Annotated in this window: 49 protein-coding genes and 1 riboswitch; of the genes, 12 read left to right on the top strand and 37 right to left on the bottom strand. The window is 40.5% G+C overall.

Annotated elements, in window-relative coordinates; all coding sequences use genetic code 11:
• Positions 1-241: 241 nt before the first annotated feature.
• From CHI10_RS10190 to ytzI, 3 genes are read left to right on the top strand one after another with little or no spacing between them, the layout of a single operon-like run.
• Positions 242-2,002: a SulP family inorganic anion transporter gene (locus CHI10_RS10190; protein ID WP_095244181.1), complete on the top strand. Its 1,761-nt coding sequence runs from the start codon at positions 242-244 to the stop codon at positions 2,000-2,002.
• A 29-nt stretch (positions 2,003-2,031) separates the two neighbouring features.
• Entirely contained in the window at positions 2,032-2,376 is a 345-nt protein-coding gene (locus CHI10_RS10185) for an ArsR/SmtB family transcription factor (RefSeq protein WP_095244180.1), read from the top strand.
• 40 nt (positions 2,377-2,416) lie between these two features.
• A complete protein-coding gene (ytzI, locus tag CHI10_RS10180) occupies positions 2,417-2,584 on the top strand; it encodes a YtzI protein (RefSeq protein WP_076259822.1) in 168 nt (55 codons plus the stop codon).
• Positions 2,585-2,850: 266 nt separating this feature from the next.
• On the opposite strand, the gene CHI10_RS10175 is transcribed toward ytzI, so the two are convergent.
• Both CHI10_RS10175 and CHI10_RS10170 read right to left on the bottom strand, forming a co-directional pair.
• Entirely contained in the window at positions 2,851-3,270 is a 420-nt protein-coding gene (locus CHI10_RS10175) for a VOC family protein (RefSeq protein ID WP_095244179.1), read from the bottom strand.
• Between the two features lie 111 nt (positions 3,271-3,381).
• Positions 3,382-3,900, bottom strand: coding sequence for a GNAT family N-acetyltransferase (locus CHI10_RS10170; RefSeq protein ID WP_095244178.1), 519 nt, complete (start codon positions 3,898-3,900; stop codon positions 3,382-3,384).
• Positions 3,901-4,452: 552 nt separating this feature from the next.
• On the opposite strand from CHI10_RS10170, the gene CHI10_RS10160 reads away from it, so the two are divergent.
• On the top strand, positions 4,453-4,923 hold the full coding sequence (locus CHI10_RS10160; RefSeq protein ID WP_095244176.1) for a tRNA (cytidine(34)-2'-O)-methyltransferase: 471 nt from the start codon (positions 4,453-4,455) through the stop codon (positions 4,921-4,923).
• 74 nt (positions 4,924-4,997) lie between these two features.
• Here CHI10_RS10160 and CHI10_RS10155 read toward each other — a convergent pair whose 3' ends face one another.
• The 3 genes from CHI10_RS10155 to helD form a co-directional block, all read right to left on the bottom strand.
• Positions 4,998-5,285, bottom strand: a complete 288-nt coding sequence (locus CHI10_RS10155; protein ID WP_095244175.1) for a hypothetical protein — start codon at positions 5,283-5,285, stop codon at positions 4,998-5,000.
• 276 nt (positions 5,286-5,561) lie between these two features.
• On the bottom strand, positions 5,562-7,064 hold the full coding sequence (locus CHI10_RS10150; RefSeq protein ID WP_095244174.1) for a DHA2 family efflux MFS transporter permease subunit: 1,503 nt from the start codon (positions 7,062-7,064) through the stop codon (positions 5,562-5,564).
• 65 nt (positions 7,065-7,129) lie between these two features.
• Entirely contained in the window at positions 7,130-9,466 is a 2,337-nt protein-coding gene (gene helD / locus CHI10_RS10145) for an RNA polymerase recycling motor HelD (RefSeq protein WP_095244173.1), read from the bottom strand.
• A 462-nt stretch (positions 9,467-9,928) separates the two neighbouring features.
• Between helD and mleCBF the strand changes: the two genes are divergently transcribed.
• Positions 9,929-10,768, top strand: coding sequence for a CBF family alpha/beta fold macrolide esterase (mleCBF, locus tag CHI10_RS10140; RefSeq protein WP_095244172.1), 840 nt, complete (start codon positions 9,929-9,931; stop codon positions 10,766-10,768).
• 103 nt (positions 10,769-10,871) lie between these two features.
• Here the strand turns inward: mleCBF and CHI10_RS10135 are convergent, their stop codons facing one another.
• From CHI10_RS10135 to CHI10_RS10110, 6 genes are all read right to left on the bottom strand, one after another.
• Entirely contained in the window at positions 10,872-11,300 is a 429-nt protein-coding gene (locus tag CHI10_RS10135) for an NUDIX hydrolase (protein WP_095244171.1), read from the bottom strand.
• A gap of 57 nt (positions 11,301-11,357) precedes the next feature.
• Positions 11,358-11,756: a VOC family protein gene (locus tag CHI10_RS10130; RefSeq protein WP_095244170.1), complete on the bottom strand. Its 399-nt coding sequence runs from the start codon at positions 11,754-11,756 to the stop codon at positions 11,358-11,360.
• Between the two features lie 144 nt (positions 11,757-11,900).
• Positions 11,901-12,332 (bottom strand): GNAT family N-acetyltransferase, encoded by a 432-nt coding sequence (locus CHI10_RS10125; protein ID WP_179288997.1) that lies wholly within the window; start codon positions 12,330-12,332, stop codon positions 11,901-11,903.
• Between the two features lie 128 nt (positions 12,333-12,460).
• Positions 12,461-13,279, bottom strand: coding sequence for a permease prefix domain 1-containing protein (locus CHI10_RS10120; protein ID WP_095244169.1), 819 nt, complete (start codon positions 13,277-13,279; stop codon positions 12,461-12,463).
• Positions 13,276-13,617, bottom strand: coding sequence for a PadR family transcriptional regulator (locus CHI10_RS10115; RefSeq protein ID WP_095244168.1), 342 nt, complete (start codon positions 13,615-13,617; stop codon positions 13,276-13,278). Before CHI10_RS10115 ends, CHI10_RS10120 begins: the two co-directional genes overlap by 4 nt.
• A gap of 216 nt (positions 13,618-13,833) precedes the next feature.
• On the bottom strand, positions 13,834-14,349 hold the full coding sequence (locus tag CHI10_RS10110) for a DinB family protein (protein ID WP_095244167.1): 516 nt from the start codon (positions 14,347-14,349) through the stop codon (positions 13,834-13,836).
• Between the two features lie 367 nt (positions 14,350-14,716).
• On the opposite strand from CHI10_RS10110, the gene CHI10_RS10105 reads away from it, so the two are divergent.
• Positions 14,717-15,610 carry a GNAT family N-acetyltransferase gene (locus CHI10_RS10105; protein WP_095244166.1) on the top strand — a complete coding sequence of 298 codons (894 nt, stop codon included), beginning with the start codon at positions 14,717-14,719 and terminating at the stop codon, positions 15,608-15,610.
• 226 nt (positions 15,611-15,836) lie between these two features.
• Positions 15,837-16,409: a hypothetical protein gene (locus CHI10_RS10100; RefSeq protein WP_095244165.1), complete on the top strand. Its 573-nt coding sequence runs from the start codon at positions 15,837-15,839 to the stop codon at positions 16,407-16,409.
• A 225-nt stretch (positions 16,410-16,634) separates the two neighbouring features.
• Here the strand turns inward: CHI10_RS10100 and CHI10_RS10095 are convergent, their stop codons facing one another.
• Positions 16,635-17,042, bottom strand: a complete 408-nt coding sequence (locus CHI10_RS10095; protein ID WP_095244164.1) for an NUDIX domain-containing protein — start codon at positions 17,040-17,042, stop codon at positions 16,635-16,637.
• 179 nt (positions 17,043-17,221) lie between these two features.
• Here CHI10_RS10095 and CHI10_RS10090 point away from each other — a divergent pair, with 179 nt between their 5' ends.
• On the top strand, positions 17,222-17,788 hold the full coding sequence (locus CHI10_RS10090) for a YolC/YozM family protein (RefSeq protein WP_095244163.1): 567 nt from the start codon (positions 17,222-17,224) through the stop codon (positions 17,786-17,788).
• Positions 17,789-18,018: 230 nt separating this feature from the next.
• Here the strand turns inward: CHI10_RS10090 and CHI10_RS10085 are convergent, their stop codons facing one another.
• The 10 genes from CHI10_RS10085 to CHI10_RS10035 all read right to left on the bottom strand — a co-directional run bounded on the left by CHI10_RS10085 (position 18,019) and on the right by CHI10_RS10035 (position 27,250).
• Positions 18,019-18,381 (bottom strand): hypothetical protein, encoded by a 363-nt coding sequence (locus tag CHI10_RS10085; protein ID WP_095244162.1) that lies wholly within the window; start codon positions 18,379-18,381, stop codon positions 18,019-18,021.
• 52 nt (positions 18,382-18,433) lie between these two features.
• Entirely contained in the window at positions 18,434-19,483 is a 1,050-nt protein-coding gene (locus CHI10_RS10080) for a flavin-containing monooxygenase (protein WP_095244161.1), read from the bottom strand.
• A gap of 132 nt (positions 19,484-19,615) precedes the next feature.
• The gene (locus CHI10_RS22310; RefSeq protein WP_179288996.1) at positions 19,616-20,143 is read right to left on the bottom strand and encodes a CueP family metal-binding protein; all 528 of its coding nucleotides are present in this window, start codon (positions 20,141-20,143) and stop codon (positions 19,616-19,618) included.
• Positions 20,144-20,276: 133 nt separating this feature from the next.
• Positions 20,277-20,975: an ABC transporter ATP-binding protein gene (locus CHI10_RS10065; RefSeq protein ID WP_095244158.1), complete on the bottom strand. Its 699-nt coding sequence runs from the start codon at positions 20,973-20,975 to the stop codon at positions 20,277-20,279.
• Complete coding sequence (locus CHI10_RS10060; protein WP_095244157.1) at positions 20,972-22,618, bottom strand: ABC transporter permease; 1,647 nt, start codon at positions 22,616-22,618, stop codon at positions 20,972-20,974. The genes CHI10_RS10065 and CHI10_RS10060 overlap by 4 nt, the downstream gene beginning before the upstream one ends.
• Before the next feature lie 2 nt (positions 22,619-22,620).
• Positions 22,621-23,700, bottom strand: coding sequence for a Fe(3+) ABC transporter substrate-binding protein (locus CHI10_RS10055; RefSeq protein ID WP_095244156.1), 1,080 nt, complete (start codon positions 23,698-23,700; stop codon positions 22,621-22,623).
• 348 nt (positions 23,701-24,048) lie between these two features.
• Entirely contained in the window at positions 24,049-25,140 is a 1,092-nt protein-coding gene (locus tag CHI10_RS10050; protein WP_179288995.1) for a YncE family protein, read from the bottom strand.
• A 221-nt stretch (positions 25,141-25,361) separates the two neighbouring features.
• A complete protein-coding gene (locus tag CHI10_RS10045) occupies positions 25,362-26,162 on the bottom strand; it encodes a peptidoglycan-binding protein (protein ID WP_095244155.1) in 801 nt (266 codons plus the stop codon).
• Between the two features lie 338 nt (positions 26,163-26,500).
• Positions 26,501-26,884: a VOC family protein gene (locus CHI10_RS10040; RefSeq protein ID WP_095244184.1), complete on the bottom strand. Its 384-nt coding sequence runs from the start codon at positions 26,882-26,884 to the stop codon at positions 26,501-26,503.
• Positions 26,885-26,971: 87 nt separating this feature from the next.
• Complete coding sequence (locus tag CHI10_RS10035) at positions 26,972-27,250, bottom strand: ArsR/SmtB family transcription factor (protein ID WP_095244183.1); 279 nt, start codon at positions 27,248-27,250, stop codon at positions 26,972-26,974.
• Between the two features lie 176 nt (positions 27,251-27,426).
• On the opposite strand from CHI10_RS10035, the gene CHI10_RS10030 reads away from it, so the two are divergent.
• Positions 27,427-28,431, top strand: a complete 1,005-nt coding sequence (locus CHI10_RS10030; protein ID WP_095244154.1) for a DUF3231 family protein — start codon at positions 27,427-27,429, stop codon at positions 28,429-28,431.
• Between the two features lie 77 nt (positions 28,432-28,508).
• On the opposite strand, the gene CHI10_RS10025 is transcribed toward CHI10_RS10030, so the two are convergent.
• The 3 genes from CHI10_RS10025 to CHI10_RS10015 all read right to left on the bottom strand — a co-directional run bounded on the left by CHI10_RS10025 (position 28,509) and on the right by CHI10_RS10015 (position 30,407).
• Complete coding sequence (locus CHI10_RS10025; protein WP_095244153.1) at positions 28,509-29,387, bottom strand: glycine-rich domain-containing protein; 879 nt, start codon at positions 29,385-29,387, stop codon at positions 28,509-28,511.
• 134 nt (positions 29,388-29,521) lie between these two features.
• Positions 29,522-29,902 carry an FAS1-like dehydratase domain-containing protein gene (locus tag CHI10_RS10020; RefSeq protein WP_095244152.1) on the bottom strand — a complete coding sequence of 127 codons (381 nt, stop codon included), beginning with the start codon at positions 29,900-29,902 and terminating at the stop codon, positions 29,522-29,524.
• A gap of 28 nt (positions 29,903-29,930) precedes the next feature.
• Entirely contained in the window at positions 29,931-30,407 is a 477-nt protein-coding gene (locus CHI10_RS10015) for a GNAT family N-acetyltransferase (protein WP_095244151.1), read from the bottom strand.
• Between the two features lie 185 nt (positions 30,408-30,592).
• Here CHI10_RS10015 and CHI10_RS10010 point away from each other — a divergent pair, with 185 nt between their 5' ends.
• Both CHI10_RS10010 and CHI10_RS10005 read left to right on the top strand, forming a co-directional pair.
• Positions 30,593-31,372: an ABC transporter ATP-binding protein gene (locus CHI10_RS10010; protein WP_095244150.1), complete on the top strand. Its 780-nt coding sequence runs from the start codon at positions 30,593-30,595 to the stop codon at positions 31,370-31,372.
• 2 nt (positions 31,373-31,374) lie between these two features.
• Positions 31,375-33,021, top strand: a complete 1,647-nt coding sequence (locus tag CHI10_RS10005; RefSeq protein WP_095244149.1) for a hypothetical protein — start codon at positions 31,375-31,377, stop codon at positions 33,019-33,021.
• Positions 33,022-33,156: 135 nt separating this feature from the next.
• Here the strand turns inward: CHI10_RS10005 and modB are convergent, their stop codons facing one another.
• The 8 genes from modB to CHI10_RS09965 all read right to left on the bottom strand — a co-directional run bounded on the left by modB (position 33,157) and on the right by CHI10_RS09965 (position 40,667).
• Positions 33,157-33,813 (bottom strand): molybdate ABC transporter permease subunit, encoded by a 657-nt coding sequence (modB, locus tag CHI10_RS10000; RefSeq protein WP_095244148.1) that lies wholly within the window; start codon positions 33,811-33,813, stop codon positions 33,157-33,159.
• Positions 33,814-33,816: 3 nt separating this feature from the next.
• Positions 33,817-34,608: a molybdate ABC transporter substrate-binding protein gene (gene modA, locus CHI10_RS09995; protein ID WP_095244147.1), complete on the bottom strand. Its 792-nt coding sequence runs from the start codon at positions 34,606-34,608 to the stop codon at positions 33,817-33,819.
• A gap of 136 nt (positions 34,609-34,744) precedes the next feature.
• A complete protein-coding gene (locus CHI10_RS09990) occupies positions 34,745-35,560 on the bottom strand; it encodes a cytochrome c oxidase assembly protein (RefSeq protein WP_179288994.1) in 816 nt (271 codons plus the stop codon).
• On the bottom strand, positions 35,547-36,047 hold the full coding sequence (locus CHI10_RS09985) for a DUF2243 domain-containing protein (RefSeq protein WP_095244146.1): 501 nt from the start codon (positions 36,045-36,047) through the stop codon (positions 35,547-35,549). The genes CHI10_RS09990 and CHI10_RS09985 overlap by 14 nt, the downstream gene beginning before the upstream one ends.
• 195 nt (positions 36,048-36,242) lie before the next feature.
• On the bottom strand, positions 36,243-36,809 hold the full coding sequence (locus CHI10_RS09980; protein ID WP_095244145.1) for a DUF4256 domain-containing protein: 567 nt from the start codon (positions 36,807-36,809) through the stop codon (positions 36,243-36,245).
• 396 nt (positions 36,810-37,205) lie between these two features.
• Positions 37,206-38,468 (bottom strand): cation:dicarboxylate symporter family transporter, encoded by a 1,263-nt coding sequence (locus tag CHI10_RS09975; RefSeq protein ID WP_095244144.1) that lies wholly within the window; start codon positions 38,466-38,468, stop codon positions 37,206-37,208.
• 113 nt (positions 38,469-38,581) lie between these two features.
• Positions 38,582-38,732, bottom strand: a riboswitch (cyclic di-AMP (ydaO/yuaA leader).
• A gap of 222 nt (positions 38,733-38,954) precedes the next feature.
• A complete protein-coding gene (locus tag CHI10_RS09970) occupies positions 38,955-39,563 on the bottom strand; it encodes a dienelactone hydrolase family protein (RefSeq protein WP_095244143.1) in 609 nt (202 codons plus the stop codon).
• A gap of 150 nt (positions 39,564-39,713) precedes the next feature.
• Positions 39,714-40,667 carry an NAD(P)H-dependent flavin oxidoreductase gene (locus tag CHI10_RS09965; RefSeq protein ID WP_095244142.1) on the bottom strand — a complete coding sequence of 318 codons (954 nt, stop codon included), beginning with the start codon at positions 40,665-40,667 and terminating at the stop codon, positions 39,714-39,716.
• Positions 40,668-41,016: 349 nt separating this feature from the next.
• Here CHI10_RS09965 and CHI10_RS09960 point away from each other — a divergent pair, with 349 nt between their 5' ends.
• On the top strand, positions 41,017-41,550 hold the full coding sequence (locus CHI10_RS09960; protein WP_095244141.1) for a GNAT family N-acetyltransferase: 534 nt from the start codon (positions 41,017-41,019) through the stop codon (positions 41,548-41,550).
• Between the two features lie 82 nt (positions 41,551-41,632).
• Here CHI10_RS09960 and CHI10_RS09955 read toward each other — a convergent pair whose 3' ends face one another.
• From CHI10_RS09955 to CHI10_RS09940, 4 genes are all read right to left on the bottom strand, one after another.
• Positions 41,633-42,055 carry a VOC family protein gene (locus CHI10_RS09955; RefSeq protein WP_095244140.1) on the bottom strand — a complete coding sequence of 141 codons (423 nt, stop codon included), beginning with the start codon at positions 42,053-42,055 and terminating at the stop codon, positions 41,633-41,635.
• A 56-nt stretch (positions 42,056-42,111) separates the two neighbouring features.
• Positions 42,112-42,750, bottom strand: a complete 639-nt coding sequence (locus tag CHI10_RS09950) for a hypothetical protein (RefSeq protein ID WP_095244139.1) — start codon at positions 42,748-42,750, stop codon at positions 42,112-42,114.
• Positions 42,734-43,288, bottom strand: a complete 555-nt coding sequence (locus CHI10_RS09945) for a sigma-70 family RNA polymerase sigma factor (RefSeq protein WP_095244138.1) — start codon at positions 43,286-43,288, stop codon at positions 42,734-42,736. The genes CHI10_RS09950 and CHI10_RS09945 overlap by 17 nt, the downstream gene beginning before the upstream one ends.
• A gap of 160 nt (positions 43,289-43,448) precedes the next feature.
• Positions 43,449-43,682, bottom strand: coding sequence for a hypothetical protein (locus tag CHI10_RS09940; RefSeq protein WP_095244137.1), 234 nt, complete (start codon positions 43,680-43,682; stop codon positions 43,449-43,451).
• Positions 43,683-43,958 lie beyond the last annotated feature (276 nt).

The following is a 43,958-nucleotide window of genomic DNA, read 5'->3' as shown; positions in this document are numbered from 1 at the left end:
CCTCTGAATCTTGAAGCGGGGGTCTTACTGCCCGTTAGACTGCGATAAAAATCTTTCATTATAGGGTTTCCAACTTTTCCGTTTATATCCAAACAGACACCGTCTCATCTCCCTCCCTGTGATGATGCTTCTTAACCCCCTGAAAATTCCTTTTGACAATTTTAAGTAATCGGAGTAAATTCATATCATAGTATATTCAAATAATCAGATATACAAATTATAAAATTAAGAAGGGTTAGGCATGCAAAACAAATCAATTTTTACTGGAAGATATAGCGGATATTCCTTACAAAGTTTCCAGAAGGATCTTCTGTCGGGTCTTGTGGTTGGCGTAATTGCTATTCCATTAGGTATGGCGTTTGCCATTGCTTCAGGAGTAAAACCTGAATATGGAATTTATACGACAATCATAGCAGGGATTTTGATTTCACTGTTCGGCGGGTCGAAATTTCAGATCGGAGGACCTACTGGTGCATTTATCCCTATCTTGTTTGGGATTGTGATGACATATGGATATGAAAACCTATTAATTGCCGGATTTATAGCAGGGGTTATATTATGTTTTATGGGGATTTTCCGGCTGGGGTCTTTGATTAAATTTATTCCGAGGCCTGTAACGATTGGGTTTACAGCAGGGATCGCTGTCATCATTTTTGCCGGTCAAATTGCCAACTTTTTAGGACTGACAGGTGTTGAGAAGCATGAATCATTTCTTAGAAATATAAATGAAATTATCGTTCACTTTCATACCATTAATGGTTATAGTGTTTTAACAGGCGGGATTTGTTTAGTGACCATCTTACTGACATCTAAATTTTTCTCCAGGATACCCGGATCTCTTGCGGGATTACTGCTTTCTACGCTTGTGGCGATTTTCTTCTATCCAAATCAAGTAGCAACGATTGGATCAACATTCGGGGATATTCCAAGTTCGTTGCCCCATTTTGAGATTCCGGAGATTACGTTTGAAAAAATACAGCTGTTAATCGGACCTGCCTTCATTATTGCTTTACTTGGCGGCATTGAATCATTATTATCTGCAGTAGTGGCCGATGGAATGACAAAAAGTAAGCATAATAGTAATCGAGAACTCATAGGCCAAGGAATTGCGAATGTAATTACTCCATTTTTTGGCGGGATACCGGCTACAGGCGCAATAGCCAGAACAGCCACAAATATTAAAAACGGAGCCATTTCTCCATTTTCCGGAATCATCCATGGAATCGCGGTTTTGCTAATTTTACTGCTCTTTGCCCCTTATGCGTCGACTATCCCTTTAGCAAGTATGGCCCCGATTTTAATGGTCGTTGCTTGGAACATGAGCGAGAAGCAGGAATTTTATCATGTATTAAAAACCAGGACTGGTGATTCACTTGTTTTAGTTGTGACCTTTTTATTAACGGTTTTTGCAAATTTAACGATTGCTGTTGAGGCAGGTCTCATATTAGCTATACTACTATTTACGAAACGTATGAGTGATATGATGGTAACCTCAAAATCACTGCCCAATCATGAAAACAAACATGGAAAAATCCAATCTCACATGGTGACAGATACTCATGACTGTCCTCAAATTAGTATTTATACTGTAGATGGCCCATTATTTTTCGGGGATGCTCAATCGTTCGAACAGTCAGTCATGAATACGTTCAATCATAATACGAGAGTTTTACTATTAAGAATGGGGAAAGTCCCGCTGCTGGATACAACGGGCGAATATTACTTATCCAAAGTTGTAAAGGATTTCTCAAAACACGGGATTATTTTAATATCTGGAATAAAACCTCAGCCAAAACAGGTGCTAAAAAAGACAGGATTATATGAATTTATAGGAAAAGAATATTTCTTTGAACATACTGGTGAGGCGATTAATTTCTCACTTACACACTTAAATAAAGGTAAATGCCTGGGCTGCAAACACTTTGCGTTTAGAGAATGTACAGTCTTTTCTGGTGAAGAAAGTGATAGGCAAGAATTAAGAAAGGCTGCCAGTTCATCTTAAAAAACGATTTGAAAGAGAGGGCCAATAAATTGAACCTTGAAATCCAGCAGTTTAAAGCTGAATTTTTTAAAGCTCTTGCACATCCGTTAAGGATTAGGATATTGGAATTATTAGCGGATGGAGATAAAAATGTTAATGAAATTCAAAGCCTTGTAGGAAGTGAAGGGTCTGCGGTTTCACAGCAATTAACTGTTTTAAGAGCTAAAAACATTGTCACGGGAACGAAAGATGGAAATCGTGTTATCTATTCCTTAAGAGATCCCATGATTGTTGAATTACTTCAAGCAGCACGCCAAATTTTTAATAACCACCTTGTCGATACGATCGAAATGCTAGATAAGTTTAATGATGATGATAATACCGAACAGCCTTAAACGGCGATTATGAAAAAACAGATGAAATCAGGTGACTAAAATGTTAACGGGATTAATAATTGTTGGGGTTTTGATTGTTTTAATTGTGCTATTCTTAAGTGTTATCACAACTTCTAAAGCCTATAACTTTAAGCATACCGTGGACCCCTTAGAAAACAATCCAAATAGAAGCGAAGATCGCCAAGTACAAAATAGTAACAATAAATAATAATAGATGCCACTTCAGCAAAAATAAGGGATAATCCTTCTTGGATCATTCCCTTTTTTATTTGTTTACTATCTTTTACCGTTTCTTTATCAAATCAACTAATCTCACTAATGACCAAGTGAACAATAATAGAGGCAACCCGATTAAAGCCACTACAATTGCTACTCCAATAATGATAACCATTGTTTTTTCCTCATCTCATTTATGAAAAAAAATCAGCCTGGGCAGCAGCTGATTCTTGAAAACCTGGATCTTCATTAAAATATCTATTTCGAAATGAGATATTTCTCTTTGAAGGCTGGACTTAGTTCACTCCACACATCAAATTTATTGCCGTCTAAATCATAAAAGACAAAGTTTCTTCCAGAGTGTCCTCTGTCTTCGATCTCTCCTACTCTTATTCCATTTTGCTTAAAGTCTTTATGTATGGCTTCTAAGGCACTTAATCCATCAACTTCAAATGTAAGCGAAAATCGCTCATTGCCGTAAATATCAAAGAAATTGGCACTTTGACCTTCTTTAGATTTCACAAGAAAAATACTCTGATTGGCAAAATTTAAAATTGCTTTGTCCTGATCTTTGTAGCTTAACTCTGCTCCTAATTTATTTACATACCACTCAGAGGAAAGCTCTACATTTGTTACTGGTATATAGGTTGTACCTACTCGTAATAATTTCTCGCTCATTTTCGTCATCTCCCAAATTTTAAAATATTTGCTTTAAATGTAATAAATAAACCGCGAATATATATATGGATGATTCTCCTATTTTGCATGACTGCCTATGTTCTTACGAGTTCATTCCTGTCCATTTAAAGTATCAATTGTATCCCAGCCGTAAACAAGTTCATAAAGTTTCTTTCCTGCAATCTCAACTTTAATCTTATCAATAACCTTGCCGCCCATGGCCTCATAAAATAACGTTGAATTATTATCCGCTAATACAAAAACGAGCATGGTGTTAATCCCTGATTTTCCTAATTCCTTAATTACAGATTTAACAAGAGCCTTGCCTATTCCTTGCCCTTGGAATTCTTTCAAAATATAGATGGAACTGAGTTCGCCCAGGTACTCCTTGTAATCCCCACTTCTTTCCTTGCCTCCAGATGAAAAACCAACAATCTGTCCTTCATCATTTTCTGCCACAAAGACAATCCCCTGAGGAATAATATTAATCCATAACTCTTCACGGCTTTGATAGGATAAATTCTCTAAGAATTCTTCTGGAAAAATATTTTTGTATGTAGTTCTCCAGCTGTCAACGTGTACCTTAGCAATTGCGCCTGCATCTGATAATTCAGCTGCCCTAATCTTCATATAACACCTCTTTTCAGTTCGTATATTACTCATTTAGAACATACCTTAACCTGCAGGCGGAATAACCCCTGATATAAGCAGAATAAACAGCACTAATCCAATGGAGAAAAAAATGATGGAGGCTGTGAAGACTGGCCCCCTCCTAAACACAAACACTTCCCGCTTTTGGATGAGGCCTGTTTGTGCGCTTGCATTTGAGGAACTGAAATCAGAAATAACTCCCCCGCTGCTTGAAAAGTAAAAGCTAAGCCCAGCAAAAGCCATGCCAGTAAAAAACATGACCTCTATGAACCTTACATAGAATGTGGAGGCAACGAAAAGTGTTACACCCACTTCAATCAGAAAAGTCAGAAGCAAAACAATAAAATATTTAGTCCGTATGATTTTCTCCTCCTTTTCAAGTACCTTCTACACTTTAGTTTAACATATTTTTACAAAAATTACTCTATTCTGAAAATTAAGTTAGTATTGTACTTCCGGTTGCAAATGCTTAAATTTCCGGCCTCTATGCTATAATCTTAAGGGTAAAACTAAAGATAGAGGTGACAACCCTTGGCCATACATGTCGTACTATATCAGCCGGATATTCCGGCCAACACCGGAAATATTGCCCTGACTTGCGCTGGAACGGATACAGCTCTGCATTTGATCCGGCCGCTTGGCTTTTCAACAGAGCCGGAAATGATCAAGCGGGCAGGCTTTGATTTCTGGGACTCTGTGAACGTATCGTATTATGATTCCATGGATGAATTTTTCTCAAAAAACCAGGGGGAGTTTTACTATATTGAAACCTTTGGTGAACAGGCCCATTCATCCTTTGATTTCAGTGATGTCTCAAAGGAGCACTATTTTATGTTTGGAAAAGAAACAACAGGCTTGCCTAAAGACTTGCTGGAGGAAAATAAAGATCACTTCTTAAGAATCCCTATGAATGGCAATGTCCGATCACTCAACCTTTCGAGCACAGCTGCGATATTGGTATACGAGGCATTGCGCCAGCAGGGATTCCCGAATATGAAATAAACCATCTTCTGCGCTGGAAGATGGTTTATCTTTCCCTCTAAAAAAAGACATTCTCAAATTTGATTCAGTCCCCCTCACTTTTCAGGTTTCAGGATAGTTCTTTGCAGGGGAACGCCTCCCATCGAAACATTGCGTTCTATGAAAATATAGGTCTTGCCATCAATAATGAATTTGCGATTCCCTATATAACTGACCTCTCTCCCTTGGTTGACAAGTTCACTCTGGATTGCCTCAATATACTCTTTGAAGTCCACATACCTCTCATCCAGATCAATCGTGATATGATTTTTCCTATATCCCATAAGCCAGTTAAAACCAATCAGGCATAAACCGAGTATAGCCAGAAATAGTATGGTTTTCATATCGAGGTTTCACCTCCCTGCTAATAACTAATGTATGAGAGTGATATTCATTCGTTTCATGTAAAACTTTCACCGCCGGGATCTTAACTCATTTTCTTATTAACTATACCGACCTTATCCACCTCCTTCCTGCTTACTTCGCATTGCTTTTATATGTGATTGGGATTATCGCAACCGCCCTTTTTTATTAAAAAAATAGCGGATAAAAAAAACCGGACGGTATCAGAACTGGATACCATCCGGTTTTCAGTATATTTATCACTCTTTAACAGCCGCTTATTCACCTGTTTGATTTTCATGATGAGGTTTCACTCTCTTAATAAAGAAAGCAAGTATAAGTGCAATCACCGCAATCAATGCAGAAAGGAAGAAAGTGAAATTAATGCCATGCAGCATCGCTTCATTCATGATTTGCTGCTGCATGTCAGCTGCGGCCTGTGCAGATGGCTGAGCTGCACTTGCACTCATATTGGCCAGTGTGTCAGCAGCCAGCTCCTCTGCTTTTTCTTTCGTGCGGTTATTCATGACGGTAATCAGCAGCGCGGAGCCAATGGCGCCGGATACCTGCTGCAGTGTATTATTCATGGCGGTTCCGTGCGGATTGTTGATCGGCGGCAGCTGATTCAATCCATTTGTCATGACAGGCATCATAACCATTGACATCCCGAACATCCGGAATGTATACAGCAGAACAAGGGTTGAATAGGCCGTATTCATGCCGATTCTGCTGAAGAAATAAGATGTTACAACGGTAATAGTCAGCCCAATCACCGCTAAAACTCTTGCCCCATACTTATCAAAGAGTTTCCCTGTAATGGGAGACATGATACCCATGACAATCGCTCCCGGAAGCATCAATAGACCCGAATCCATCGGTGAAATTCCGCGGATGGTCTGTACATAGATGGGCATCAAAATCATCGCTGAAAACATGGCAACGGCGATCACGATTGAAATGGCCGATGACAGGGCAAACATCGGATATTTGTAGATGCGAAATTCAAGCATAGGATCATCCATCCGAAGCTGACGGAGTACAAAGGTAAGTAAAGCAAGTGCCCCAATCACAATCGTGCCGTACACGAGCGGACTATCCCATCCTTTTTCCCCTGCAGAACTAAAACCATAAAGCAAGCCGCCAAATCCGATGCTTGATAAAACCAGCGAGATGAAATCAAGCTTAATGGCTCTCTGCGGTGTGATATCTTTTAATTTAAAGACTGCAAAAACTACGGTTAACAGGGCAATTGGCAGAACAAGGTCAAATAACATTCTCCAGCTGTAATGTTCAATCAGCCATCCTGAAAGAGTCGGCCCAATTGCTGGAGCTGTAATCATGACAAGACCAAACATCCCCATTGCTGCCCCTCTTTTTTCGACGGGAAATGCGGTAAGCATGACATTCATTAATAGGGGCATCATAATCGCCGATCCTGAAGCCTGAATCATCCGAGCCCCTAATAACACACCAAATGCAGGCGCAATGCTAGCCAGGAATGTTCCCAAAGTAAACAGTGACATGGCTGTAATGAATAATTTCTTATCGGAAAATCGCTGAATGAAGAATGCACTCGCTGGGATTAAAATCCCGTTAATAAGCATATAGCCTGTAGACAGCCATTGTACGGCAGTTGCATTCACATCAAATTCTTCCATAATGGATGGGAGAGCAACGTTCAGCAATGTTTCATTCAATATCGCTACAAAAGCCCCTATAAATAAAATGGCGATCATGCCATATGGCGGTTTGTTTTGATCCGTATTGGTTTGCTGCGACATTAGATCAATCCTTCTTTCTAAGTTAACTATAGATTTGATTACAGGATACAACTGACCTGACCTGATCAGACCTGAATGAGACCTTCCCGCAAAGCATCCTGCAAGAACGGACTCGGTTCACCCACGCTGCAGAGCTGCAAATCATGCATCGCTCTCGTGCAGGAGGTATAAAACACTCTGCGCAGGCTCTCATCACCATATACTTTTTCCGATGCATCATAAATGATGACGGCATCAAATTCAATGCCCTTGGACAAGTACGAAGGTACGACAACGACTCCTTCTTCATATTCAGTCGAATTGCTCCTCAGGAGTTTTATTCCATCGATGCCGGACAGGGCTTCATAGGCCTTTGCACTTTCCTCAGCAGACTTACAGATAATGGCCATGCTGTTAAGCCCCTGGCTTCTCCAGTCAGCAACCTGGGAGGCAATGAAGCTGTGCAGTTCGGTGTGATCTGATAATTGCTTCAGCTCAGGCAGCTTGCCATCGCGTTCAAACGGGATGATCTCTTTCCCGTTAGGAACCAGTCTTCGTGTAAATTCGATGATTGGTTTAGTCGACCGGTAGCTCCTCGCTAAATTAATCAGTTCTGTCTGATCCGGACCATACAGGCTGGTGAGTGTGTGAAAATCAGCCGTTTCGCTGGCATGGGCGAAAATCGCCTGGTTAAAATCACCGAGCACCGTCATCTTGGAAGCAGGAAACAAACGCTTTAAAAACTCAAATTGAAACGGAGAGTAATCCTGCGCCTCATCCACCACAATATGTTTAATCGAACTATTCGTCTGAAAGCCTTGAATCTGCTCCTTCACATATAAAAATGGAGTAGCATCTTCATAACATAATCTGCCTTCACCGAGCATTTCCTGTGTCGATTGGCAGATAGCAGCCCATTCTGCCGGCATCTCCTCTTCCATCCACTCTCGGATCTTCAGGGGATCTGCAAATAGCTGCTTGTATATCGCCTTAATATCAATGAAACGCATGGCCCTGATTTGTTTTCGCAGCGGCTTGAATTTTTTCCGGACAATCAGGCGGGCTAACGCTTCAGGCTCGATTTCATAATCATGAATCGAATCCCCTGTAAAGCCGCGTTTTTTCGCCAGGTAGGCATGTGCCTTATGGTATTCCTCATTGCTGAGCAGTTCGATTTCCTCCTGTACCCACTCCTTGGACCGTTCAGCTTTTTCAGCTTCAGTAATTTGCTTAATAAGCCAATCCGCCAGCTTCTCAAGTCTGTTATGAAAACGGAGTGAAGTGCCGCTGCTGTAGAATTGATCTGCCATTTGCTGAGCAGCAACGATCGGCTTTCCTCTGAAACTTATATCCTTAAACAACATTCCGAATAACTCCAGCGACTTCAAGTACGCATTAATGGCCTCAAAAAACCGGGCAGATGCTTTAAATTTAATGCCCGCAACCCTTGATCTGTAGTCAGGGGTTTTCGCAGCAGTTAAGACATACTCCAATTGCTCATATGGATTTTCTACGGCGAATTCTTTACCCAGCCGATGATCCAAATATTCCTGGAAGGTAACCTGCTGCATGTTCTCTTCCCCGAGCTCCGGCAGCACATTGGATACATAGCTGTTAAACATCCTATTAGGTGAAAACAGAATGATTTGATCAGCATTCAGATTTTCGCGGTACTTGTAAAGCAGATAAGCAATCCGCTGCAGGGCAGCTGACGTCTTGCCGCTTCCGGCCGCACCGTGAACAATGAGCAGCCTTCCCTGATCATGACGGATGATCCGGTTTTGATCCTGTTGAATGGTCGCGACAATATTGTGCATATGCTTATCAGTTCCCTTGCCGAGAACCTGCTGCAGAATTTCATCCCCAATGGTCAGACTCGTATCGAACATGGATTGAAGTTCACCGCGGCGGATCAGATATTGCCACTTTTTCTCCAATGTGCCCTCAATTGTGCCTCCGGGTGTTTCATACTTAGCAGGCCCCGGCTGATAATCATAGTACACACTCGAAACCGGCGCCCTCCAGTCGTAAATAAGAAAATTCTCGCCGCTCTGATCCCTTAACGTAGCAATGCCAATATAAACAGGCTCCTGTTCGGAAGAGCCTTCTTCCGTAAAATCGATCCGGCCGAAATAGGGCACCTCTTCCATTCGGCGCAGGGTGGACAAGCGCTTTGAAGCATGCCGATGGGTGCTTTGGCTGACAGACAGAGCCTGTGCCTCCTGCCTCAAACCGATAATGGTCTCCAAATAATCATCAAAGGTATCTGTGTTCACCTTGACTTCATCCCAAAAGTGTTTGCGGATATGAACTACTTCGTTTTTACGCCTGGAGGTTTCTTCTTCCAATCTGCGGACTTCCTCCGTAATCGTCTCCATTACACCGTCCAATCGATTTTGCTCGTGCTGAAGTTTTGAATTCATAGCAAACACTCCTTAAAAATATTTATAAAAAGGTTGACAAACGAATCGATTTCATTATATAATTAAGATAGGGATAATACACTTAACTTTAATTACATAATGTGCATCTATATAAATTTATCACAGGAATTCATCTATTTCAATAGATAATTATAAAAAAAGAGCCGTATTTACAGTTTTAGCGTAAATATGGCTCTTTTTATTTCTTTTTTAATCCAGATGCCCACATCTCCTCATGCAGTCTAAAGCAGAAACCACCGGAAAATTTAGCTTTAAAGTACTTAGAGATATGTTAGGGTAATACATATAGGGATGAGTCCCTTGCAAAAAAATTAAAGGAGGCCTCGTCATGATTATCAAGTGGATTCGGCACAGATTATGAACAGGGGCAGGTCTAAATGCTCCGGAAAGAATCTGATCTGCGATATTTAGAACAATGATACGATCATACGGAGGTAAAAGATGAGTGAACAAATAATGAAAATAAATAATGTGGATATATGTACAGAGAGCTTTGGAAACTCTAAGGATCCAGCAATTCTTTTGATCATGGGCGCAATGTCTTCACTGGACTGGTGGGACGAGGATTTCTGTCACCGTCTGGCTGATCAGGGGAGATTTGTCATTCGGTACGATCATCGGGATCTGGGAAGATCGACCACTTATGAACCCGGGACTTCCAATTATACAATAACAGACTTGGCTGACGATGCAGCAGGCGTACTGGATGCTTATCACATTGATCAGGCCCATATTGTCGGGATGTCCATGGGCGGATTAACTGGACAGATTCTTGCCTTAAGATATCCGGCCCGTGTATTGACACTTACGCTTATCGCATCAAGTGTGTTTGGAACTGAGATGGAAAAGCTGCCGCCAATGGATCAGAATATACTGGATTACCACGCGGAGAGTGCTTCCATCGATTGGTCGGATCGGGATGCTGTCATTCCTTATCTCGCTGGCGGATGGAAAACACTGGCCGGCTCCAAGCCTTTCGAACAGGAAAGAATGTCTAAACTTGCAGCAAGAGAAGCAGACCGCGCCAATCAGCTGCCGAGCAGATTTAACCATGCCCTGCTTCAAGGCGGAGAAGAATATTATGATAGAATGGATCAGATCCGCGTACCGGTTCTCATCATTCATGGAACAGAAGACCCGGCCCTCCCATACGAGCACGGGCTTGCGCTTAAGAAAGCCATCCCTCATTCTGAATTGATGACACTTGATGGAACTGGCCATGAGATTCATAGTGAAGACTGGAATCAGATTATAGATTCTGTTGTAAAGCATAGTTCTTGATAAAAGAATAGTTAAGAAAAGTTCAAAGCCCAATTTCTCAAAATTATTAATGAGAAATTGGGCTGCTTTTTCTATACAATCCGATATTAAAAGAACCCTGCTACTAATGGATTGGAATCAATGCTTCAGCATACTTAATACTTTCTTTTAAGTAAACAGGCGCTTTCGGGTGATGTAAGATCTCTTCAGTTGTTAGCCATAACACCTCTTCGACCTCATCGGAACATAAAGGTAATGCATCACCAGATTCATATTCGCATAGAAAAACAATATCTACTACATTATGATTAGTATCTGTTACGAAAGAAGTACTGTGTATATAAGTTAAACGGTCTTTTACTTTTACCCCGACTTCCTCTAAAATTTCACGCTTTACAGTTCTTTCTAAAATATTTGATGAGTTTCCTTCTAAATCCACCTTTCCTCCAACAAGGGAAAGCAAACCACCTGCATGTTCCTCTTTTTTACTTCTTTCAACAATGAGCCACTTGTCATTTTTCCTTATAGCCCCTTCTACATTTACAATAAACATTTTTAGCCTCCCGCTCATAAATTTCACTTTCCATAATAAATAGAAGCAGACCACGTTTTATAAAGGAGCAATTAATTCAACTTTAATTCGATCAGGATCTTCGAAATAGACTGCGTAATGAGCAGTTCCTCCCGCAAAAGGATGCTTGTTTTTATAAAGGATATTGACCCCTTTAGCCTCTAATACATTCGTTATTTCATCAACGTGAAGCCGTGATTCAGCATAAAATGCCAGATGATTCAGCCCCACTCGGCATCTATGATATGGAATATCAAGAAAGCGTTCCTCTGCCTGCACAAAGACAATGTAGGTTTCACCTAGTCTCCAGCTTTGTCCGAATTCCCATTTTTGAAAAGATACATATCCTAACTCCTCGAGAAACCACCCCCAAAATTCGGATGACCTTTCCAAATTTGATACGTACAGCTCGATATGATGGAGCAACCCCTTTGACAAATACACACCTCCTGGTGAATAAACATTCCAAAATATAGCTACTTACCTAATCTAACATTTCTACGTCTTTTTCAATTCCCCTTTGTTTAACTAACGCACCCGTTTGTTTAAGTACAATTATTCACAAACTTTACAGTGGGTATTTTAGATAAGCCTTTTTGCAAATCCAACACTTTTTTCTATATAGCCACTATTTTTATAGAATTTATGAGCATTAATTCTCTCTGGTCGGTTCCCACTATTTAGCCCTATTCCCGTTGCTCCAATTTTTTTTGCCCAAATTTCTGCCTCGTTTAATAGCTGTTTACCTATCCCTTTATTACGGTGATTTGAGTCTACCACAAGGGCTACAATACGAACATATAAGCCATCTAATTCATAATAATACCCTTTTACAAGTCCTATCATTCCAACTACTTTAGCATCATATAATGCTAACAAAGTATGGTAGTCTGGACTAGATTCAATATTGCTAAATCGTTTTTTCATTTTTTCGATTGTTGTGGGATATCCAAGGTGTTCCATCAATATAGTTATTTCCTTAATATCATTCACTGTTGCTATCCTAATTTCCATTTCACACCTCACTATATTTTTATTTCTATAAAACTTCTGTAATTACCAATATTTTTCCTTTTTCCATTAACCTGCCCGCTAGTTGAAAAAACAGGAATACCTATCATTCCTGTTTTTGTATCACAGATCTAAGCTGGCACTTTTCTTTTCCCTACTAAAAAATAAAGCAAATAACCGACAATATTTAATAAAGTAAACACGATAACCCAACCAATATTTAATCGTTTATGATGATAAGCATTAACGGTTGCCCAAATAGTGAACAAAGTTATATAAACTGCCATCCCTGAGAACAAAATTATAGACATTAAACTACCAATATGTCTCGTTTCCATTTCAACGTACCACCGTTTACCATCGCCGTTTCCATAAGGAAAGAAATCGGCTTGAAGCCATTCAGGATTCCACACTTTTTGTTCATATCGGTAATCTGGCTTTGTATCTCTTACATAATCAAATACCAAATTGTTATTATCAACATTACTTACATTATAAATTTCGATTTGTGAAATTTGGTCTGTTCCTTGAACGAGCCCTTTTATTTCTTCTTCCATATCTTTTGAAATGGCTCTTTTTCCATCCAACACATCAAAAATTTTAGTCGCAACAATGGAATTTTCGCGTGCATTTTGTTCTTCTAATGACCATATAACTCCAAATGGGGTAACAGTAGTAATAAGGCATATTAAAGCTAGATAAAGCACCCATTTTGCAAATACTTTTTGTGCTTTAAATAATTGCCCTATAACAGAACGCATTTCATTTTCTCCGCCAAAACGGTTAATTGCTATTTCAATAGCTTCTTGTTCTGATTTTCCCTCTGATTTCAATTCGTGAACTGCTTCTAACAAATGATTTTTCATTTCTGCTTTTAAATCTTCAATGTCTTTCTTATTCCCACCAACATTATGATAAACTTCATCAACATACGATTCTATTTGTTTCATGCTTGTTCTCCCCCTTCTAAAAACGAATCAATAATTTTTTTTACAAACTGCCATTCCAAACGCTTTTTTTCAAAACCTTCTTCACCCTGTGGTGTAAGTTTGTAGTATTTTCTTCTTCCTCCTGGTCCTTGTTCATCGCCCCAGTAAGATTCAATCCATTTATTTTTTTCTAAACGCTTTAGAGATAAATAAAGTGTCCCTTCCTTTATTTCAAATTGGTCTTCGCTTTTTTCTCGAACCAGTTTTGCTAACTCATATCCGTACAAATCTCTAGTATGTAGTAAAGACAGTATTAACGTATCAATATGACCCTTTAGCACTTCTTTATTAACTTCCAAATTTGCCCACCCCCTTATCTAAAGATAAAATAAAATACTATATAATGCAAGGTATTATAATAAATAAATAGGACTCTAGGAATGATAAGTCCTTTTTCCATAAAAATGCCCCTTTAGTTGAATAACAAAATCGGTCTTTAATAGTGTGGTTATTAGGAGTCTTTGTCTAATAGTGAATTGATTAAATATCTAGATGCAATACAGTCTCTAAAAATTTTAGCCAAATGAAGTCTGTTTTGGTTCAGCCATTCCTAATTGTGCCCATTCTTCTTTTGAAGGACCGTAGATCCCTGGAACACTAATTCCTGCTTGTCTCATTAGAATAGTCATTTGTCCCCGGTGATGAGTTTGATGTTGGCTTAAAAATAATAAAAGACTTCCCTTTGTCATGTTTATTCCAAAGAAGTCAATTTGTTCCATAAGAGTCTGATCAGTCCATTGAGTTTTCAAAGCCTCAACAAATTCATGTGAAGATTTAATATAGCTTTCAGCAATGAAGTTAGCGGATGATGGGACAGACCAGTCTTCATCAGGAGCTTTAAACCTTAATCCTGCCTGTGAACTAATAACTTTAATAGAAGTGACCGTATGCCATGCAATACGTCCTAAAGACCATTGATTTGGAGTGACTTCTTGCTTTAATGATTCATCCGTGAGATTTTTAAGAATCCTGCTTGTAGCTCCTGCCTCAAATTCCCAAGATGTATAAAAATCGCTTAAACTATGATACATCTTCAAACTCCTCTCAATAATATGCTTATTAACATTCTCCCTTTTAATTAAATTACCTCCTCCTTTTTCTTTAAGGCTGCACCCCAGAAATAACGATTTCCAATTCTAGTTGAATTCTCCTTGTATAAAACCTCTTCTTATTCAACAACTGCCCTCGATAGTACAACAAACGATCCTCCCCGTTAGTAACATAACAAAAAGCCACCTGGCTTGGCAGCTTAACATTTAATGAATGATGTCTGGTCCCCCACCGGCTTTAAAGCTTAAGGCACTTATTTTAAGTAAAGTCTACTTATAGTTCTGCTGTATACCTATTCATTTTCTTTCGTTCATGTGTATTATTTTATTTAAGGGGAGGTATGTGTAAATGAAAATTGAGCGCTTATCAAATGGAAGAGTAGAAGATTTTTTAAATTACTGCAGGATTCATAAAGGAGCAGTTGATTCTTCCTTTTTATATGAGGATGATTTAAAACAGTTTCAAGATACTGAAGAGAACCCAACCTATTTAGCAATTGATGAAAATGGGAAAGTAAAAGCAGTTGCTTCCTTGATTATGGATGAATATGCGAAAAGCGGGCGGAAATCAAGATTTCGCATTTTCCACTCTGAGATTGAAGATATTGATGTTTATAAAGGCTTAATGAACGAATTGTTGAAGTATAAAGAAGGCTACGATAAATATTTTATATTTATACCGCTTGATAATAAGAAGCTGCAAAGTAATTTATCACAATTACAATTTTCAGCAGAACGGTACTCGTTTATCCTTTTACGAGATCATTCACCGGTTGCGTCAGTAAATCTTCCGGAAAACTATGAAATCAAAAATTATGAATCAGGGAAGGACGAAGAAATCTGGTGTATGGTCCGAAACACTGGTTTCGCTAAGCTTAAAGGGAGCGAAACACCAATGAGCCCGGACCAAGTAAAGAAAATGATGGCTTCTGATGACTATCTTGATGGCGGGGCCATGATACTCTACCATTATGAAAGGCCGGTTGGAGTGGTGAAATGTTCCGACGATGAATATAATGATATTCAGACAATGAATATCGGGTCTCTTGCCTTGATTCCAGAGTACCAAGGTAAAGGGTTAGGAAGAATGCTTCTGCGGAAAGCTATGCAGTTTGGATTAGACCAGTCATACAAACAAATATATTTATCTGTAAATGGAGAAAATGAGCAAGCAAAATCATTGTATGTGCAAGAAGGCTTTAGAGAAGCAGAAGGTTTTATATGTTACGCCTACCATTTTTAGATACTTAAACAAATATATGGCAGTCTAATATTTCAACAAGATTTCTGACTGTCATAATTTTTTCCGGTCTTACTTCTGCCAGCCTGATAGTCATTCCACCTCTAAAACATACCTTCAAAATACAGTATACATCAAGAGCCTTCTGACAATATGCCATGTTGTGAATATTTTCCTGTTTTAGAGCTAAAATACCCTTAAATATACTTTTATAAGGGTGACTCGGTAAATGCCGGATAAGCGACTTGAGCAATTTGATCATATAGTGAGAATGGGGAAAGAGGGACAAGAGGCTCTAAATAAGTATTGGTTAGATTTTGATCTTTATACTTCATTTGAATACTGGTTAATGGCAGCACTTCTTATAGGTCCTCTTATCTACTTGTTTTTTAAAATTGATAAAAACAGAATTTTTTTCTTTGGTTTCTATGGTTACAGTATTCATGTAATATTCGGATATATTGACTTATTTGCGAAAAATTCAGGATACTTAAACTATCCTTTCCCAGTGATCCCAATGCTGCCAGGGCTAACCCTTGATTCGAGTTTCGTTCCTGTTACTTTTATGCTTGTTTACCAATGGACGATAAGCCGGGAAAAGAATTACTATCTGTATATGATCATTACCTCTGCGGTTATGGCATTTATCTTTAAGCCGGTTCTGGTCGCAATAGGGCTAATGAGGCTTTATGGAAACGCAAATTATATCTATCTATTTGCTGGTTATTTAATTGTCATTACGATCGCTAAATTTATCACGAGTGTGTTTTTGTGGACAGAGGCTAAATACAAAAAAGGATAAATGGATACCATTTATCCTCCCTTTTTAACCTGCCTGGCCTTGGAGTTTTAAAGAAGAATCTGCCTGTTTAAGCAACTGTTCCTGAGTTTGCGAATCCTTATATTCATATCTGCCAGGCTGCACGCTGCAGTTGGATTTTTAATTAGAGTCAAATTACCTTACTTTTTTTAACTGGGTTTACATCTTTCTTATGTCTCATAATTTCAAGCACTTTTATAATTCCACTCAATAATCTTCTCCACAATAAGCAAAAGATAGTAGAGTAATTAAAAAGTCTCGATCTTCGGGAAACGATAGCTCTAAGGTTCTTAATTCCTCGATATTCTTCCAGTCAATGTCATAAATCAAATGATCAGGATCCTGAATGGCTGCTCTTCCTCCAATTATCTCCACTTCAAAATATCTTACTTCCCCACTGCAACTCACTTTATTGAAAATAGGCTGTATCACACATACCTCAAACCCTGTTTCTTCCCTTATCTCCCTGATACAGCATTCTTCAAATGTTTCTCCTTCTTCCAAACCGCCTGAAGGAACAGACCAGCGTTTTGGTTCGTCTGCTGTCCCTTGCAATACCATTAGAACCTTATCCCCGCTAATGCAAACTCCCGCCGAGCCAAGCCATTTACTCATATAACACACCCTCTAATAAGCTTACTTTGGATAAACTATTCAACACCTTTAGTGCTATTCCTTTCATGATTAGCCGAATCTTATTTAGAAAGTTATAAACTGACGTATTAGCAGCGGATCCTAAACAAAACCCACACCTAGGTGGGTTATTTTGGTAAACTGTAATAAAGGAGGGTGACATGAAGACGTTTGCTTCTATCTTAATAATCATTACTGCACTATTTGTATTTGATGTGATTGTCAAAAAAGAGGATGCTCCTATTAGTCAAGAAGATAAGAGCAGTCAGATCATGTCTGTTCTTGACATTGTGGATGATGAATTTGGTTTATTTGGCTATTCCGTAAGTCATGAAGAATCAATTATCTATATTGTTATGGATGCATTAAAGAGCGAAAAAGAACTGAAGGAATATCTTTCAAAGCAAATAACACAAGAAGATCTGAAACAATATAGTTTTGATATTATAAAAAGACCTCTGGAGGAAGTTGAGGCAGAAAGTAACTTAGTTAAAATCGAATCTATCTTAAATGAATATTTTGAAGAAGAATATTTTACAGATATTCAAAGAGTCATAAGTTTTATCGAACCAGAGCCCACTATTAAAATCGACCTTGCCAAAGACAGTATAAGATCTGCCGAGGAATTTGAAACTGAACTAAAAAGCCTGCTGGCTTCTGATAAATTTGATTTCATCTCTGAAGGTTTCAAGTATAAGTTTCAAATTGAAAAAACAGATGATATTTGAATCCATAAGATGAAGCCTTTTAACCAGCCCGAGAAGAAAAACAGCTGGTTTGAACTTATTGAACAAGAACAAGATTATGAATACTAAAATATCAATTTCAAGATATCCTGTCTGCCTATCCGGCAGACGTTCCTACTAAGTTTGTTTTAACTTAAGTTCAATCATTTCCCGTTAGATCATCTATTACATGGAATATCAAATAAAAAGCCGCTTTCCTGTAATACAATAATTTATTTAAGAAAATCCTCGAGCGCTTCCCCAGCCAGCTCTAACGCTTTTATTCTTCTTTCCAAAAGCGTCCTCTGGGGACTTCCCTCTTTTAACTTGGCATAAGCGCTCTCTATTGAAGGCATTAAACCAATAAGAACTTTGCGGGCTTCAGCTAACTCCTCTCTGGTATAAGGATGGAGTTTCTGATCCCATACATTCTCCAGGATAGCTAAGCCGATGCAGCATGCTTTGTGCCGCTTTTCTACCAGGGTAGTATTGGCACCTTTCTCAGTCATCTGAGTCAGGGCCTTTTCGAGTTTACCTATTGTCGATTGGAAAGATTTGATGGATTCCAATTTAACTGCATTTGAAACGTTTACCATGATAAAGGCTGTCCTCTCTTCATTTTGTTATAGTTAATAAGTGTTAATCATTCTATGTTCTATTAGAAAGCATTGCACTAAGCAAATATTCAGCATCCTGCCCAACTCCACAAATCAATGCGGATCCTCGCTGATATTGCCAAGGTAAACCAATAAAATAAAGCCCCTTTATTTCAGTAACCCCCCTTTTATGTATTGGTTTTCCTTCACCAGAGACCACACCCTCTATATGAATCCAATCGTATGAGGGAACAAAACCAGTAGACCATATGATACTTTCGAAATTCCTCTGAGTCCCATCTCCAAAGAGAACTTCTGTATCACTGACCTGTATAACTGTCGGCTTTACATCAACCTTCTTATTCTGAATGAGTGTTTTCAGCTCTTTTCCAAAAATCGGGTCCTTCTGTTTCTGAAACCAGCTGCCTTTAATCGTACTTGTCCCCGCAAACAGCAGGCCGATTTTTTCCAGCCAATAAAAAATGCTTTTCCCCAGTACGGTTAAGGGGAAAAATTTCATGCGATGGCCAACAGCTATTGTGACTTTCCGGTCTTTGGCTAACTCCACAGCAAGCTGCGCACCTGAATTGCCACCGCCCACAATCAATACCTCACCGTCTGGCACTTCTTCCGGTGATCGATATTCTGAAGAGTGAAGCTGGAAAGCACCTGTTCCCTCTTTAATAACAGGAGGTATATAAGGTTTTTGAAAGGCACCAGCTGCGATGATAACTTGTTGAGCTTTAAGGCTACCGTTAGTAGTCTCTATAATAAACGAGCCATCTGGCAGCTTATTCAACTGAGTGACGTTCGTATCCAGCATGACCGGAAGAGCAAAATACTTCACATAGTCATTCAGATAATCCGCCATGTCATCCTTCGTCGGAAAATCCTCTGATGGACCTCTCATTTGCAGTCCGGGCAGACTGCTATATTGGCGCGGAGTAAATAAAACAAGGGATTTGTATCTTTGTCTCCAGGAGTCCCCCACGTTGCCGTTTTTTTCTATTATCACAAAGGATATCTTCTCTTTTTTTAAAAAATATCCCATTGCTAATCCGGCTTGACCACCGCCAATGATGACAGTTTCATAGCTTATCATGGCTCTCCCTCCCCGTAATATATTCAAATATATATTTGAATATTATTATACATAATAACCAGAAAAAGGAATACAACTTCTCAAAAAAAAGAGCCGCCAAATGGCAGCCCGATAGCAGGTATTCCCCTGCTTTTATGTTAATTGCATCGTGGTAATGCATGTAGCATCATCCTCAAAAGTGGAAATTTCCGATTCTGATGCTTTTCCATCATGCTTAATCTTTATTTGATAGGTTTTGTCCCTTGGAAGCCATAAATCGAAAAACCCATTTGCCTGAGTTTTGACCTTATCATCCAAAATCACATTGCCTTTTGAATCCTCAATATATACATCAAACTCTTTTTCAGCCAGTTCACCTTGACAACCTGTCAAGCTATGATTCGTTCAAGGGTGGGTTTCATTAGCGTAAGGCGCAATCGATACGAAAAACTCTTCTTCCGGCAGATCATAGGATAATTCCTCTCCGTCCGATTCTTTAACGATCAGCTGCTCCGAGGTAATGGAGGCAGATCCGGTCTTTATATTTCCAACGCTGTAATCGTTCACTAATGCTTTGATGTCTTCAGTCTCTGAAGCAGCATCTTCTTTGGAGTCTGCTTGTCCACAGCCAGCTAATGCCATTGAAATCAGTGAAGCAGCGAGAACCAATTTGATCTTCATCGTTTTCACATCCTTATTCTTTCTTCATCTCTAACTATACCAAAGTACTATAGCAAATAAATATGAACAATTTATGAAAGCTTGTCTGACAGTATAGAAAAAAAGGCACGCTTCTATTGCGAGCCTTTCCGAACTACCTTACAAATGTAAGTTTACTTCCTTTTCCAGGAGCTTCACATGGTGTTCCTTCCGCTCTTCCAAATACGATGCTTCGGCCGCAAATGGCTTCGACATCTTCCTTATCATGCGTCACCATAATACAGGTCATGTTTGCCTTTTTCAGTATCATCAAAAGCTCATCCCTGATCGATCCTTTTAAGTTCGCATCCAAATTGCTGAATGGCTCATCCATCAGCAGCAGCTTAGGCTTGGGAGCCAGAGCCCTGGCCAGAGCAATCCGCTGCTGCTGACCGCCGCTGAGCTCATGCGGATATCGTTTCTCATACTCTGTCATCTGGACAAGCTCAAGCATTTCCCTGACACGAGGATATCTTTCTTTTCGCGGCAGGCGCGACAAACCGAATAAAAGATTATCCTTTACTGACATATGAGGGAAAAGGGCATAATCCTGGAATACCATGCCCACCCCGCGGTCTTCCGGCTGTACAAAAGTCTTCTCTCCGGCTGCTTCTGTGCCTGCGATTTCAATGCTTCCCGACTTCGGAATTTCAAGCCCTGAAATCAATCTGAGCAGCGTGCTTTTACCGCTTCCGCTCTGTCCGAGTATGCCAACGATTTCCCCCTCGTCCACTCTAAAAGAGAAATTCTCAATTACAGGAACACGGGCTTTTGGAAATGAAAATGTCAGATTTTGAATGGTAAGGATGTTCATTTCTTCACCTTCTTATCAATCATTTGGAACACCGCTACAGATAAAACACTTATGAGGATAATCATGAGAGAAGGAATAGCTGCTTCATGAATCATCTCATCTTTTGCGTATTGATAGGTCTTCGTAGCAAGGGTATCAAAGTTAAACGGCCTGAGCAGTAAAGCCAAAGGCAGTTCCTTAATAATCTCTACAAATGTTAAAATAAACCCGCTGAATAAAGCGCCTTTGATCAGCGGCAAATCCACCTTGAAAAAGGTTTTAGTGACGCCGAATCCAAGCATCCTGGATGCTTCTGTATATTTCGGCCCGATTTTCTCAAATCCGATTTCAACAGCATTATAGCCTGTTGCCATAAATCGGATGGTATAGCCAATCACGAGCATAGCCAGAGATAAACTTAAGATAAGGGGAGCTTTTCCCCATCCCATATAAGCATAAAATGGCGCAAGCAAAGAATCAAGTTCTATAAATAACGCCAGGATCCCAATCGCAATAATGGCCCCGGGAATCGAATAGCCGGCTGTTGCCAGTTTGGATAAAACATAGGCCCCGTTCGAATGCGACCTCGTTACATTGGCGATAATCACAGCAAATAAGAGTATCAGCGCCGTAGAGATCATCCCAACAAAAACAGTCTGGTTTAACAGAGTAAAGAACGTGTCGTTCCATACCTTTGCGAAGGTCAGCCTGGTCCATGCCAGCAGCTGCACCACGGGTATAAAGAACCCGAGCAGGAAGATGGCCGAACAATAGCTGAACACCGCTGCTGCCTGAAGCCCCTTTAACTTTTTACGGACCAGAGGCCTTGATTTGCTGCTGATATTATAGCGTCTCCCCTGCCTGAGCAATTTTTCTATAAAAAATAATCCAACGATAATGACCATTAGCCATGCCGCCAGCCTCATGGCTGAATCTGCATCATACATGCCAAACCACGTCTGGAAGATGGCTGTCGTAATCGTATGGATGCCAAAATAGCTTGTTACTCCGTAATCACTTAAGACTTCATAAATGACAAGCACAGCGCCGGCCACGATTGCCGGCCTGGAGAGCGGGAGGACAATTCTTACAAAAATCGAAAAAGGCTTTCTTCCCAGCAGCCTTGCATTTTCAAGGAAAGAAGAGCTCTGGTTTTCAAGAAACGCTCTGCAGATAATGTATACATACGGAAAAAGAAAGATCGTAAATATAAATACGGCCCCTCTCAGGGAGGAGATTGACAGCCATTCCGGATTGATCTGATAATCGAACTTGTTCCTTAATGTAACCTGTACGACCCCTGTGTAGCTTAACATCGTCCGATAGGTGTAAGCAGCGATATAGGGAGGAATGGCCAGCGGGAGAATAAGCCCCCAGCTAAAAAAGCGCCTCAGCGGGAAATCGTATGCGGCAACGAGCCAGGCCAGGCTCACCCCTAATATGGCTGTAAATAGCCCAGTCATCACTACGAGAATAATCGAATTGGCAGCATAAGTTTTTAATAGATATTCCCTAATCTGAAACCAGTTTTCATTCGGTTCCTGGAAAATAGAAAAAAAGATAAACAAGATGGGCAGCAAAATAATTGCCGCCCCAATCAAGCTTACCAGCCACCATCCGTTAAAATCTTTTCGAAAAAAATGTTTAACAGATTCCGTATTCATGATTATTTCCAGCCTGTTTTATTGAAGATCTCAATGGCTTTTTGGTTATGCTTTCCTAAAGTATCAAAGTCAAGCTCCTGCATTTTAAAGTCGCCCCATGACTTCAGGATTTCAGGCTTTTCTGCGTCAGGATTAACAGGGAACTCATAGTTGTTCGCTGATAAATATTCCTGAGCTTCTTTTCCAGTCATGTATTCGATTAGCTTAGTTGCATTTTCAGGGTTTTTGCTGTGCTTCGTTAATCCAATTCCGCTAATGTTTACATGTGTGCCGTTTGTGTCCTGGTTAGGGAAGAATACACCCAGACCTTCTGCCACTTTCACTTCTTCAGGATCTGATGAATTGGCAAGCAATCCTACATAGTACGTATTCATAATCCCTACATCACCAATGCCGGCTGCGATAGCCTTCGCCTGGTCACGGTCACCGCCATCCGGCTGGCGCGCGAAGTTTTTCACAATGCCTTCAGACCATTCTTCAGCCGCCTTTTCACCATTCAACTCAATGAAAGAAGCAAGCAAAGACTGGTTGTAAAGGCTTGTTGAAGAACGAGCAAGCACTTTGCCCTTCCACTTATCACTTGTTAAATCTTCATAAGTTGATAATTGATCCGGGGTAACTCTATCCTTGGAATACACGATAACACGTGCTCTGGTCGCCATTCCAATCCACTTGTTTTCCTTATCGCGCAGGTTCTCAGGAACATTTTCACTGATCACATCGGATTCAACCGGCTGCAGAATATCATTATCCTTCGCGTGTGCAAGGACACCGCCATCCACTGTAATAAATAAGTCGGCTTCTGTGCTTTCGCCTTCACGCTTCAGGCGCTCAATCAGCTCTTCCGCTTCCCCTTTAACAACATTGACCTTAATGCCTGTATCTTCTGTGAAATCTTTGTATACTTGTTCATCTGCTTCATAATGTCTGGCAGTATAGACATTGACCACCTGCTCTTCCTTCTTGGAAGCGGTGTCTTTTTCTTTGTCACCTTCTGATGTGCCTTCTCCCCCGCACCCGGCAAGAGCCAGAGTTAAAGCTGTTGTTGCAATAAAAGGCTTTAGTAATTTTGATAAGTTCATGTTTTCTTTCCACCTTTATATATGTATTTGAAAATGAGAATTATTATCACTAAACTTATTCTACCTATCATCCTTCATTTCGTCAACATTCTTTTGCCATAAAAATACTAGATTCGTCAAATGAAATGTTTTTATTCAGATTAAGCATATAAATCTATGTAAAAAACAACAAGATCCTGATGCGCATCAGGATCTTGTTGCTACAACACTCGCGGAACCCCTATTTTCTACCTGACCGCACATCGGTTTCACGCTGTGCTTCTATGCCCATAGTCGTTTCCCGGATTGGCTGATTGAATGGAACCCGGTTTTGTATCTTTTCACTTTCGCCTTTTCCATATCGAACATTTATTTTGTAATGCTTATTCCATTCGGCACTCCTATTACTTCAATTGTATCAATGACCTTATTCTGTTCTTTATCGATGATGCTGACCGTATCTTCAAACATATTCGTCACATACACCCTCTTGTTGTCCGGACTTGTTACCACTCCATGCGAGCCTTTTCCGGTTTCAATTTCAGTTATCGCTTTCTTTAAAACAAGATCTATAACGGTCACACTGCTCGACGGAGTTTCTTCTGTTCCCTGGTTGGCCACATAGGCAAACTGACCTTTCTCATCGATATATACTTGTGCAGGACCAGTTCCCACTGGAATTTTATCAACTTTTTCAGTAGCGAGGTCAACCACAGCGAGAGCATTTTCTCCATTTAATGAAGCGACAAGTGTTTTTCCATCAGAAGTAATACCCGTAGTGACAGGAGCTATTCCCACTTTAATCCGCTTTTCTTCCTTCTTGGTTTCAAGATTAATAACACTGACCGTATCTTCACCCATGTTGGCAATGTAAGCTCTTTTGCTATCTGATGAAATCCTGAATCCATGCGGCCCTTTGCCGGTCTCAACTGTGTTTGTCACATTGAAGCTATTCATATCAATGACAGATGCAGTATTATCCTCGTTGTTTGTTATAACAGCGTACTTCCCATCATGAGTAAAAACAATGTGTGCAGGGTGATTTCCAACTTCGACCTCCTGAACCAGTTCATCTCTCTCAACACTGTAAAAAACGGCTTTTGCACTCACTTCTCCGTGGCTGCCATGGCCTCCTCCATGTCCTGCCCCTGGCACTACCGTAGCTCCGATTAATTCTCCATCAGGTGATACCTGCACATTGTGAGCTGAACCTTCCACCTCTATTGTCTTTACAATTGAATTGTCAACTGCGTCAATTTTGGAGATGCTGCCTTTTTCGTTAGCAGTGTAATAATATTGGACCTCCGTTTTTTCTTCAGCCTCTTCTTTATTGCCTTCCGTTTGCTGAGCATCCCCGGAAACAGACTTCTGTTCATCAACAGCATTACTTCCCGAGCTGCATCCAGCCATTATCACGCCTGACAATAAAATTACAATAAATATCATTTTAAACTTAATCATGGAATGTTCCTCCCTTATCGTATATAAAGAGAGCATAATAACAGCAAGAATATACAAAAGTGATGCAATTCACTTAATCAAATAAACTTACAAAAAGTTTAACAATCTGTTGAAATCCTTAATCTCTGCAAATTTAACAGGTATGATAAAGAATTTCCTTATAACCCAAACTTTTAAAATAAACAAAGCCCGCACTACTATTAGTGCGGGCCAGCCCATACCTATTCGATTATTTCCACACGTACGCTTTTTCTTCCCCACTGAAGGGCATCGCCCTGGCTTGGAATGAACACATCGATTGAATTTCCATTGATGCCTCCGCCTATGTCTGCTGCTATTGCAGTTCCATAGCCTTCCACTTTTACGATGGAGCCAAGCGGAATGACACTTGGGTCGACTGCAATCACTTTCGCATCAGGGTACTTTTTTAAATCCAGACCCATCCTGGTCACACCTGAACAGCCTTCACAACTCGCTGTATATGCTGTGCTTTCCACAGTCATTGTTTTACCTGCCGCTGTGCCGCGCTTCGCCTTTCGATCAAGCGCTGCTCTCGTTGCAGGTCCGGCAATTCCGTCCGCAGCCAATCCCTGCTGTTTTTGAAAGCTCTTGACAGCGCTCACTGTACCATTTCCATAAATACCATCTAAATTAGCTTTATAGTGACCTGTTTGTTTTAATTGATATTGAATTTGGATGACCTGTTTTCCAATGTCCCCATATCTCAGTACTTTTAATGCGTGGTTTGTCTGCGGTCCTGCAATACCATCAGCCTTCAAATTGCGCTTACGCTGAAAATCCTTGACGGCTTCCACTGTGATAGAACCATAGTATCCTGTTGATGTATGGTATGGGAATACCCCTTTTGTCATCAGATAATCCTGCAATTCCGCGACATCAGATCCTGATGATCCTTTGGCAAGTGTCCGATCCCCAAGCGCCGCTTCTGTAAACGAAGGAGCAGCCAGCATGAGAACCACAGCCACGATGGCCATCAGCATGTTTCTAAATCTTATTAACATTAAAAAACCCTCCCCAATTTCTTTTGATATAAAAGAATTCGGGAGGAAATGACATTATTCGAGTGTAGCAAACAGAATCACAACGTTCGTCCCTCTATCATCCATTATATTGCAATAATGTGTTCTAATCTGTCTGCGTATATATTACCCAATTCTATGAGAAGAAGCTGAAGACCTTCATCTTCAGCAATTTGAGCTATTTCCAAATATCCATGTACATTTCTTGTATTTTTTGTCATCAACAGCAAATTAAATCAAGAGATAGCCTCTTCATTCAGATAACACTTCATTCCACCAAAGCCTTATTTATATGAAAAAATTTCTTTTTCCTTATAAAGCTATTTCTGCGCTATTTGAATAAGATTCCCACACGTATCATCGAATACAGCCAATGTGACGTCCCCCATTACTGTTGGCTTCATAGTAAACTTCACTCCGTGGTTTATTAATCGTTTATACTCTTCGTGAACATCAGCAACGCCAAACATTGTGGCCGGAATTCCTTCTGCAAAAATCTTCCTTTGATATTCTGTGGCAGCCGGATGTACATTAGGTTCCAGCAAGAGCTCCGTACCATCTTGATCTTCGGGAGAAACCAGGGCGATCCACCTGTGTTCCCCGACTGGGATGTCATGCTTTTTTACAAACCCCAGCGTTTCTGTATAAAATTTCAATGCCTTCTCCTGATCCTGGACGAAGATACTGGTAACAATAACTTTCAACATGTTTTTGCCTCCTGTGATATTTGCGGCGGGCTGCCAGCAAAGCCGGTACATATTCTGTTAGGATCCCTATTCCGCTTTTATAAATTACTCTAGCCATCTTTTCAGCAAGTTTTTAAGTGGCTGGTTATTAAAAATAATTACGCGATATTTTCCCTTTCGTTCGGATCTGATTAGCTGTGCCTCTTCCAATACAGCAAGATGCTTAGCTATCGCCTGCCTCGAAATGGAAAGGCCATGCTTCATAATGAGTCGAGCCGTCAGTTCATATAGCGTCATCTCTTTGCGTTCGGACAACTCGTCCAATATAAGCCTTCGTGTTGAATCACCAAGTGCTTTGAATATAGCGTCTTTGTCAAAATTCATATTAAAATTATAAGCAACCAATTGGTTACTTGTCAACAAACGCAACTTAAAAGTTGCACAAAAAATGTGCCGCATCAATCTTGGAAATCGCACCGAGAACATGTCTAAGAGGTTTAATCCAAAGAACTGCATACATCATTCTGTGTTAGTAAAAAATACTAAAGAGGTGAGCACAATTGGAAAATGATAATATCAAGCTTACAGCTTCCGAAATAGGAACACTATGGGGGGAGTATGTAAACGGAACAATGACCGAGATCGTAAATAGGTATATGATTTCAATTATAGAAGATGAAGAAATAAAACAAGTTTTTGAAATAGCCATTAAGACAGGGGAAAAGCAAAAGAAACAGCTTGTTTCCTTCATCGAGAAGGATGGATTTCCAGTTCCCATTGGGTTTACAGAGTCCGACCTCAATAAAGGTGCAGGGAAATTGTTTTCAGACATATTCTGCCTAAATTATTTACATATTATGACTATCCATGGATTGTTAGGTCATACAACCGCTTTATGTGTTTCGGTCAGAAAGGACATACGGGAGTTTTACAACTCATGTGTAGATGATGCCAAAAGCATGTACGACTTAACCATTGAGCTGCTTCTGAAAAAAGGAGTTTTTCAGAGAGATCCCTATTTTTATCCTGCCGAAAGCCCTGAAATTATTACTGCAACAGACTTTACTGATGGATTTTTCGGAAAAGGAAGACGTTTATCTTCTACAGAAATAATCAGTATTTCCCTTAACATTAAAAAGGGAGTTATGGCAAAAGCACTTTCAATCGGATTCAGCCAAGTCACAGAGTCGAAAGAGATTAGGAAATTTTTTGAGGAGCTGGAAAAAGCCGCCGATGAAAACCTGCAGGCCCTTTCAAAAATATTGCACAAGGATAACTTGCCAGTCCCAACTTCATTGGAATCAGAGATTACCACATCAAAGGACTCTCCATTTTCCGATAAATTAATGCTATATCATATGGGTTTCCTGGTTCAAACCGCACAAGTATATTACGGGACGGGCCTAGCCGGATCCATGCGGACAGACCTGGCCTTAGCTTATGAAAAAGCAATCCTGAAATCATTGGGAATCACCCGAAAATGGTTCGGTATTATGGTGAGGAACAAGTGGTTAGAACAGCCTCCTCTTGCTCCCAATAGAAAAGAACTTGCACAGGATAAATAAGTTATCCCCTCATTTTTGTGAGGGGTTTTCACTGTCCGACAGATGGCCTGAGCCGCGCCTGGCCTCTCGTTTCCGGCTTAATCTCCTCCCCCGCCGCAGCTTGAGCAGGAGCTGCAGGAACTGCAGGAACTGCCCGAACCGCAGCTTGTACCGCTTGATGAAACCTTGCTGCTGATTTTCATGTAACTGGAAAAATCATCATAATGAAAATACGATACAGATAAAAAAGGAACCAGCATTGCGTTATAGTTTTGCTGATTTTTCCTTTTTCTCATCATTTCTTGTATGACGCTTTTTTCATAGTTTTTTACTTTCTTTGCTGTTTTTTTCATGGCAGAAATGAGCGAGAGCACCGTATTCATGTATTGGCTATCGCTCTTAAAATAGAGCTCTTTTAGTTCATTTTCCGGCAAATTCTTAAAATCATCAATTATATTTGGAGGTACAGGGAATCTGTAAAACCCCTTATAAAGATGGATATTTTCCTTTCTTATGAAAAAGAGCTCACCATACACCCAATCAAAAAATCCGCGCAAATCAGGTTGAGGCAACTGGTTTAGATTTGGACTATGATGAAGAGTGCCTCCCAAATATCCTTTTGAAAAATCATTATACTCACGGGTAAACATGAGCATATGATGCCACAGGCCATCGACTTTTTCACTGAACATAGGGGACTCTTTTAAAAGAGAAGTCATAATAAAGTAGAGTTTTAAATCCAGCAGACGCCAGCTGTACTCATTTTCTTTTAGCTTAATTTCTTTCCTTACCCTCTCTTCTACATTTCCCATATAACTGCTGCTAAGAGATTTCTCCAGGTGATCACTTAGCTTTTTCAACCCTTTAATCGGTTTTATGTCTAAAGATTTCGGAGATAAACCAAATTTAAATGAGAGTTTCTTTCGCAAAAAGAAAATAAACCAGATAACCACTGCAAGTAGGAGTAACCAGACCATGTAATCCCCCTTTTACCCTTTCTTTGTTACTATTACGAATCCCATTGCCGGAAGTTCCATATTTTCGCAATATAATTTCCTTATCACAAAAAGAAAAGGCTGCCTTAGCCGGCAGCTGCCCAGATATGTACCATTTAAGATAAAATCACACCCGCAAAATTCCCCTTCAGGACTTGTTTCTCATTCTGGTTTGTACAAAGGAAAGATGCGGCTATGGCCATTCTATTTTGATCCTTCTCTTCATATCTATCGATCGTTACTTCGCAAAGAATTGTATCTCCTGTAAAAACAGGTCTCAAAAACTCAAAATTCATCGTACGTGCCAGCACATTTGCGTCACCGCCTATTTTGGTCGGCAGAGTGGCCGTTAATAACCCTTGTACCACAATCCTTCCCTGTTCATCCGGGGTTATATGGTGAATTCCTTCATCACCTGAAATCTTTGTGAATAGTTCAACATCCCTTTTGGTAAAAGTCCGTTCAAACGTAATTACGTCCCCAACATTTAATGGCATAAACATCCCCTCCGAAGGTTTTACAATATTAGCTCAGTACCTTAACCAATTCAATTTCATCTCTAATCGGAATACCATCATTTCCAATTAAGGGGATCTCAGGCTTTACCTTTCTTGCTTCCTCAACCGCATTATGAATAATCTTGGACAGGAAAAACCCTCGTTTCTGATAAAACTTCAATGCTAATAAATTATCATTGGTTGTTATAAGTTTTACAATTCTACAATTTTTCTTTTTAGCAAGATTTTCAACTTCCTGCACTAACGATGTACCTATCCCCTTGCCTTCTTCCGTACTATCCAAAGATATAATTTCACATTCCGTATTTTTAATTATGTAGGTTATTAAGCCAATGATTTTGTCTTCATTTAGAACAGCAAAACCATCTAATGCACTGCAATCATAAACCCCACTTGAAATAACCATTTCCGGGCTTTCCCAATGCAGCTTAAAAAATTCTATTATTTTATTTTTCGGTAAGTCCTCAACTGTGTAAATATTCATTTTTAGCCACCTTAAATGTTATCAAGTCTATCTTAATTATCTTAAATGGTCATCCAGTTCACAACCTTTTTATTCCATTTCACTTAGAAGGAAGCCCAATTGAATTCCTAAATCCCCTATAGCAAACAGCAGCTCTAATGTTACAATGGAATTAATGGAATATTTTAGGAATGGGGAGTTAGATGATGGAGGACGTTATATTAGAAATTAATAATTTGAGAAAGAGCTATGGTCCGAAGTCAGTGCTCAACGGTGTCTCTTTTGGGGTGAAACGCGGAGAGATCATCGGATATATCGGCCCGAACGGCGCTGGGAAAAGCACCACTGTCAAGATCATGCTTGGCATTGAAGATGACTATACTGGACAGGTCAACATCTTTGGCCGGGATATTTCAGATGGAGATATCGAGTATAAAAGAAAAATAGGATATGTTCCTGAAATTGCGGAAGTGTATGATAATTTAACCGGCCAGGAATACTTAACCTTTGTTGGTGAATTGTATGGTCTTGATTCCGGCCTTGCCAGCAATAAGGCAAAAAGCCTGATGGAGCTTTTCGGCATAGGGGAAGTCTATCATTCACGGATCGCTTCGTATTCAAAAGGAATGCGACAAAAGCTCCTTATTATCTCGAGCCTGCTGCATGATCCGGAACTTCTCTTTTTCGATGAACCCATCAATGGCCTGGATGCAAATAGTGTCATGATATTCAAAGAAATCATGGCGCAGCTCGCCGAACAGGGGAAAACGATCTTTTATTCCTCACATATCATGGATGTGGTTGAAAAAATCAGCAGCCGCATTATTCTCCTGCATGACGGAAGAATCGCAGCAGACGGCACCTTCGATGAGCTAAAGCAGCAAAATACGGAAGGTTCACTCGAACAGATCTTCAACCAGCTTACGGGATTCAGTGAACATAAGGAACTTGGTGCCCGGTTTGTGTCAGCTGTAAGGGAGATGTAGGGATGCAGGACTATCGCACTCTTAAACTATTGGATCGTTTTGAGCGGGTTTTTTATAGCTTTGGAGTAGATTACAAGGTTATGAGGAGACTCCTGCAGGTAAAGCTGACGATGGATGGACGGCGCGTGCCCACCATTTTCTCGCAGAATGCAAAAAAAGAAAACAAAGAAAAGAATAATCAGTACATAAAATCTTTATGGGTTTACGTATTGTTCAGTTTGTTCTTAATTCCATTTGTTCTTATGGGAGACAATTACCTATTCCAGATGAGCCTTTTTTACGGGATTTTCACCTTTTTCGTTATGACCTCCATGATTTCCGATTTCTCTTCGGTATTATTGGATGTCCGGGATCGAAACATCCTGTTCCCAAAGCCAGTCGGCCGAAAAACAATCAGCACGGCAAAATTGGTGCATGTTACGATTTATCTTTCTTTCCTTACCATTGCGCTTGCGGGTATCCCTTTGATAGTGGGACTATTCAAAAATGGGCCCTTATTTTTCCTCCTTGCTGCCGTAAACATCATCCTGATTGATTTATTGGTTGTTGGTTTAACCGCATTGATCTATTTATCAATACTGCGATTCTTTGATGGGGAAAAATTGAAAGATATCATCAACTATGTCCAAATCGGGCTGTCCCTGATGATCATGGTCGGCTATCAATTGCTTATACGGTCTTTTGAGTTCATTGACTTAACGGTCTCTTTCCAGCCTAGCTGGTGGCAGGGATTCATTTTCCCAATGTGGTATGCCGCAAATATGGAAATGTTGCTGAAGGGGGCTTTCGAGCCGGTTTATCTCCTTTTTTCTGCATTATCATTCCTAATTCCGATCCTGTCCATCTGGATTTATATGAAATTTACCGGCACCTTCGAGCAAAGCCTGCAAAAGCTTGCTTATCACGGAAAAGCCAAAGAAGCAAAGCGGAGTAAAGCAAGGCAAATCCTTCTTAACATCATTTGCCGCTCGCCGGAGGAGAGAGCCTTTTTTCGCTTTGCCGGCAGCATGATGAAAAATGAACGGGACTTTAAACTGAAGGCCTATCCGTCACTTGGTTTTTCCATCGTGATTCCGTTTATTTTAATCATAAATACTCTCCGTGAAGATTTTGGACAGCTATCTGACAGCAAGTCCTATATAACGATTTACTTTAGCTTGATCATTATTCCGACCATCATGATACTTTTAAAGTATTCAGGAAAATATAAGGGTGCCTTTATTTACCGGGTTGCCCCTCTCGAATCGTTAAAGCCGGTGTTCAGCGGCACCATCAAGGCATTTATTTTTAAATTATATCTGCCGGTCTACCTTATTCTAAGTGCACTATTCCTTTTCCTGTACGGGGCAGGAATTCTGCCGGACCTTATCGCCGTATTTATCAGTGCCTGTCTATACGCAGTCATTTGTTTTATGGTATTAAAGAAAGCCCTGCCCTTTTCGGAATCGTTCGATGAATACAACCAAAACGGAAATAGTGCCATTATCTTTGGATTGATGCTGTTTGTAGCATTACTTGCAGGCTTGCATTTCGCGAGCACTTTCTTGCCATATGGAATCTATCTGTATTTGGGGATATGCAGCATTGGTCTCATAACTTGCTGGAGTCTGGCTTTCAATGTTACATGGGAGAAGATTATCAAAGGATGATCCCCTGGAGAATTCAGGAGTACTGGATCAACATTTAAGCTGCCACTTTTGGCGGCTCTTTTTTATCTGTCACCTGCTATTTTGTACGAATTAAAGCCTTCAAAAAAAATAGACATCCCGAAAAAGGATGTCTTCTTATGTTTTAATCAGCTGAACAAAAACTAACATGATAAATGATATTCCGATCATACACGCAACCCATAACCAGGCCATCTCCATATTGCCAGAATCAATGGCTACATAAATAGCGGTTGGAATCGTTTGTGTTTTTCCCGGAATATTGCCGGCAAACATTAAGGTAGCTCCGAACTCTCCCAATGCCCTGGCAAAGCTTAAGATGCCGCCTGAAATAATGGCCTTGTATGAAAGAGGGATCGTGATATTCATAAATAACTGAATATCATTCGCTCCATCTACCCGTGCCGCATTTTCAATGTCACGATCAATCGCTTCAAAGCCTGTCTTGGCAGACTGATACATAAGAGGAAATGCGACAACCGTCGAAGCAATAACAGCGGCCCACCAGGTAAACATAACTGGCTGTTTAAAAATAAACTCAATGAATTGGCCTGCAAAACTGTTTCTTCCAAAAATGACAATCAGCAAGAACCCTACAACAGATGGCGGTAAAACTAATGGCAACAGAAAAGCGGTCTCCGCAAGGGCTTTCCCTTTAAATCTTTTATTTGCCATCGTCTTACCTGTGATAACGCCCAGAATAACGGCTAATATTCCTGAAACAGAAGCAATTTCGGCAGATAATAGGACTGGTGACCAAAAATCAGTAGACATTTATTATTTCAATCCTTTAAATCCATACTCTTCAAAAATACCCATAGATATTTCATTTTGAAGATAATCATAGAACAGCTTAGCTTCCTCTGGATGACTTGTATCTTTAATCACACCCAAAGGATAAATGATAGGGTTGTGAGTGTTCTCATCTGCCGTGTCCACCATATCAACCTTTTCAGATATTAACGCATCCGTTTTATAAACAATTCCGGCATCCACATTATTAGTCTCTACATACGTAAGGACCTGGCGGACATCTTTGGCAGGAACCACTTTTTCTTCTACCTTGTTCCAGATATCCATATTCTCTAATAATTCCTTTGTATATTTCCCGGCAGGAACCGATTCCGGTGTGCCGATGGACAACTTATCTGCCTGAGTGAGATCATGAAACGAATCGATTTTCGAATCCTTTGGCACCACTAGAACAAGCTCATTCCCGACCAGGTCCATTCCATTCTTCTCTTCAATCAGCCCGTCATTCACCAGTTTATCAAATTTATCCTCTGCAGCTGAAAAGAAAAGATCCGCGGGTGCTCCCTGGGAGATTTGCTGTTGAAGAGAACCTGAAGCTCCAAAGTTAAAGTTGATCCGCACATTGGGATGTTCTTTTTCGAACCTTGCTTCGATCTCCGTTAAGGCATCCTGCAGGCTTGCCGCTGCTGAAATAGTCAGTTCCACACTCTCTCCGGCTGCATCCCGCTGCTCTTCACCTGTATTTTCAGACTGACATCCAGCCATTAATAAAAAAAGGACCATTGATGAAAAAAATAACAGGAATTTCTTTTTCATTATGTATCTCCTTCTCTAAATAGTTATATCTAGTAATAATTAATTATAACTACTTAAAGGGACACTGGCGAATATAATCTTTTCCATTTGGAAAAATCCTTGCTCCCAGCCAACTCCTGAGTGTAGGTTATTTCCATCAAATTTTAGCGTGGTTCCTCTGTTTCGGCTGCTGCCACTTCCAATTGAATCCGCTTCTGTACCATTGCAGACAAAAAAGAAATATAAGCAGAATATCCACTGCGTCCCCGCCATAATACATGATCATGCCGCCGCTTTCCGCCTGTGCTGCCGGCACTCCAGCAGGTGGATTAGCATAAATATACTTTGAAAGAATCCCATGTCCCGCAAGAGCAGCCACTAATACAATGGCACGGTATATAAACGGTATCCGATGCGGGATCGGATCGAAGTAAACGATTGAAACAGTAAAAAGATAGCCCGCCAGGAAAACATGGAAATGCACGATAACTTGTAAAAAAATACTCCCATGCATTTGCGCGTAAAGTTTTGTTGTGTACAAAAACCATAGCCCGCCTATATTTAGGAGAGATGCAAAGATCGGATTGGTAAAAATTTTAGAGATCCTGCTCCTGAGCACTTTTGAAACCCTTCTGGCTAAGGGGACACTTAATGTCCGAAGCATGAGAGACACGGGATATCCAAGTGCCATGAGCAAAGGCGCAAGCATCCCTAAAAACAAATGACTAATCATATGCGCCGGGAAATCGGTATGGGCACGGTCTGCGAGAGGACCTGCGACTGATAGAATAGCCAGGAGAACTCCCATCACCCAGCAAACCGTCCGGTATACCGGCCATGGCGTGTGTTTCCTGCCCGAAGCCACAGCAGCTATCCCGTACAGAGCCAAAACGATCACAAATGGCATGGCCAGGATCAGCTGGGGAAAGATCTCAGCGGCAAAAGATGCATCACTCTGATTATGATGGGTCATGGGAAACAGCCCTTTCCCGCTGTTTTCTTCCTGCACGTATAAGAAGGGCACCGCCGACAATAATCATAAACAGCGCTATTATATTCCATACCAGATCGTAAAGGAAGACATTCTCGACATAACGAATCTGGTGAATCTGCATTAATTTATGCTGAATGGTCCCATCGTATAATTGAAACCCTCCTGCACCAAGCAGCATTCCTCCCCACCACCTCATCAGGCACAGTGCCTTCTTCCTGCGCAAATCAGCAAAAAGAAATAAGCCTCCAATGGTCGCAAACCAGCTGAAAGCATGAAACAGCCCGTCGGAAATCAGTCCAATATCAGTTGTGGATTTGTCATAAAAATGATGCCAGCGCAGCAGCTGATGAAAAACGGTCTCATCCATAAAGGCGGCAAACCCGATTCCAAAGAGTACACCAGACCAAATATTGCGTGCCAAAAAGGCAGAACGGTTTGGGTTCGCTTTACTTATTTCAGCAGACATTGCATGATTCCTCCCAGCTTCCTACTATGAGGTTTTGAATTCCTATACCCCTTTTTAGTGCAAACTATCAATCACCACCCGATTTTCCAGTAACAAAAAGAAGCGCGTTCTTTTACAAACGCGCCTCCTGGTATACCTTTTAAAATATGCTAAAGAAAATCCTTCTCACTGCAGGCAATCCGAGTTTCACTGAACCTAAACTCTCAGCGAGCCGCGGAACCCCCTTGCAGCATAGTAGGAATCAGCTCCATTGTGATACACAAAGACCGTGTCATAGCGGCGGTCACAGAAGAGAGCCCCGCCAAGTTTTCTGATATGAGCGGGTGTCTGTACCCAGCTCGATGTTTTCTTATCAAAAGCTTCAAGCTCCTGAAGCTCCCGGTATTGCTCTTCCGTTAAAAGCTCCACGCCCATGGCAGCAGCCATATCCATCACGCTGTTTTCCGGCTTATGTTTTTTCCTTGCTTCCAGTGCTTCACGATCGAAGCAAAAACTTCTGCGGCCCTTAGGACTTTCTGCTGCACAATCATAAAATATGTATTCGCCTGTCTTTTCATCATACCCGGCAACATCCGGTTCGCCTGCCGTTACTTCCATTTCATTCAGCGACCATAGTTTCTCAGGATTAGCCTCAAGCCTAGCTTGTACATCCGCCCATTTCAGCCCTTCATGCCTATGCATATTCTTTTCAAAACGTGCTTTCAATGTTTGTAGCAATTCATCCTGCTGCTCTGGTGACAGCGCTTTACTTCCCTTTGTCATATAAGTACCTCCTTTTTTTCTTCATTATAATATAATTATGACCCTAAAGGGCTAGTTGATAAAAGCTGGAGCCGCATTTACTTTGCATATTTGGCTGTTTCGTCGGTTTCCCTTTTTTTGTTTCCTGCTGCCCTTGACTCAAATCCGATGGTTTCACCTCCCTGTGTCCGAACCTGAGCCAACTTCTGACTCAAACCCGACGTTTTCACTCTCCTGTGTCCGAACCTGACCAAACTTCCGACTCAAATCAGACGTTTTTCCCTTCCTGTGTCTGAACTTCAACCAACTTCCGACTCAAACCAGATGTTTTCCCCATCCTGTGTCCGAACCGGAACTATCCCGCTACACAAAAAAAACACTAACAAACGAATACATTTGTTAGTGTTTCCCATTCTATTATGAAGCTTGTTGTTCAAATCTTTCTTCAGCTGGAGGGTTAAATTGCCCTTCCCACTTCGCAATAACAATTGCCGCCAGTGAGTTCCCCACCACGTTAACCGCTGTACGTCCCATGTCAAGGATACGGTCGATGCCGGCAATAAAGGCAAGTCCTTCTGCAGGCAATCCAATGGTGCTGAAGGTCGCCAGCAGCACAACAAAGGATACGCCCGGTACGCCAGCCATTCCTTTCGATGTAACCATCAGCACTAACATTAGCGTAATTTGCTGTCCGATGCTCAATTCAATCCCAAACATCTGGGCAATAAATAAAGAGGCAATCGCCTGATATAAAACAGATCCGTCCAGGTTAAAAGAGTAGCCTGTCGGAATAACGAATGAAGAAATATGTTTCGGACTTCCCGCTTTCTCCATTTTGTCCATAATTCTTGGAAGAACTGTCTCCGAGCTTGCCGTTGAAAAGGCCAAAATTAATTCCTCTTTGATCATCTTCAATAATTTAAAGATGCTGAACCCAACAATTTTGGCCATGACTCCCAGAACAACAAGAACAAAGAAAATCATGGATCCATATACAGTAAGCGCCAGCTTTCCTAATGGAATCAATGAGGCGAAACCATACTTGGAAATCGTAACACCAATTAAGGCAAATACCCCGATCGGCGCATATTTCATAAACAGGTTCGTTACATAGAACATCGCCTTGGCCGTACCTTCGAAAAATCTCAGAACCGGTTTTCCTACATCTCCGATTGCTGCGATTCCGAGTCCAAATACAACAGCAAAGAAGATAATGGCCAGCATATCGCCTTCAACCATAGCTTGTACCGGATTAGTAGGCACAATATGCAAGAACGTATCCGCTACCGACTTGCCCTCTTGCTCTTCATTGGTTTCGACATAGCTTGAAATGTCACTTTGCTGCAGGCTGTCCATATTCAGGCCGGCACCTGGCTGAAATACATTTCCGGCGATTAAGCCAACCACAATGGCAACCAATGTCATGCCGATAAAATAGGTCAATGATTTACCGCCAAGCTTACCAACGGATTTTAAATCACCTACACCAGCAATAGCAACGATTATCGTGGATAGTACAATAGGTACCACAATCATTTTAATTAAACGGATGAACAGATCGCCAAATGGCTGTAAGGCACTTTGCGCTGCTTCATTACCGTAAAAGATACCGCCAACCACAATCCCAAGGACAAGACCGATAAAAATTTGAGTGGCTAAACTTAATTTAATTCTTTTCATCAATTACCCTACCTTCTTGTTTAGTTTTAACTTGCTGTTCAGGCAAGGGAAACAAAGCTGATCTCAAAAAAAAGAAAATCGACAATTGTCAATTCACCCTGATTCATATTCTCTTATGTTTCCTTAAACGCTGACGAGGTTAGCTTTCGGGTTAGGACTGTGGAAACAGTAAGCCCTTCCATCTTTCGGATTCACCCCGTGCGGAAACTCCGCCGTAAATAATGGGTCCCCCGTTCTTAAAATAAGATTAAGCATAGAACACTAAATCATTATATTATCCCAAGATAATTTTTGTAAATAGTTAAGTATTCCCGGTATAAAACAAAAAAGCACTTGGCTCCACCTGCGCCAAATGCCATGATAGCCACACATGCTATCCCCGCTACATCTAAATTAGCATCTTAGTATTAAGAATATTGAACGGGCTTGTAAACTTTTATTAAAATCCCCAGGTGATAACAGTCACCGTTAGGGCTTCATACTATGTCAATCAATTTGCAATAAAAAATCCAGCGTCTTGCTAAATGCTTCTTGTTCTGATTTTGCATCATACCTAGAGGAATAAGGATCACAGAATCCATGTTTCCCAGTAAGTTTATCTGCTTTAATTTTCTTTTTCTCTAAAGCCAATACTAAATCATCAACATTAAAAGACTGCTCTTCCTGCGGAAAAAATAGCATGGCAGGACTCCGGGGTGTTATCTCTAAATAGTCTCTAATCCTTGAACCGTAGTATCCAACTACACCATCAACACAATCTTCCTCGCTGCACAGCCAGGCAACAGTTGCACCTATACTAAATCCAATGATATATATTGTTTCGTATTCATCTTTAACATCCAATAATAAATCTTTGACTTTACGTGCCGCTCTATCGAAACCAACATGTTCCATAAAGTGACGATAAGCGGCTTCCTCTTGAGAATAATCAAAAGGCATCTCTCGCTCTAATAAATTGGGGCATATCACATCAAAATTCTGCTTTGTTAATAATTCGCAAAAACTGTTTATATGTTGATTTATTCCATAGATTTCGTGGATTACGAGAATTAAAGAATTAGCATTACTATCATAACTATGACCCTTATTCTTCATATTTCTTCTCCCATTCATTTTTACACTTTATTCCATCAAAAGGTATTCTCCATTAATATGATTTAATCCTCCATCCTCTAAACACCCTTTTAGATCAAAAAAGAGCCGCCTATTTGGCAGCCCGACTTAAAGCAATGCACCATTATGAAATTAAACACAAGCTTCATATTCTCTTTTGATATTATGAATGATCGTCTGAACAGGCAGAATCTCGTTGATTTCATGGACTCTTGCCCCCGCAAATACGAGACCATTCTCACAGTCTCCCTCCATGGATGTGACCAGAGAATCCAATGTACAAAAGCGGTAGGAGCAGTTTTTCAGACAGTCGATGCACTTCTTGATTTTTACCTTTTTATTGTCAGATATTTGTTCAGTAAAGTTATTCTTAATGGCACGACCCTCCAAACCTACGGTGGTTTTCACCATAACGATATCTTCCTGCTTGGCATGTACATATTTTTCCTTGAAGGATAGGGGGGCATCACATTCGTGACTTGCGACAAATCTGGTTCCCATCTGAACACCGGAAGCCCCGACACGAATGGCATGCGCAATATCTTCTCCTGTCAGGATTCCCCCTGCAGCTATGACAGGAATCTTAACAGCTTCCACCACTTCCGGTAAAATATCGAATAACGGTCTTTCGGTCCCTAAATGCCCTCCTGCCTCATTACCCTCTACGACAACCGCAGAAGCACCCAGCCGCTCTGACATTTTGGCAAGCCTTGCAGATGACACAATCGAAATCACCGGTGTGCCGGATTCCTTGCCCCAATTGTACATATCCCTTGATATTCCTGCACCTGAAATAATGAAATCCACCTTTTCCTCAATGGCGGCCTTCATTTTTTCAGCAAAATCATTCATGGCAAATAGAACATTCACCCCAATATAGCCCTCACCATTGATAGCCGCCCTGGCCTTTCGTATATGCAGCCTTAACTCTTCTATGCTAATTCCTGTTCCTGAAATAATTCCAATCCCCCCGGCATTCGCAACAGCTGATGCCAGGCCGCTTAACGAAATACCAACGCCCATTCCACCCTGCATGATGGGAAACTCAGGCGTCATATGACCGATTTTTAATTGTGGAAATTTCAAAAGAACTACCCCATTTCATCGCCAATTTATTTCTTCTCCATTATTGTGCGAATGGGGTTAATTGAATAGTGACAAACATAATACCTGGTACTAAAATCAGGTGATATTTTCGCATTATTCACAGAATGTTCAAGAATTGCATCAGGAATCATCACCGCTATCCCGGACTATTCAAAAGTTCCTGATACAGTTGACCGCTGCAACATAACTAAATAAAATGAAAACATCCCAAATTGGAGGTTTTTGTTTGTTGAACTTATGTTTAGAGCTGGAGAAGTAACACTTTCTCCATGAGAAAGTGCCATTTATATTGAAACTTTATCATTATATAAAGAACAGGAGACTATAAATGGATATCATAATACGACAAGAACTCCCTGCAGACTATGACTTGACTGAAGAAATGGTAAAAGAAGCTTTTTTACATGAAGATTACAGCGACAAAAAAGAACATTTTCTTGTCAAAAGGCTCAGAAATTCTGATGCTTTTATTCCCGAGCTTTCTTTAGTGGCGTTAACTCAATCTAAAGAGATTGTGGGCCATATTCTTTTATCTAAAATCAAAATATCGGATGGTGAGAAAGCAGCAGATTCTCTTGCCCTTGCCCCACTTTCTGTTCGTCCCGGTTATCAAGGGAAAGGCATCGGGAGCCAATTGATACGCACTGCTCTTAACAAGGCAAAAGAGGCCGGATATCAATCCGTAATCGTTCTGGGCCATAAAGATTACTATCCAAAGTTCGGCTTTAAGCCAGCCAGCCTTTGGAATATCCAAGCCCCGTTTGAAGTGCCTGATGAAGTATTCATGGCTCTGGAGTTAACAGAGAATGCACTTAAAAATGCTGCCGGTGTTGTTCATTATTCAAAAGCTTTTTCAGAATAAAAGGCTGGATAAAAAAAGAGCTGCCGATCAAGCTTGTTGATCGGCAGCTCTTTTACCTATTCGTTGATCAGGGCATCGGAACTTATTCTGTAAATTCCCAAGCAGGATTCCAAACCACTTCCCACAAGTGTCCATCCGGGTCTTGAAAATATCCAGAATACCCACCCCAAAAAGTCTCGTGGGCTTGAACCGTAATAACGGCACCCGCACTCTCTGCCTGTTTCATTACCATATCTACCTCTTCTTTACTCCCAACATTATGCCCAATCGTAAATTCAGTTGGGCTTTTTCCAGTCTGATTCATATTGGTATCATGAGCGATATCCTTTCGATTCCAAATTGCCAGTTTTAATCCAGATTGCAGATCAAAAAATGCCACAGCACCATGTTCGAATTCTCTTCCTACTATGCCCAGTGTTGGAAGCCCAAGACCATTTTGATAGAAATGTAAGGACCTTTCTAAATCATCTACACCTAATGTGATAACTGAAATCCGCGGTTTCATATAAGACCTCCCAATAAACTTGCAAATCTTTGCGAAGAAAAGATCATAAAGCATCATCATTCATTTATATCGTAAATCAATTCATCAAATAACTCCCCATCCACATAAAGCAAAATAGCCCATTCTCCCTTTTTAGGAAATTTAACAGATGATGGTGTATGAGCATCCGCCCCGTTAATTGGACCATAAGCACGAATGGTCCATCCCATGCCATTTGTTAAAATGGGATGAACTGTCTGCGATTCTTTATGAAAGCCAACGATAGTCAAGTCTGCATTCTCAACGCCCCATAAATGCCACATCCACTTTTGGCCGTTTAAACTGGGCATGTCAGCGCCAATCACACCGGACTTGTTTTCATTTCCGATTATGCCCCTGTCGCCGAACTCCACAGCTTTTCTCTCCCAATCAATAGTGTCAAAATCGCTCTCTTGAACAAAATCCGGTATGTCCTCCGGCAGCGTAATTGAAGCGCCCTGCCTGACCGGAATCTCAATTGAAACAAAGAAAGCTAAGAGGCAGATGGCCAAAGTGGATATGGCAATTATAACGAATTTATGAGGCTTTTTTGGCTTCTCACTTCTATTGGAATGGAGCGCTTTTCTAATATTCATTTTTTGAAATTTCGTAAAGTGCTCGCCCTTATGAGTTGTCGAGTCCATGGCCCGCCGCAGCTGATTAAGCTTGCTCTCCATTATATCCCCGCCTCTCCATCATTTTTTTCAGCTTCATCCTGCCTCTGCTCAATCTCGTTTTGATCGTATTTTGGTTTACTCCTATCAGTCCTTGAATCTCTTCAATCGAGCATTCTTCATAATAATAGAGAGTAACAACTTCCCGGTACTTCACAGGCAAAGACAATACACACAAGGAAAGAAATTCTTCCTCGCTGCGCTTCAGCAGCTCCTTTTCCGGAGGCAATTCCTTCGATGAAAATAAAGAAAACAGGCTCGAATTAAGCACCACTTTCCGAAACGCATGACTCTTCAGGACATCCTTTGATCTATTAATAGACAATCGATAAATCCATGATTTAAAGGAGGTCACTTCATCGATTTTGTCATAATTTTGGTAACATGTGATGAATACATCCTGAACGATATCTTCCGCGAGCTTCCAGTCCTTCACGTAGTTATAAGCAAGCTTCGTGAGCCGTTCACCGTACTCATCCATTATCATCTCAAGCCAAACTTCACGATCTTCTAATGAATCATCATCCCTGATCCTTCTCACACTCTCCCCACCCCATTATCCCTTTAATGCTAAGACGAATGAGTTGAGTAAAGGTTTCATTTTTTTAAAACCATCTGCCCTTGAACCCCATCCCTAATTGCCTCTTCTAAGACCTGTTTATCCAAAAAGAAAAAGCCACCCGGATTGGCAGCTGCGTTGGTTATTCACTTTCCCTCATTGAAAACAAATAAAGAATTGCAATGATAACAGCAATAATAGAAGTAATAACAGAATATCGGAAAATAGTAAAAAAGAACTCAGGAAATGGTGTGATAATACTTGAAGTCATACCATCAACATCTGTTGTACTTTCGATTCGCTTCATAAAGGCGACCAATAAGAAAAAAGAACCAATAAATGAATAGATTCCTGTTTTCACTATGATTTTCTCCATTAAATCCCCCTAAATTGACTCATTATTTTTAAAATTCCAGTTATATAAAATTACTGAAATCCTCCCGTGTCCTTATTATCTCCCATTAAATAATTTGAGCTTTCCCCTGGCTTGGCGTTTGGATTTGTTGGGGTAAGAGGGTTATTATTGTTTCTCCTGCGTCTCCAATCAATAAACAAAGCAAATAGTATAATTCCAACAATAAAAATTAATAACCACCACATCATTTTCCACCCCTGTTAATGTCCCCTTTAAGTAGACATTCAAAAAAACCTC

The sequence above is a fragment of the Bacillus sp. 7894-2 genome, from assembly GCF_002272225.1.
Taxonomy (GTDB): Bacteria; Bacillota; Bacilli; order Bacillales; family Cytobacillaceae; genus Cytobacillus.
Note: the sequence above shows the minus strand (reverse complement) of the source record. Positions and strands in the feature narration are given on the sequence as shown.

Coding starts and splice junctions, on each gene's coding strand:
- CHI10_RS10190 (WP_095244181.1), top strand. CDS start 242: ATGCAAAACAAATCAATTTTTACTGGAAGATATAGCGGATATTCCTTA.
- ytzI (WP_076259822.1), top strand. CDS start 2,417: ATGTTAACGGGATTAATAATTGTTGGGGTTTTGATTGTTTTAATTGTG.
- CHI10_RS10175 (WP_095244179.1), bottom strand. CDS start 3,270: ATGAGCGAGAAATTATTACGAGTAGGTACAACCTATATACCAGTAACA.
- CHI10_RS10170 (WP_095244178.1), bottom strand. CDS start 3,900: ATGAAGATTAGGGCAGCTGAATTATCAGATGCAGGCGCAATTGCTAAG.
- CHI10_RS10155 (WP_095244175.1), bottom strand. CDS start 5,285: ATGAAAACCATACTATTTCTGGCTATACTCGGTTTATGCCTGATTGGT.
- CHI10_RS10150 (WP_095244174.1), bottom strand. CDS start 7,064: ATGTCGCAGCAAACCAATACGGATCAAAACAAACCGCCATATGGCATG.
- helD (WP_095244173.1), bottom strand. CDS start 9,466: ATGAATTCAAAACTTCAGCACGAGCAAAATCGATTGGACGGTGTAATG.
- mleCBF (WP_095244172.1), top strand. CDS start 9,929: ATGAGTGAACAAATAATGAAAATAAATAATGTGGATATATGTACAGAG.
- CHI10_RS10135 (WP_095244171.1), bottom strand. CDS start 11,300: ATGTTTATTGTAAATGTAGAAGGGGCTATAAGGAAAAATGACAAGTGG.
- CHI10_RS10125 (WP_179288997.1), bottom strand. CDS start 12,332: ATGGAAATTAGGATAGCAACAGTGAATGATATTAAGGAAATAACTATA.
- CHI10_RS10120 (WP_095244169.1), bottom strand. CDS start 13,279: ATGAAACAAATAGAATCGTATGTTGATGAAGTTTATCATAATGTTGGT.
- CHI10_RS10110 (WP_095244167.1), bottom strand. CDS start 14,349: ATGTATCATAGTTTAAGCGATTTTTATACATCTTGGGAATTTGAGGCA.
- CHI10_RS10105 (WP_095244166.1), top strand. CDS start 14,717: ATGAAAATTGAGCGCTTATCAAATGGAAGAGTAGAAGATTTTTTAAAT.
- CHI10_RS10100 (WP_095244165.1), top strand. CDS start 15,837: ATGCCGGATAAGCGACTTGAGCAATTTGATCATATAGTGAGAATGGGG.
- CHI10_RS10095 (WP_095244164.1), bottom strand. CDS start 17,042: ATGAGTAAATGGCTTGGCTCGGCGGGAGTTTGCATTAGCGGGGATAAG.
- CHI10_RS10090 (WP_095244163.1), top strand. CDS start 17,222: ATGAAGACGTTTGCTTCTATCTTAATAATCATTACTGCACTATTTGTA.
- CHI10_RS10085 (WP_095244162.1), bottom strand. CDS start 18,381: ATGGTAAACGTTTCAAATGCAGTTAAATTGGAATCCATCAAATCTTTC.
- CHI10_RS10080 (WP_095244161.1), bottom strand. CDS start 19,483: ATGATAAGCTATGAAACTGTCATCATTGGCGGTGGTCAAGCCGGATTA.
- CHI10_RS10065 (WP_095244158.1), bottom strand. CDS start 20,975: ATGAACATCCTTACCATTCAAAATCTGACATTTTCATTTCCAAAAGCC.
- CHI10_RS10060 (WP_095244157.1), bottom strand. CDS start 22,618: ATGAATACGGAATCTGTTAAACATTTTTTTCGAAAAGATTTTAACGGA.
- CHI10_RS10055 (WP_095244156.1), bottom strand. CDS start 23,700: ATGAACTTATCAAAATTACTAAAGCCTTTTATTGCAACAACAGCTTTA.
- CHI10_RS10050 (WP_179288995.1), bottom strand. CDS start 25,140: ATGATTAAGTTTAAAATGATATTTATTGTAATTTTATTGTCAGGCGTG.
- CHI10_RS10045 (WP_095244155.1), bottom strand. CDS start 26,162: ATGTTAATAAGATTTAGAAACATGCTGATGGCCATCGTGGCTGTGGTT.
- CHI10_RS10035 (WP_095244183.1), bottom strand. CDS start 27,250: ATGAATTTTGACAAAGACGCTATATTCAAAGCACTTGGTGATTCAACA.
- CHI10_RS10025 (WP_095244153.1), bottom strand. CDS start 29,387: ATGGTCTGGTTACTCCTACTTGCAGTGGTTATCTGGTTTATTTTCTTT.
- CHI10_RS10020 (WP_095244152.1), bottom strand. CDS start 29,902: ATGCCATTAAATGTTGGGGACGTAATTACGTTTGAACGGACTTTTACC.
- CHI10_RS10015 (WP_095244151.1), bottom strand. CDS start 30,407: ATGAATATTTACACAGTTGAGGACTTACCGAAAAATAAAATAATAGAA.
- CHI10_RS10010 (WP_095244150.1), top strand. CDS start 30,593: ATGGAGGACGTTATATTAGAAATTAATAATTTGAGAAAGAGCTATGGT.
- CHI10_RS10005 (WP_095244149.1), top strand. CDS start 31,375: ATGCAGGACTATCGCACTCTTAAACTATTGGATCGTTTTGAGCGGGTT.
- modB (WP_095244148.1), bottom strand. CDS start 33,813: ATGTCTACTGATTTTTGGTCACCAGTCCTATTATCTGCCGAAATTGCT.
- modA (WP_095244147.1), bottom strand. CDS start 34,608: ATGAAAAAGAAATTCCTGTTATTTTTTTCATCAATGGTCCTTTTTTTA.
- CHI10_RS09990 (WP_179288994.1), bottom strand. CDS start 35,560: ATGACCCATCATAATCAGAGTGATGCATCTTTTGCCGCTGAGATCTTT.
- CHI10_RS09985 (WP_095244146.1), bottom strand. CDS start 36,047: ATGTCTGCTGAAATAAGTAAAGCGAACCCAAACCGTTCTGCCTTTTTG.
- CHI10_RS09980 (WP_095244145.1), bottom strand. CDS start 36,809: ATGACAAAGGGAAGTAAAGCGCTGTCACCAGAGCAGCAGGATGAATTG.
- CHI10_RS09975 (WP_095244144.1), bottom strand. CDS start 38,468: ATGAAAAGAATTAAATTAAGTTTAGCCACTCAAATTTTTATCGGTCTT.
- CHI10_RS09970 (WP_095244143.1), bottom strand. CDS start 39,563: ATGAAGAATAAGGGTCATAGTTATGATAGTAATGCTAATTCTTTAATT.
- CHI10_RS09960 (WP_095244141.1), top strand. CDS start 41,017: ATGGATATCATAATACGACAAGAACTCCCTGCAGACTATGACTTGACT.
- CHI10_RS09955 (WP_095244140.1), bottom strand. CDS start 42,055: ATGAAACCGCGGATTTCAGTTATCACATTAGGTGTAGATGATTTAGAA.
- CHI10_RS09950 (WP_095244139.1), bottom strand. CDS start 42,750: ATGGAGAGCAAGCTTAATCAGCTGCGGCGGGCCATGGACTCGACAACT.
- CHI10_RS09940 (WP_095244137.1), bottom strand. CDS start 43,682: ATGGAGAAAATCATAGTGAAAACAGGAATCTATTCATTTATTGGTTCT.